37 protein-coding genes are annotated in these 52,801 nt (G+C 73.3%); 24 read left to right on the forward strand and 13 right to left on the reverse strand.

The window, feature by feature from the left end; all coding sequences use genetic code 11:
- Nucleotides 1-177: 177 nt before the first annotated feature.
- Nucleotides 178-1,530 (reverse strand): LCP family protein, encoded by a 1,353-nt coding sequence (locus HFV08_RS29620; protein WP_168543666.1) that lies wholly within the window; start codon nucleotides 1,528-1,530, stop codon nucleotides 178-180.
- Nucleotides 1,531-1,637: 107 nt separating this feature from the next.
- Here HFV08_RS29620 and HFV08_RS29625 point away from each other — a divergent pair, with 107 nt between their 5' ends.
- Nucleotides 1,638-2,189 (forward strand): acyl-CoA thioesterase, encoded by a 552-nt coding sequence (locus tag HFV08_RS29625; RefSeq protein WP_168543667.1) that lies wholly within the window; start codon nucleotides 1,638-1,640, stop codon nucleotides 2,187-2,189.
- A gap of 156 nt (nucleotides 2,190-2,345) precedes the next feature.
- On the opposite strand, the gene HFV08_RS29630 is transcribed toward HFV08_RS29625, so the two are convergent.
- Nucleotides 2,346-3,812 carry an LCP family protein gene (locus HFV08_RS29630; protein ID WP_446696849.1) on the reverse strand — a complete coding sequence of 489 codons (1,467 nt, stop codon included), beginning with the start codon at nucleotides 3,810-3,812 and terminating at the stop codon, nucleotides 2,346-2,348.
- 291 nt (nucleotides 3,813-4,103) lie between these two features.
- On the opposite strand from HFV08_RS29630, the gene HFV08_RS29635 reads away from it, so the two are divergent.
- Complete coding sequence (locus HFV08_RS29635) at nucleotides 4,104-5,141, forward strand: glycosyltransferase family 2 protein (RefSeq protein WP_052482254.1); 1,038 nt, start codon at nucleotides 4,104-4,106, stop codon at nucleotides 5,139-5,141.
- A 207-nt stretch (nucleotides 5,142-5,348) separates the two neighbouring features.
- Here the strand turns inward: HFV08_RS29635 and HFV08_RS29640 are convergent, their stop codons facing one another.
- Complete coding sequence (locus HFV08_RS29640) at nucleotides 5,349-6,578, reverse strand: glycoside hydrolase family 64 protein (protein ID WP_168543668.1); 1,230 nt, start codon at nucleotides 6,576-6,578, stop codon at nucleotides 5,349-5,351.
- Nucleotides 6,579-6,938: 360 nt separating this feature from the next.
- Here HFV08_RS29640 and HFV08_RS29645 point away from each other — a divergent pair, with 360 nt between their 5' ends.
- From HFV08_RS29645 to HFV08_RS29675, 7 genes are all read left to right on the forward strand, one after another.
- Nucleotides 6,939-7,979 (forward strand): LacI family DNA-binding transcriptional regulator, encoded by a 1,041-nt coding sequence (locus HFV08_RS29645; protein ID WP_168543669.1) that lies wholly within the window; start codon nucleotides 6,939-6,941, stop codon nucleotides 7,977-7,979.
- A 125-nt stretch (nucleotides 7,980-8,104) separates the two neighbouring features.
- Complete coding sequence (locus HFV08_RS29650) at nucleotides 8,105-9,466, forward strand: ABC transporter substrate-binding protein (protein WP_168543670.1); 1,362 nt, start codon at nucleotides 8,105-8,107, stop codon at nucleotides 9,464-9,466.
- Nucleotides 9,467-9,471: 5 nt separating this feature from the next.
- Nucleotides 9,472-10,428: a carbohydrate ABC transporter permease gene (locus HFV08_RS29655; protein WP_168543671.1), complete on the forward strand. Its 957-nt coding sequence runs from the start codon at nucleotides 9,472-9,474 to the stop codon at nucleotides 10,426-10,428.
- A 39-nt stretch (nucleotides 10,429-10,467) separates the two neighbouring features.
- Nucleotides 10,468-11,364 carry a carbohydrate ABC transporter permease gene (locus HFV08_RS29660; protein WP_168543672.1) on the forward strand — a complete coding sequence of 299 codons (897 nt, stop codon included), beginning with the start codon at nucleotides 10,468-10,470 and terminating at the stop codon, nucleotides 11,362-11,364.
- A gap of 123 nt (nucleotides 11,365-11,487) precedes the next feature.
- On the forward strand, nucleotides 11,488-13,089 hold the full coding sequence (locus tag HFV08_RS29665; RefSeq protein WP_168543673.1) for a glycoside hydrolase family 13 protein: 1,602 nt from the start codon (nucleotides 11,488-11,490) through the stop codon (nucleotides 13,087-13,089).
- A gap of 109 nt (nucleotides 13,090-13,198) precedes the next feature.
- Complete coding sequence (locus tag HFV08_RS29670) at nucleotides 13,199-15,094, forward strand: glycosyl hydrolase family 28-related protein (RefSeq protein ID WP_168543674.1); 1,896 nt, start codon at nucleotides 13,199-13,201, stop codon at nucleotides 15,092-15,094.
- A gap of 114 nt (nucleotides 15,095-15,208) precedes the next feature.
- Nucleotides 15,209-17,014, forward strand: a complete 1,806-nt coding sequence (locus HFV08_RS29675; protein ID WP_168543675.1) for a glycosyl hydrolase family 28-related protein — start codon at nucleotides 15,209-15,211, stop codon at nucleotides 17,012-17,014.
- Between the two features lie 76 nt (nucleotides 17,015-17,090).
- Here HFV08_RS29675 and HFV08_RS29680 read toward each other — a convergent pair whose 3' ends face one another.
- The 4 genes from HFV08_RS29680 to HFV08_RS29695 form a co-directional block, all read right to left on the reverse strand.
- Nucleotides 17,091-18,797: an LCP family protein gene (locus HFV08_RS29680; protein ID WP_168543676.1), complete on the reverse strand. Its 1,707-nt coding sequence runs from the start codon at nucleotides 18,795-18,797 to the stop codon at nucleotides 17,091-17,093.
- Between the two features lie 76 nt (nucleotides 18,798-18,873).
- Complete coding sequence (locus HFV08_RS29685) at nucleotides 18,874-20,601, reverse strand: LCP family protein (protein WP_168543677.1); 1,728 nt, start codon at nucleotides 20,599-20,601, stop codon at nucleotides 18,874-18,876.
- Between the two features lie 278 nt (nucleotides 20,602-20,879).
- Nucleotides 20,880-22,229, reverse strand: a complete 1,350-nt coding sequence (locus tag HFV08_RS29690; protein ID WP_168543678.1) for an LCP family protein — start codon at nucleotides 22,227-22,229, stop codon at nucleotides 20,880-20,882.
- 284 nt (nucleotides 22,230-22,513) lie between these two features.
- A complete protein-coding gene (locus HFV08_RS29695) occupies nucleotides 22,514-23,269 on the reverse strand; it encodes a TIGR03089 family protein (protein WP_168543679.1) in 756 nt (251 codons plus the stop codon).
- 128 nt (nucleotides 23,270-23,397) lie between these two features.
- On the opposite strand from HFV08_RS29695, the gene HFV08_RS29700 reads away from it, so the two are divergent.
- Entirely contained in the window at nucleotides 23,398-24,822 is a 1,425-nt protein-coding gene (locus HFV08_RS29700) for a peptidoglycan recognition protein family protein (RefSeq protein WP_168543680.1), read from the forward strand.
- Nucleotides 24,823-25,069: 247 nt separating this feature from the next.
- Nucleotides 25,070-26,152: a mannose-1-phosphate guanylyltransferase gene (manB, locus tag HFV08_RS29705; protein ID WP_168543681.1), complete on the forward strand. Its 1,083-nt coding sequence runs from the start codon at nucleotides 25,070-25,072 to the stop codon at nucleotides 26,150-26,152.
- A gap of 129 nt (nucleotides 26,153-26,281) precedes the next feature.
- Here manB and HFV08_RS29710 read toward each other — a convergent pair whose 3' ends face one another.
- From HFV08_RS29710 to HFV08_RS29725, 4 genes are all read right to left on the reverse strand, one after another.
- Nucleotides 26,282-27,331: a DNA-3-methyladenine glycosylase family protein gene (locus HFV08_RS29710; RefSeq protein WP_312885886.1), complete on the reverse strand. Its 1,050-nt coding sequence runs from the start codon at nucleotides 27,329-27,331 to the stop codon at nucleotides 26,282-26,284.
- Nucleotides 27,332-27,544: 213 nt separating this feature from the next.
- Nucleotides 27,545-29,068, reverse strand: coding sequence for a coenzyme F420-0:L-glutamate ligase (locus tag HFV08_RS29715; protein ID WP_168543682.1), 1,524 nt, complete (start codon nucleotides 29,066-29,068; stop codon nucleotides 27,545-27,547).
- A complete protein-coding gene (gene cofD / locus HFV08_RS29720) occupies nucleotides 29,065-30,021 on the reverse strand; it encodes a 2-phospho-L-lactate transferase (RefSeq protein ID WP_168543683.1) in 957 nt (318 codons plus the stop codon). Before cofD ends, HFV08_RS29715 begins: the two co-directional genes overlap by 4 nt.
- A 58-nt stretch (nucleotides 30,022-30,079) precedes the next feature.
- On the reverse strand, nucleotides 30,080-30,607 hold the full coding sequence (locus HFV08_RS29725) for a cysteine dioxygenase (protein WP_168543684.1): 528 nt from the start codon (nucleotides 30,605-30,607) through the stop codon (nucleotides 30,080-30,082).
- A gap of 697 nt (nucleotides 30,608-31,304) precedes the next feature.
- Between HFV08_RS29725 and HFV08_RS29730 the strand changes: the two genes are divergently transcribed.
- From HFV08_RS29730 to HFV08_RS29745, 4 genes are all read left to right on the forward strand, one after another.
- Complete coding sequence (locus HFV08_RS29730; RefSeq protein WP_040249407.1) at nucleotides 31,305-31,568, forward strand: WhiB family transcriptional regulator; 264 nt, start codon at nucleotides 31,305-31,307, stop codon at nucleotides 31,566-31,568.
- A gap of 246 nt (nucleotides 31,569-31,814) precedes the next feature.
- On the forward strand, nucleotides 31,815-35,984 hold the full coding sequence (locus HFV08_RS29735) for a glycosyltransferase (protein ID WP_168543685.1): 4,170 nt from the start codon (nucleotides 31,815-31,817) through the stop codon (nucleotides 35,982-35,984).
- Nucleotides 35,981-37,591: a DUF5719 family protein gene (locus HFV08_RS29740; RefSeq protein ID WP_312885887.1), complete on the forward strand. Its 1,611-nt coding sequence runs from the start codon at nucleotides 35,981-35,983 to the stop codon at nucleotides 37,589-37,591. The genes HFV08_RS29735 and HFV08_RS29740 overlap by 4 nt, the downstream gene beginning before the upstream one ends.
- 359 nt (nucleotides 37,592-37,950) lie before the next feature.
- A complete protein-coding gene (locus tag HFV08_RS29745) occupies nucleotides 37,951-39,351 on the forward strand; it encodes a PhoX family protein (protein WP_168543686.1) in 1,401 nt (466 codons plus the stop codon).
- A 393-nt stretch (nucleotides 39,352-39,744) separates the two neighbouring features.
- Here the strand turns inward: HFV08_RS29745 and HFV08_RS29750 are convergent, their stop codons facing one another.
- Nucleotides 39,745-40,194, reverse strand: a complete 450-nt coding sequence (locus HFV08_RS29750) for a metallopeptidase family protein (protein WP_107071306.1) — start codon at nucleotides 40,192-40,194, stop codon at nucleotides 39,745-39,747.
- 694 nt (nucleotides 40,195-40,888) lie between these two features.
- Between HFV08_RS29750 and HFV08_RS29755 the strand changes: the two genes are divergently transcribed.
- The 8 genes from HFV08_RS29755 to HFV08_RS29795 all read left to right on the forward strand — a co-directional run bounded on the left by HFV08_RS29755 (nucleotide 40,889) and on the right by HFV08_RS29795 (nucleotide 50,228).
- Nucleotides 40,889-41,266: a DUF3499 domain-containing protein gene (locus HFV08_RS29755; RefSeq protein ID WP_168543687.1), complete on the forward strand. Its 378-nt coding sequence runs from the start codon at nucleotides 40,889-40,891 to the stop codon at nucleotides 41,264-41,266.
- Between the two features lie 275 nt (nucleotides 41,267-41,541).
- The gene (locus HFV08_RS29760; RefSeq protein WP_168543688.1) at nucleotides 41,542-42,942 is read left to right on the forward strand and encodes a phosphomannomutase/phosphoglucomutase; all 1,401 of its coding nucleotides are present in this window, start codon (nucleotides 41,542-41,544) and stop codon (nucleotides 42,940-42,942) included.
- Between the two features lie 566 nt (nucleotides 42,943-43,508).
- Entirely contained in the window at nucleotides 43,509-43,679 is a 171-nt protein-coding gene (locus HFV08_RS29770; protein WP_168543689.1) for a Trm112 family protein, read from the forward strand.
- A gap of 152 nt (nucleotides 43,680-43,831) precedes the next feature.
- Entirely contained in the window at nucleotides 43,832-44,959 is a 1,128-nt protein-coding gene (locus HFV08_RS29775; protein WP_168543690.1) for an SIS domain-containing protein, read from the forward strand.
- 288 nt (nucleotides 44,960-45,247) lie between these two features.
- On the forward strand, nucleotides 45,248-46,399 hold the full coding sequence (manA, locus tag HFV08_RS29780; RefSeq protein ID WP_168543691.1) for a mannose-6-phosphate isomerase, class I: 1,152 nt from the start codon (nucleotides 45,248-45,250) through the stop codon (nucleotides 46,397-46,399).
- Between the two features lie 169 nt (nucleotides 46,400-46,568).
- Nucleotides 46,569-47,549: a cation diffusion facilitator family transporter gene (locus HFV08_RS29785; RefSeq protein WP_168543692.1), complete on the forward strand. Its 981-nt coding sequence runs from the start codon at nucleotides 46,569-46,571 to the stop codon at nucleotides 47,547-47,549.
- A 417-nt stretch (nucleotides 47,550-47,966) separates the two neighbouring features.
- The gene (gene ahcY, locus HFV08_RS29790) at nucleotides 47,967-49,424 is read left to right on the forward strand and encodes an adenosylhomocysteinase (protein ID WP_168543693.1); all 1,458 of its coding nucleotides are present in this window, start codon (nucleotides 47,967-47,969) and stop codon (nucleotides 49,422-49,424) included.
- Nucleotides 49,425-49,613: 189 nt separating this feature from the next.
- Nucleotides 49,614-50,228, forward strand: coding sequence for a hypothetical protein (locus HFV08_RS29795; protein WP_168543694.1), 615 nt, complete (start codon nucleotides 49,614-49,616; stop codon nucleotides 50,226-50,228).
- Between the two features lie 43 nt (nucleotides 50,229-50,271).
- On the opposite strand, the gene HFV08_RS29800 is transcribed toward HFV08_RS29795, so the two are convergent.
- Complete coding sequence (locus tag HFV08_RS29800; protein WP_168543695.1) at nucleotides 50,272-51,273, reverse strand: RDD family protein; 1,002 nt, start codon at nucleotides 51,271-51,273, stop codon at nucleotides 50,272-50,274.
- Nucleotides 51,274-51,392: 119 nt separating this feature from the next.
- Here HFV08_RS29800 and HFV08_RS29805 point away from each other — a divergent pair, with 119 nt between their 5' ends.
- The gene (locus HFV08_RS29805) at nucleotides 51,393-52,400 is read left to right on the forward strand and encodes a stage II sporulation protein M (RefSeq protein ID WP_168543696.1); all 1,008 of its coding nucleotides are present in this window, start codon (nucleotides 51,393-51,395) and stop codon (nucleotides 52,398-52,400) included.
- Nucleotides 52,401-52,801: the final 401 nt, after the last annotated feature.

Below are 52,801 nucleotides of genomic sequence, written 5' to 3' on the forward strand. Positions count from 1 at the left end.
CACCAACCAGGTCCAACGCATCGTCATGGCCCGCAACCTGCCGTAACCGGCACCAACCCGCCAACGAACAGCCGCCAGTTGCGGCACAGCACACCGAAGGGCGCCCCGCACACGCGAGGCGCCCTTCGGTGTCGAACCGGCCGGGATGATCGGGCGCGGGGTGTCCGCCCCGTCCCCTCAGTTCCCCGTGACCGTGACCTTCTCGTCGTTCTTCAGCTGCTCGACGAGTTGCTTCTTCTTGGTCTCGTCCCAGACCAGGTTGGCGCCCTTGGAGCCGCTGATGGGCATGTTCATGGACTTGCCGTCGCCGCCGGTGACGCCCTTCATGGCCCAGAACATCGAGCTGAGGTCCCACAGGCTCATGTCCTTGTCGACGATGAGGGAGTCCAGGCCGGCGCCCATCACGGGGTACAGCTTGAACGGGTTCATCACCGTCGTCGGGGTGGCCGTCTGGCCGGCGAGGGCCGAGAGGAACTTCTGCTGGTTCTTGGTGCGGTCCAGGTCGCTGGTGAAGGCGTGCCGGGTGCGGACGAAGGCGAGGGCCTGCTGGCCGTCGAGGGTCTGCTTGCCGGGGCCGAAGTCGGCGCCGGAGTACTTGTCCTTGAAGCCCTTGCCGAGGTCCATCTCGACACCGCCGACCGCGTCCACGATGTTCGCGAAGCCCGCGAAGCCGATCTCGGCGTAGTGGTCGATGCGCAGTCCGGTGTTGAACTCCACGATGCGCACGAGCAGTTCGGCGCCGTCCATGCTGTAGGTGTCGGTGAGCTTGGCCTCGCGGCCGGTGTCGGGGTACATCTTCCCGGAGGTGCCGCGGAAGGACGGGACCCGTACGTTCGAGTCACGCGGCAGGGAGACCATGGTGTTCCCGTTGTCGCCGACGTGCAGGATCATCATCGAGTCGGTGCGCTTGCCCTCGGCGGAGCCGGTGTGCAGTTCCTTCTTCTGCTCCTCGGACATGCCCTCGCGGCTGTCGGAGCCGACGATGAGGTAGTTGGTGCCCTTGCCTGCCTCGGGCCGTTCGATCACGTGCGAGAGGTCGACCTCGCGCTTGAGTTTGGAGTCCGCCCAGAAGTACGTCGCCACGCTCGTCACCAGCAGGACCACTGCCAGCGTGAGCGCGGTGAAGCCTATCCGGCGCTTCCAGTTCACCGGCGGCTTCGGCGGGCGCTGCCCGGCCGGTCCGCCGGGTCCGCCGGGACCCTGGCCGTCGCCGTCCGCCCCGGGCCCGCGGCGGCCGCCGCGGGACTCGTAGACCTGGCCGGTGTTGTAGCCGCTGTCGTACGCGGCTCCGGGGTCCTGCTCGTTCTCGTAGGAGGGGGCACCGGCGTGGTCCTCGGGTCCGTGGGCGGGCTGGCGCGGAACCGAGGAGTTCGGGGGCGCGGCAGGGGCGCCCGGCGGCGCGTCGCCGCGCTGCACATGGCGCATGACGCGGGCGCGCTCGGGCTGCGCGCCCGCACTGCCGCGGCCGTAGCGGCGCTGCTGCTGCGGCGCGCCGTCCTCGTCGCTCCACCCCTCGGGCCAGTTGTTCATGGGCTCAGTCTGCGGGACGGCGGCCGGAGGCTCACAGGCCGGGTGGAGACTTGGGGCGAGGCTGTTGCAGAGCTGATGCAAAGGAGGCCCGGCATAAGGTGGGGGCTATGACAGACCAGGCTCCCGGCGCGGATGCCGGTATTCCGGGCAAGCCCACCGCCGCTTCCCGCACCACGCTGAGCCACATCATGACGCAGGCCGACACCAACCTCCTGGGCACGGTGCACGGCGGTGTGATCATGAAACTCGTGGACGACGCGGCGGGCGCGGTCGCCGGGCGGCACTCCGGCGGGCCCGCGGTCACCGCCTCCATGGACGAGATGGCCTTCCTGGAGCCGGTGCGGGTGGGCGACCTGGTCCATGTGAAGGCGCAGATCAACTGGACGGGCCGTACCTCGATGGAGGTCGGGGTGCGGGTGCTCGCCGAGCGGTGGAACGAGTCCTCGCCGCCGCAGCAGGTGGGCAGCGCCTATCTGGTGTTCGCGGCGGTCGACGCGGACGGCAAGCCGCGGGCCGTACCGCCGGTGCTGCCGGGGAGCGAGCGGGACAAGCGGCGCTACCAGGAGGCGCAGATCCGGCGCACCCACCGCCTCGCCCGGCGCCGCGCGATCATGGAGCTGCGCGAGCGGCGCGCGGCCGAGGGCATCGACGAGGGGTAGCGGGGAGGGCCTGGTCCAGGGCCAGGGCCAGGGCCCGGTGCCCTCCCGGCCCGCCGGCCTGCCGGCCTTCTGCTCCTCTTCCGGGCCGCCGGTCCGTCCCGCGGCCCGGACCGCCCCGTCTCGCCCCGCGGCCGGGACGCCCTGCCCCCCGGCCCGTCAGCCGCACTCCACCTCGTCGCCGCGTACCGCCGCCGAGCCGTCGTCGCGGGGCTTCTCGGCGCGGACCTGGCGTACCTTCTCGAAGTCCTTGCCCGCGAGCACCTTCAGGGTGGGCCCCTGCTTCTTCACCGCGTGCAGCCGGGAGCCCGGCAGCGCGGTGGCCAGGGACTTCGCGGAGCGGTCCCAGCGGGGGTCGTAGAGCACGGTGGTCCGCGCGGCGTCCCGCTGCTTCGCGTCGCGGGGGGCGCCGGTGGTGCGGAAGCCGGTGGCGCGCAGGGCGCCGTCCACGCGCTTGCCGAGGCCGGGGGTGCCGGTGCCGTTCTCCACCTGGACGCGGATGGTGCGCGGGTCGACCGGGACCACCGTCTTCTTCGGACCGACCCGGGGCGAGGTGATCGGCCGGTCCTCGCGCAGCGCCGTGAAGAGCCGCGCGGACTTCGCCGGGTCCCATTTCACGGTGGAGCCGACGCCGGGCACCGCGTAGCCGACGGTGCCGATCGGGACGGTCTGGAACTCCGAGGAGCGGGGCGAGAAGGTGCGCATGGCGCGACCGAGGGCGAGCAGTTCCTCGGAGCCGAAGCCCTTGTCGGCGCGGACCGAGCCGAGCACGGCGCCGGTCACCTCGCGGAACTTCACCGGGTTCAGGAGGATGCCGGAGGAGGTGGCCCGCTGGACCAGGGCGGCCATGAACCGCTGCTGGCGCTGCATCCGGCCGAGGTCGGAGTCGGCCTCGATGTGCCGGGCGCGGACGTACTGCAGGGCCTGGCCGCCGCCCAGTTCATGGGTGCCCGCGGGGAGGTCGAGGCCGGAGTAGCGGTCCTTGAGCGGCTTGCTGGTGCAGACCTCGACGCCGCCGACCACGTCCACCGTCTTCATGAAGCTGGTGAAGTCGACCTCCAGATAGTGGTCGATCTTCAGCTTGGTCATGTGCTCGACGGTGCGCACGGTCAGCCCCGGACCGCCCTCCGCGTAGGCCGCGTTGAGCTTCACCGGGTGCGCCTTGTGCCGCTTCTTCGTGGTGCGGTCCAGATGCGGGGGCATCATCGCGTACGAGTCCCGGGGCAGGCTGACCACGCTGGCGCGGTGCCGGTCGGCGGAGAGGTGGACGATCATCACGGTGTCGGTGCAGTGGCAGGGGGCGCCGCCGAGCTTGTACTTCTCGCGCTCCGCCCTGGAGATCTTCTCGCGGCCGTCGGTGCCGACCAGGAGGATGTTGGTGCCGTGCCCGGAGCGGGGCCGGTTCTTCATGTCGCGGAAGGGGTCCACCCGGTCGATCTCCGCGCCGACGCCGGTGAGCAGCGCGTGCCCGATCCCGGCCACCGCGAGCACCGCCACCGAACAGCCGGTCACCACCCGCATCCGCCAGCGCGGGCCCGGTCTGCGCCGGGGCGCCGCGGGCCTGCGCTGCGGGGCCGGCCGCGGCCTTCGCGGCGGCGGGGCGGGGGAGCGGGGCGGGCTGGGCACGAGGGCGGGACCTCCGCGGTTCCTTGCGGTCCCGGGGCGGGCCGGGACGCGGCTCGGGAAGGTGATCTTGTACGGCCGGGGGACGCTGCGGGACACAGTAGGCCGATACGAAATGCTGCCCGGCGCATTCCGCCGTACGGCGCGCGCTGCTGTCCCCCGTAAGCGGTAACGTGACGTCCGATGCAGTGGTCCCGCCCGCTCCCGGAGGGGCCGCGCACCCCGTACAGCCCAGCAGTCCGCACGGTTCTCGCAGAGATCCCCGGGCCCCCGGACCACGGCACGAAAGACGAGATGGAAGCCCAAGCCCCCCAGGCCGGTGTGCCGCACCCCGCCGTTTCCGTGATCATGCCCGTGCTCAACGAGGAGCGGCACCTGCGCGGCGCCGTCCAGGCGATCCTCGCCCAGCAGTACGCGGGCGAGATGGAGGTGGTGATCGCGCTCGGCCCCTCCGCGGACCGCACCGACGAGATCGCCGCCGAGCTGGTCCGCGAGGACCCGCGGGTGCACACCGTGCCCAACCCGACGGGCCGTACGCCCGCCGCCCTGAACGCCGCCATCAAGGCCTCCCGGCACCCGGTCGTGGTGCGGGTCGACGGCCACGGCATGCTCTCGCCCGACTACATCGCCACCGCGGTACGGCTCCTCGCGGAGACCGGCGCGCAGAACGTCGGCGGCCTGATGCACGCCGAGGGCGAGAACGACTGGGAGCACGCGGTCGCCGCCGCGATGACCTCCAAGATCGGCGTGGGCAACGCCGCCTTCCACACCGGCGGCGCGGCCGGACCCGCCGAGACCGTCTACCTCGGGGTCTTCCGGCGCGAGGCGCTGGAGCAGCAGGGCGGCTACAACGTCGAGTTCATCCGCGCCCAGGACTGGGAGCTGAACTTCCGCATCCGCGAGGCCGGGGGCCTCATCTGGTTCTCGCCCGAGCTGCGGGTCTCCTACCGGCCCCGTCCCTCGGTGCGCGCGCTCGCCAAGCAGTACAAGGACTACGGGCGCTGGCGCCATGTCGTCGCCCGGTACCACGAGGGCTCGATCAACCTGCGCTACCTGGCCCCGCCGGTCGCCGTCTGCGCGATCGCGGCGGGCCTGGTCGCCGGGGCGGTGCTCACCCCCTGGGCGCTGCTGGTGCCGGGCGGCTACCTCGCGGCGATCACCGCGGGCTCGGTGCCCGCCGGGCGCGGACTGCCCCTGAAGGCGCGGCTGCGGATCCCGCTGGCCCTCGCGACCATGCACATGTCCTGGGGCTGGGGCTTCCTCACCAGCCCGCGCTCCCTGGCGAAGAAGGTCATCGCGAGCCGCCGTCCGGCCGTGCTCAGCGAGGCCTGAGGTCCGCCTGCCGCTTCCGGGACGCCCGCACGCGGGTACGTACGGGCTCCCGGCCCGCGGTCACCGCGCACCGATGCCGAGTACGCCGATGCCGGTGGGGCGGGCCCGAACCCGTCCCACCGGCATCGTTGTCGAGGGCAACGTTGTCACACCGTCCGGACCGGCCGGAGAGTGCGCGGCGCGCCGCTCCTCATCGGGCGCCGGGCCTCAGGAGCCGACCCGTACGGTGAAGCGCCGCGGGTTGCCGTCGAAGGCGGCGCCGGAGACGTCGGGTTCGCCGTCGGGGCGGACGTCGTCGTACGGGAAGGCGTAGCCGATCGGCGAGTTGGCGTGCACCACGCGGGACCAGTGGTTGGTGACGGGGTCCTGGTAGTAGTCGTCGGAACCGCCGCCCGGCTGGTCGGGGTGGGTGAGCAGGGTGCTGCGGTTGAATCCGGCGGCGAGGCGGGCGAGCAGGCCCTTCTTCTCGTCGGAGTCGTCGGGGTTGTTGGTGAACGGGCCGTGGTTGCAGCTGAAGATGTCCTTGGACACGGGCTTGATGAACTCGTGGCCGCCGTCGAAGGTGAGCACGTCGCCGCTGACCCGGCCGGTGAAGACGCCCCGGCCGCCCTGGAGGTCGATCTTGAGGTCCTCCGCGCCGTACTTCTCCCAGACCTTGTCGATGTACTCGTTCCAGACGTCCCGGAAGGGCATCTTGTCGGGCTGGTCGTACCAGGGCGCCATGATGCTCTGCGGCGAGACCACCCGGAGCACCTTGCCGTCGCCCTCGATGACGAGCTGGTCCCAGGGCTGGCCGTCCTTGGCCGCCTGGTCCCGTACCCCGGCGGCGATCTTGTCGACGGCGCCGTCCGGGAGCGGGGCCACCTCGTGGTCGCCGTCGCCCTCCAGGTGCAGTCCGATGGGCAGCGCGGTCACCAGGTCGACGTAGCTGATGTTGGAGTACAGCTGCTCGGTGTTGAAGGTGAACTCGCAGAACGACCAGGTGCGGCCGTAGTTGGGGTCCTCGGGCGCGGCGAAGGACGGCTCGACCAGGGAGGGTCCCGGGTTGACGAAGAAGTCCAGCTTGTCGTCGCGCACGAAGTAGACCCGGGCGCCGTGCATCTGCGGCAGCGTGATCACCTTCGGCTCGCTGCCGGCCGCTGGTACCGGGATGGCGCAGTCGTCGGGCAGCGGGGTGTTGGGCGCGCCCGGCTCCTCCAGGCGGTAGACGCTGCCGTCCGCCTTGAGCACCACCCAGGCGTCGGTGGCCAGTTCGCGGCCGGTGACATAGGCGTTGACCTCGCCGGGCAACGAGGTGTTCTGCAGGGCGAGTTCGCAGGTCTCGGGGGCTGCCGACCGGGCGCGGACCGCGGCCGAGGCGAGGTTCGGCACGCCGAGGAGGGCGGCCGCTCCCGCGGTGCCGGCGGCTCCGGCGAGGAACAGTCTGCGTGAGATCACTGAGGCCTCCGTGGCTCTGGTGTGGGGGGCATGCCGCAGGGCCGTGGACCGGGTGGGGGGTGGGCCCGTACGGCAGGCCCCAGGTTTGCGTTGCGTCACGGACACGTCAAGACTGCCGACGCCGGGCTCCTGACGTGCGGAAGTGACCGCGTGGCGTGGGCACTCACCGTGACCACGGACGCTTGAACGCGGCGTGCGCAGGTGGCGCCGAGGACGTGAAGCCAGCCGGAAGCGGGCGGGCGGGCACCCGGCGGCGCTCCGAGACGCGAGAAAAATTCAGGAATTCGCCTGGGCGGACCGGCCGCTGAGCGGACAGCGGGACCGCAAGTGCACCGCAAATCTTGCGCTATTCTTGCGCGCATGACGCGACGACTTGCTCAGGTGGCCCAGAAGGTCGGAGTCAGCGAGGCCACGGTGAGCCGGGTCCTCAACGGCAAGCCGGGGGTCTCCGAGGCCACCCGCCAGTCCGTGCTGAGCGCCCTGGACGTGCTCGGCTACGAGCGCCCCACCCAGCTGCGCGGTGAACGCGCCCGCCTGGTCGGCCTGGTCCTGCCCGAGCTGCAGAACCCGATCTTCCCCGCCTTCGCCGAGGTCATCGGCGGCGCGCTGGCCCAGCAGGGGCTCACCCCGGTGCTCTGCACCCAGACCAAGGGCGGCGTCTCCGAGGCGGACTACGTCGAACTCCTGCTCCAGCAGCAGGTCTCCGGGGTGGTCTTCGCGGGCGGGCTCTACGCCCAGGCCGAGGCCCCGCACGCGCACTACCGGCGGCTGGCCGAGCGCAACATCCCGGTGGTGCTGATCAACGCGGCCATCGAGCGGCTCGGCTTCCCCCGCGTCTCCTGCGACGACGCGGTCGCCGTCGAGCAGGCCTGGCGGCACCTGACCTCGCTCGGGCACCGCCGGATCGGCCTGATCCTGGGTCCCGACGACCACCAGCCCTCGCGGCGCAAGCTCGCCACCGCCCGCGCGCTGGCCGCGGCGGCGGGCGGCGAGCTGCCCGAGGAGCACGTGGTGCGGGCGATGTTCTCGCTGGAGGGCGGGCAGGCCGCGGCGGGCCGGCTCCTGGAGCGCGGGGTCACCGGCGTCGTCTGCGCCAGCGACCCGCTCGCGCTCGGGGCGGTACGGGCCGCGCGGCGCCGCGGGCTCGCGGTGCCGGGCGAGGTCTCGGTGGTGGGCTACGACGACTCGGCGTTCATGAACTGCACGGCGCCGCCGCTGACCACGGTCCGCCAGCCCATCGAGGCCATGGGCCGGGCCGCCGTCGACCTGCTCTGCGCGCAGATCCAGGGCGGCGCGGTGCCCCTGGAGGAGCTGCTCTTCGAGCCCGAGCTGGTGGTGCGCGGCTCCACCGGGCAGCCGCGGCCCGAGGCGGGGGAGCGGGGGGACTCCGGCGTCCGCTGAGCGCTGTCGATTTTTTACAGAACTCGCGCGAGATATTGCGGACTTCTGGCCGCGGTGGTTGAGTGTGGGCCGCCTCACAGCGCCGCGCTGTGGGCTTCCCGCGCTCCTGCCCTGGAGGGGTCCCGATGAGAAGTGCCCGCTCTGGCCGTGCCCGCCGTACCCGTGTCAGCCTCGTGGCCACCGCGCTCGCGCTCTCCGGGCTCGCCGCCTGCTCCGGCTCCGGCGGCGGGGCGGCCGACGGCAAGGTCCACCTCACGGTCAACTGCCGCCCGCAGGCCAGCGCGAAGATCGACCACCGGCGCTTCGGCGAGGACCTCGCGGCCTTCGAGAAGCAGCACCCCGACATCGACATCACCGCGCACGACGCCTTCCCCTGCCAGGACCCGAAGACCTTCGACGCCAAGCTCGCGGGCGGGCAGATGGAGGACGTCTTCTACACGTACTTCACCGACACCCGGCATGTCGTCGACATCGGCCAGGCCGCCGATCTCACCCCGTACGTCAAGGAGTTGAAGGGCTACCAGGCCATCGCCGAGCCGCTGCGCGCCGCGTACACGGTGGACGGCAAGGTCTACGGGATCCCGCGCACCAACTACTCGATGGGGCTGCTCTACAACCGCGCCCTCTTCGCGAAGGCGGGCCTGGACCCGGACCGGCCCCCGGCCACCTGGGCCGAGGTCCGCGCCGCCGCGAAGAAGATCGCCGGGCTCGGCGGCGGCACCGTGGGCTACGCCGACTACAGCGCCCAGAACCAGGGCGGCTGGCACTTCACCGCCGAGATGTACTCACGGGGCGGCGAGGTGGTCAGCGCCGACGGGAAGAAGTCCCGGGTCGACTCGCCCGCGGGCCGGGCGGTGCTGCAGAACCTCAAGGACATGCGCTGGAAGGACGACTCCATGGGGTCGCGCCAGCTGCTGGTCATCAACGACACGCTGCAGATGATGGGTTCGGGCAAGCTCGGGATGTACCTCGCCGCCCCCGACAACGTCCCGCGCATCGTCAAGGAGGCGGGCGGCGACTACCAGGACCTCGCCTTCGCGCCGATGCCCGGCGGCCAGGGCACCCTCATCGGCGGCGACGGCTACATGTTCCGCAAGAAGGCGAGCCCCGCGCAGATCAGGGCCGGGCTGAAGTGGCTGGAGTGGACCTTCCTCACCCCGGGCAACGGCTACGTCAACAACCACGCCCGCCTCGCGCGGGACAAGTCCCCGGTCGGGCTGCCCGAGCCGCGCCTGTTCACCGGCGCCACCGACGCCGAGGACCAGGCGCTGAAGAAGAAGCACGCCAATGTCCCGGTCGCCAACTACCGCGCCTTCACCGAGGGCGGCCGCAAGCTGCGCGCCCGGCTCGAACCGCCGCACGGCCAGCAGATCTACGCGGTCCTCGACGGCGCCGTCTCCGCCGTCCTCACCAAGGAGGACGCCGACATCGACCGCCTCCTGAAGGACGCCGCGAGCAAGATCGACGGCATCCTGGCCCGGGGCTGAGCGCCGTGCGCACCGCCTCCCGGGACGCGGCGCCCGCCCCCGCCGCGCCCCCGCCGGTCAAGCTCCCGCCCCCGGACCGCGCCCCGGCCCGCCCCTGGCGCCGGCGGCTCGCCGACCAGGCCGCGGCCCACGGCTTCCTGCTCGGCGGAGTGCTCTGCTTCGCCCTCTTCTCCTGGTACCCGGCGATCCGCTCGCTGGTCATCGCCTTCCAGAAGTACACCCCCGGCTCGGACCCCGAGTGGGTGGGCACCGCCAACTTCACCCGCGTCTTCGGCGACCCGGAGTTCGCCGCCGCCTGGCGCAACACCGCCGTCTTCACCGCCCTCGCCCTGCTCCTCGGCTTCGCGGTGCCCTTCCTGATGGCCCTCGTCCTCAACGAACTCCGGCACGCCCGGGCCTTCTTCCGGATCGTGGTCTATCTGCCGGTGATGATCCCGCCGGTGGTCAGCGCCCTGCTGTGGAAGTGGTTCTACGATCCGGGCGCCGGGCTCGCCAACGAGAGCCTGCGGGCGTTGCACCTGCCGACCTCGAACTGGTCCAACGGCGCGGACACCGCCCTCATCTCCCTTGTCATCGTGGCCACTTGGGCCAACATGGGCGGCACCGTCCTGATCTACCTGGCCGCCCTCCAGTCCATCCCGGGCGAGCTGTACGAGGCCGCCGAACTCGACGGCGCGAACCTCCTCCAGCGCGTGCGGCACGTCACGGTCCCGCAGACCCGCTTCATCCTCCTAATGCTGATGCTCCTTCAGATCATCGCCACGATGCAGGTGTTCACCGAGCCCTTCGTCATCACCGGCGGCGGCCCGGAGAACTCCACGGTCACCGTGCTCTACCTGATCTACAAATACGCCTTCCTCTACAACGACTTCGGCGGGGCCTGCGCGCTCAGCGTCCTGCTGCTGCTCGCCCTCGGCGCCTTCTCCGCCCTCTACCTGCGGCTCACCCGTACCGAGGACTGAGCCGCGACCCGCACCGCAGACCGACAGGAGCGCCCGGCCGTGAACCGCACCCCGACACCCGCCGCACCCCGCACCCTGATCTCCCCGCTGACCCTCGCCCGCCCCCGCGGCAGGCTCCTGTACTGGACGGTCTTCGGCGCCGTCGTCCTGCTCTTCGCGCTCGCCTTCCTCTTCCCGGTGTACTGGATGGTGACCGGCGCGATGAAGGCACCGGAGGAGCTGGCCCGTACCCCGCCGACGGTGGTGCCCGAGTCCTGGAGCCTCACCGGCTACACCGACGCCTGGGACCTGATGGACCTGCCCACCCACCTCAGGAACACCCTGGTCCAGGCCGCCGGCGCCTGGCTGCTGCAACTGGTCTTCTGCACGGCCGCCGCCTACGCGCTCTCCCAACTGCGCCCCGCCTTCGGCAAGGTGGTCCTCGGCGGGATCCTGGCCACGCTGATGGTCCCGGCGCAGGCCCTGGTCGTCCCGAAGTACCTCACCGTCGCCGACCTGCCGCTGCTCCACCTCAACCTGCTCAACGACCCCGCGGCGATCTGGCTCCCTGCGGTCGCCAACGCCTTCAACCTCTACCTGCTCAAGCGGTTCTTCGACCGGATCCCGCGCGAGGTGCTCGAAGCCGCCCAGATCGACGGCGCGGGGCGGCTGCGCACCCTCGTCTCGATCGTGCTGCCGATGTCCCGGCCGGTGCTCGGGGTGGTCTCGATCTTCGCCCTGGTCGCGGTCTGGCAGGACTTCCTCTGGCCGCTGATGGTCTTCTCCGACACCGGGAAGCAGCCGGTCAGCGTGGCCCTGGTGCAGCTCTCCCAGAACGTCCCGCTGACCGTGCTCATCGGCGCGATGGTCGTCACCAGCATCCCGATGGTGCTGCTCTTCCTGGTCTTCCAGCGCCACATCATCGCCGGTATCAGCGCCGGCAGCACCAAGGGCTGAGCCCCGCCGGGGCCCTCAAGTCCAGCCCGCAGCACAGCAGTTCACCTCTCCCGCAGTCCGCACCCCCTCCCGCGCACCGGCAGCCCTGCCGGTGCCCCCGCCTGCCGCGAAGGAGACCCCCGCATGGAAGGCAGCCCGCTTGCCGACGGCGACTGGTGGCGTACGGCCGTCCTCTACCAGGTGTACGTACGCAGCTTCGCCGACGGCGACGGCGACGGCACCGGCGATCTGACGGGGGTGCGCTCCAAGCTCCCGTACCTCGCCGAACTCGGCGTGGACGCCCTGTGGTTCACCCCCTGGTACCGCTCCCCGATGGCGGACGGCGGCTACGACGTCGCCGACTACCGCACCGTCGACCCGGCCTTCGGCACCCTCGCCGACGCCGAGAAGCTCATCGCCGAGGCCCGCACCGCCGGGATCCGGGTCCTGGTCGACGTGGTGCCCAACCACGTCTCGGCGCAGCACAGTTGGTTCCGTGCCGCGCTCGCCGCCGGACCCGGCAGCCCGGAGCGGGAGCTGTTCCACTTCCGGCCCGGCCGCGGACCGGAGGGCCAACTGCCGCCCAACGACTGGCAGAGCGAGTTCGGCGGCCCCGCCTGGACCCGGCTCGCGGACGGCCAGTGGTATCTGCACCTCTTCGCACCCGAGCAGCCCGACCTCAACTGGGCGCATCCGGCGGTGCGCAGGGAGCACGAGGAGATCCTGCGGTTCTGGTTCGAGCGGGGAGTGGCGGGGGTGCGCATCGACTCCGCGGCCCTGCTCGCCAAGGACCCCGAACTGCCGGACATGGCAGGGAACCAGGGCCCGCACCCGTATATCGACCGGGACGAACTCCACGAGATCTACCGCTCCTGGCGGGCGCTGGCCGAGGAGTACGGCGGCGTCTTCGTCGGCGAGGTCTGGCTGCCCGACTCCGAGCGCTTCGCCCGCTATCTGCGCCCCGACGAACTGCACACCGCCTTCAACTTCGCCTTTCTGAGCTGCCCTTGGGACGCCGGGCGGCTGCGCACCGCCATCGACGAGACCCTCGCCGAGCACGCCCCGGTCGGCGCCCCGGCGACCTGGGTGCTCTGCAACCACGACGTCACCCGCACGGTCACCCGCTACGGCCGCGAGGACACCGGCTTCGACTTCGCCCGCAAGGCCTTCGGGGTCCCCAGCGACCCGGTGCTCGGCACCCGCCGGGCCCGCGCCGCCGCCCTGCTCTCGCTCGCCCTGCCCGGCTCGGTCTACCTCTACCAGGGTGAGGAACTCGGCCTGGTGGAGGCGGAGATACCCCGGGAGCTGATCCAGGACCCGATGCACGAGCGCTCCGGCGGGCGCGACCCGGGGCGCGACGGCTGCCGGGTGCCGCTGCCCTGGGCGGCCGCCGAACCGTACGCGGGCTTCGGCTCCACCGTCGAGCCCTGGCTGCCGCAGCCCCCCGGCTGGAGCCGCTTCGCCGCCGACCGCCAACTCACCGATCCCGGCTCGATGCTGAGCCTCTACCGGGCCGCCCTCGCGCTGCGCGGGAGCCACCCCGGCTTCACCGGCACCCCGCTGCGCTGGCTGCCCGCCCCGCCCGAGGTGCTCGCCTTCACCCGCGGCGAGGAGCTGAGCTGCCTGGTCAACCTCTCCGCCACCGCCGTCCCGCTGCCCGCCCACCGGGAACTCCTGCTCACCAGCGGCTCCTTGGACGACGCGGGACAGCTGCCGCCCGACACGGCGGCCTGGCTGCGCACCTGACGGCTCCTCATGCGTACGCGTCCGTATCGAACTTGACGATCCCTCAGCACCGCCCCAGCTCCGGCCCGCCCACCCTCGGGCCCCTCCCCCCCAGAAAGGGACGAGTGTCATGCCCCGAAGAGCCCAACTCCGCTCCCCACACGCCCGGTTGACCGCGGCCGTGCTCGCCTGCCTGGCGAGTCTCGCCACCCTCGCCGCCGCCCCGCCCGGACGCGCCGCGGAGCCGCCGCCCGCCGCACCCGCGGCGCTGTCCCCCTTCGCCGTCGAGGGCCGCGGGGCGCGCGTGCCCTTCACCGAGCTGGAGGCCGAGTCGGCGGCCACCAGCGGCGAGGTGATCGGCCCGGACCGTACCTACACCACGCTGCCCTCGGAGGCCTCGGGGCGCAGCGCGGTGCGGCTCGACGCGGCGGGGGAGTACGTCGAGTTCACGCTGACCGCCGAGGCGAACGCGGTCTCGGTGCGGGCCGCGCTGCCCGACAACGCGGCGGGCACCGGGATCACCGCCCCGGTCGCCCTGAGCGCGGACGGCGAGAGCCTCGGCGAGCTGGACCTGACCTCCAAGTACGGGTGGTTCTACGGCAGTTACCCCTTCACCAACACCCCGGGCGACAAGCCGCACCACTTCTACGACGAGCAGCGGCTGCGCTTCGGCCGGACCCTGGCGGCGGGCACCACGGTGCGCCTCACCCTGCCGTCCACCGAGCGCACCCCCTGGGCGGTGATCGACCTCGCCGACTTCGAGAAGGTCGCCGCGCCGGTGGCACAGCCCGCGGGCGCCCTCGCGGTGACCGACTTCGGCGCCGACCCGAGCGGCGCGCAGGACTCCACGGCCGCCTTCCAGGAGGCGGTGGACGCGGGCGCCGCCCAGGGCAAGGAGGTCTACATCCCGGAGGGCCGCTTCACCCTCACCGACCATGTGGTGGTGGACCGGGTGACGCTGCGCGGCGCCGGGCCCTGGTACAGCGAACTGACCGGCCGCAGCGGCAGCGATCCGCGGCGGGCCGCCGGGATCTACGGCAAGTACGCGGCGGGCGGCGGCTACCAGGGCGAGATCCGGCCGCACGAGGCGGGCGGCCCCAGCACCGGGGTCACCCTGAAGGACTTCGCGATCCTCGGTGAGATCACCGAGCGGGTGGACGAGGACCAGGTGAACGGCATCGGCGGCGCCCTGAGCGAGTCGACGGCCGACAACCTCTGGATCCAGCACACCAAGGTCGGCGCCTGGATGGACGGCCCGATGGACCGCTTCACCCTGAAGAACAGCCGGATCCTCGACCAGAGCGCGGACGGCGTCAACTTCCACTGGGGGGTGACGAACTCCTCGGTGGAGAACACCTTCGTCCGCAACACCGGCGATGACGGCCTCGCCATGTGGGCGGACACCGAGGCCAACACCGGCAACAGCTTCAGCGGCAACACCGTGGTGCTGCCGATCCTCGCCAACGCGGTCGCCCTCTACGGCGGCACGGACCTCTCCGTCACCGACAGCGTGCTCGGCGAGAACCTCACCAACGGCGGCGGACTGCACGTCGGCAACCGCTACCCGGGGGTGAGCCCCGGCCAGGGCACGGATGTGCGGGGCACCTTCACCCTCGCCCGCAACACCCTGCTGCGGGCGGGCAACACCGACTACGGGTGGCCGTTCCCGATCGGGGCGCTCTGGTTCGACGCCCGCAACAGCCCGATCGACCAGGCGTCCGTCGAGGTCCGCGACACCGAGATCCTGGACAGCTCCTACGCGGCGGTGCAGTTCGTCTCCGGCACCACCAAGGGCGTCTCCTTCGAGGACGTCTCCATCGAGAAGACCGGCACCTTCGCCCTCCAGCTGAACGACCCCGGCGCGGCCTCCTTCACCCGGGTCACCGCGCGGGACCTCGGCTTCACCGAGCCCGTCTACAGCTGCCTGGGCAGCCAGTTCGCCCTCACCGAGGGCGAGGGCAACTCCGGCTGGAACGAGCAGCTGCCCGAGACGTACTGCGGCGAATGGCCGGACCGCCAGGACTGAGCGCCGCCCCGCCCCCTCCGTACGACCCGTACGACCGGCTCTCCACCCGGGCGCCCGCTCCACCCCCGTACCTCTCCACCCCACGGCTCCACCCCACCGAGAAGGGATCCCCCCATGTCCGTCGACGACACGCCCCTGACCGCCCCGACCCCGAGAACCTCCCGCCGTACCCGGACCGCCGCCCTGGTGGCCGCCGGGGTGACGGCCTCCGCCGCGCTGCTCGGCCCGGCCGCCACCGCCGCGCCCGCCCCCGAGGACCGGCCCGCCGCCTCCCCCTACCCGGCGGGCACCGCGGGGGCCGAGCTCCCCTTCGTCTCGCAGGAGGCGGAGAGCGCCGCGAGCGAGGGCAGCGCGGTCGGGCCCGACTACACCCAGGGCACGCTCGCCTCCGAGGCCTCCGGCAGGCGGGCGGTGAAGCTCGCCGCGGGCCAGGGCGTGGAGTTCACGCTGAGCGCCGCGGCCAACGCGGTCAACGTGGCGTACAGCCTCCCGGACGGGCAGACCTCCACCCTGGAGGTGTACGCCAACGGGGAGAAGCTCGACCGCGGTATCGCCCTGACCAGCAAGTACTCGTATGTCGACACCCCTTGGATCGCGGGCGCCAAGACCCACCACCTCTTCGACAACGCCCGGCTGCTGCTCGGCCGGGACCTCGCCGCGGGCGACAAGGTCAAGCTGGTCGCCACCGGTGAGACCACCGTGGACGTCGCCGACTTCGAGCAGGTCGCCCCGGCGGCCGAGGCACCCGCCGGAGCCGTCTCGGTGCTCGACAAGGGCGCCGACCCGAGCGGCGAGCAGGACTCCACCCAGGCCTTCCGGGAGGCCATCGCGGCGGCCCGGGGCGGCACCGTGTGGATCCCGGCGGGCGACTTCAGGCTCACCTCGGCGCTCAGCGGCGTCGAGGACGTCACCCTCCAGGGCGCGGGCGCCTGGCACTCGGTGGTGCACAGCTCCCGCTTCCTCGACCAGTCCGGCTCCGCGGGCCAGGTCCACCTGAAGGACTTCGCGGTGCTCGGCGAGGTCACCGAGCGGGTCGACAGCAGCCCGGACAACTTCGTCAACGGCTCGCTGGGCGCCGGGTCCTCGGTCTCCGGGATGTGGCTCCAGCACCTCAAGGTCGGCCTGTGGCTGATGGGCACCAACGACGGCCTGGTGGTCGAGGACAACCGCATCCTCGACATGACCGCGGACGGCCTCAACCTCAACGGCACCGCCAAGAACGTCACCGTACGGAACAACTTCCTGCGCAACACCGGCGACGACGCCCTGGCGATGTGGTCGCTCAACACCACCAACAGCGACAGCAGCTTCGAGAACAACACCGTCTCGCAGCCCAACCTGGCCAACGGCATCGCGATCTACGGCGGCCGGGACATCACCGTCAAGGACAACCTGGTCCTCGACACCAACGCCCTCGGCAGCGGCATCGCGCTCTCCAACCAGAAGTTCATGGACCCCTTCTTCCCGCTCGCCGGAACGCTCACGGTCTCCGGCAACACCCTGGTGCGCACCGGCGCCATGAACCCCAACTGGCAGCACCCGATGGGCGCGCTGCGGGTGGACTCCTACGACAGCGCCATCGAGGCGACCGTGAACATCACCGGGACGACGGCCACCGACAGCCCGTACGGGGTCTTCGAGTTCGTCTCCGGCGGCGGCACCGGTAAGGAGGTCAGGAACGTCACCGTGGACGGGGCCGTCATCGAGCGGGCCGGCACCGTCGCCGTGCAGGCCGAGACGCCCGGCGAGGTGAAGTTCAGCAAGGTCACGGCGAGCGGGCTCGGCGCCGCGGGCATCTGGAACTGCCCCTTCCCCGAGGGCTCCGGCACCTTCACCCTCACCGACGGCGGCGGCAACGAGGGCTGGGACACCACCTGGGAGGACTGCGCCGGCTGGCCCGCCCCGGGCGGGGGACGCTGATCTGAACCCCCGTACGGACGAGGGGCGGGCGACCCGGTCGCCCGCCCCTCACCGATTCCTCAGACCGCCAACTCGCTCAGCTCCACGTGAAGTTGGGGTCGACGTGCATACAGGCGTCCTTGTCCGAGCCGTTGAGGGCGTCGGCCGACTCGGGCGTCCTGTCGTCGTCCGCGCCACCGCCCTTACCGTCGGCGCCGCTCTCGGGCGCCTGGTAGCGGTCGCCCTCGCGCCAGTCGGCGCCGACCACCAGGGTCACCCCGGAGACCGCGGTGGAGCGCTCCACCGCCTCGGCCGGGATGCCGAGCTTCTTCGCCACCCGCCGGGCGTCGCCCTCCAGTTCGGCGCTCGGGTAGCGCAGCACGGTCCGCTCCACGCCGGGCACCGCGGAGCCGTCGGCCGCCGCGGCGGTGAAGCCCTCGGCCGCGAGCAGCCCGCTGACCTGGGTGGCCCGGCCGGAGGCGGCCGGCCGGGTCGCGGTGCCGGTGCCGTTCTGCACCCGCACGGAGATCTGCGCGTCCGGCGCGGCCGGGTCGGTGGACTCCGGCTCCTTCGCGGCCTGCTCCTTCTCCGCCTTCTCCTTCTCGGCCGCGGACTTCCGCTTGTCCTTGCCGTCCAGCGCGATGTCCTCGCGCACCAGGCGGAAGAGCTGCTCGGCGTCCTCGGGCTTGGGCTCCACCCGGTTGTGGTCCGAGACGGCCTGCCGCCAGGGCATCGTCGTCATGGTGATCCGGCTCGGCGGCACCCGCTTGAACTCGTTGCTGAGGTCGTACAGCTTCTTGACCGTGTCCAGTCCCTCGTCCACGGTCAGCGCGCTGGTTGCCTGCTCGGCGAGACCCCGCAGCTTGCCCGGGTTGCCGAGGGTGGCGTTCTCGCGCAGCTCGCGCGCCATCGAGTTCATGTACATGTGCTGGGCCTTGGCCCGGCCGATGTCGGTGCCGTCCTCGAAGCCGTAGCGGGTCCGCAGCCACTGCAGGGCCTGCTCGCCCTTGACCGGGTGGGTGCCCTTCTTCAGCTTCAGGCCCGAGCCGTGGCCCTCGCCGTCCCGGGAGAGGATGTTGGCGTCCACGCAGACCGGTACGCCGCCGATCGCGTCGGCCATCGAGACCACGCCCGCGAAGTCCACCATCATGAAGTGGTCGATCCGGATCCCGGTGAGCTTCTGCCAGGTGGCCACCGTGCAGCCCGGACCGCCGCGCCCCAGCGACTCGTTGGTCATCACCGGCCGGGTGGAGGCCGGGTAGACCTTGCCCTCGCCGTCCGTGCACTTGGGGATCTCCAGCAGGGTGTCGCGCGGCATGCTGACGACCGACATATTGCTGCGGTCCGCCGAGAGGTGCACCAGCATCTGCACATCCGCGAGCGGGGTCCCGCCGAAGGTGTCCCGGGCCCCGCCGAGGTCCTGGTTCGCCTTGGTGTCCCGGGCGTCCGAACCGATCAGCAGGATGTTCATCGGGGTCTGGCCGGCCGCGTTCGGGGCGGTGCCCGCGACGCTGTCGTCGCCGAGGTCGAGCTTGTCCTTCTTGATGTTGCCGTTCAGGTGCAGGTAGTAGAGGTAACCCGCCCCCGCCGTACCGAGGATGAGCAGCGCGAGGCAGGCCGCCGCCCAGCGGAGTATTCGGTAGCGGCGGCGCGGCCGCTCCCGCTGCCTGCGGCGCCGGACCGCGCCCGGCTCACCGGCCGCGGGGGATGTGTCCTCCGCCGCCCGGTCCCCGCCCCGCTCCGCGTCACCCGCAGGCCGGACGCCTTCTCGCGTCTCCTCCCCACGTACGCTGCTCTGCCCCACAGTCCCCGCCCCTCTGCGCCCCGCAGCCCCGCCGGGGCCCTTGTGTGCCTGTTAGACGCACGAGAGCCCCCGAGGGTTACTTGGCACACACAGTTTTGTCCGCTTCCACGCGCTGGACGTCGTCCGGCGCCTTCTTCGGCGGAGTGAGCGGAACCCCCGCGCCCTTGAAGTCCTTGCCCAGGGTCAGCTTCATCGCCGGGAGCCCCTGCGCGTTCTCCTCGCTCTTGCCCGGCTTCAGCGCCGAGCCCGGCAGGCCCATGATCTCGGCGAGCTTGCGCGCCTGATCGGCCTGGTCCGGGTCGTACTCCAGGAGCGTCTTGTCCAGCGGCCGGTCGGCGTTGCCGAGCTGACTGGACTTCAGTACGCCCTCCTGGTTCTGCAGCCAGGTCAGCGTCTGGGAGGCGGAGCCCGCGGGGGCGCCGCCGTTGTAGAGGTCGACGCGGACCTCGGAGGCCTTCGACTTCGGCCCCTTGAGGAGGGCGTCCTGCTGGGACTTCTCCTCCTTCTCCTTCTTCTTCACCTCGGTCAGCGAGACATCGGCGCGCATCATCTCGAAGAGCGGCTTGGCCGCGGACTCCTTGAGCAGCACCGTGGCCCCGTCGGTGTTGTCCACGACCGGGGTGGTGGCGAAGCTGAGGTTCTTGGTGTCGACCTTGCCGATCTCGGTGCCGAGGTCGCGCAGCTTGCCGATGTCGCTGATCTTGGAGTCGACGGTGAGCGCCTTGGTGCCCGCCTCGGCCAGCTTGAACATCTTCGTCGGGCTGGTGAGGGTGTCGTTCGACTTCAGCTTGCGCATCAGCGAGCTGAGGAACTGCTGCTGGAGCTCGATCCGGCTGAGGTCGCCGCCGAAGCCGACCGAGTGCCGGGTCCGTACGAAGGCCAGCGCCTCCTCGCCCTCGATGGTGTGCTTGCCCTTGTCCAGCTTCAGATGCGACTTGGAGTCGTCTATGTCCTTGGCGAGGCAGATGTCCACGCCGCCGACCGCGCTGGAGAGCGACTTCACCGCGTTGAAGTCGGCCACCATGAAGTGGTCGATCTCCAGGCCGGTGATCTCGGTCGCGGTGCGCATCGCGCAGCTGGGGGAGCGGCCCGACTGGCCGAGGCTCTCGTTGAACCGGGTCTCGCTGGTGCCCGGGATGACCTTGGTGGAGCCGTCCTCCTGGGTCGTCGGGCAGTCCGGGATGTCGGTGATCATGTCCCGGGGGATGCTCAGCGCGGTGGCGTTGGTGCGGTCCTTGGAGACGTGCAGCAGGATCGTGGTGTCCGCGTGGCCCGCGCTGCCGGAGTCGCCGTAGCCCGCGTTGCCCTTGCCGGTGCGCTTGTCGGTGCCGATCAGCAGGACGTTGATGGCCCGGTCCTTGCTGAAGCCGCCGGTGCCCGCGCCGTCGTCCGGGATCGCGGTGATGTTGTCGTTCAGGTGCTGGTAGTACAGGTATCCGGCGGCCGCGGCGGCGAAGAGCACGAAGGCCAGGGTGCCGACGCTCCACAGGAGCACCTTCTTGGCCCGGGACTTCTTCGGCTTCTGCTTGCGGCGCCCGGCCGGTGCGGGCTGCTCGTCCTGCGGGGCGCGGCGCCGGCGCGAACCGGCGCCCTCCCGCGCGGCGCGCGAGGGCGGCCCGGCGGCCTCTTCGGCCCGGGCGGCGCGGCGGCCGGCGGCCCGGCCCTCCGTTCCCCGGGGACTCGGGACGCCCGACTGCTCTGGGGAAGGGCCCAGTCGCAGTTCGTAATCACCGGTGTGCGGGTTCAGTACCCACTGGTCCGCGGGGTCGATGTCGTCCGCCCGCCCTCGGCCTTGCGCGTCCACGATTGTCTGTGTCCTCCGTCGGGGCCACGCGGCGCCCTCCCCCCGGGCGCCAGGTCACTCGGTGCTGCTCAGTGCGCGACCAGAGGCCGGAGCACCGGATCGGGTCACACTATCCGCCCAGTTCAGCGTGGTGCGACTGGCGGTGACAAATTCCACGCCCATACAACCGGGCAATCTGCCCCAATTCACGAGTCGCCGCAGCGGCTTTGAGGTGGCCTTTACCGAGCGGAGTCGATACTTCCGGCAGCGGCGCCCTCGCCGCTGCCGCCGGGGGCCTCTCAGCAGGCGTCCTGCTCGGCCGTGTTGCCCCGGAATGTCGGTGCCGGGGAGGAGGGGCCGTCAGGTGTGTCCGACCGCTTCTCCGCGCGCCCGGAACCGCTCTCGGCCGCCTGCTCGCGCGGCTCCTCCTCGCGCGGCCGCTGCTCGCTCACCTCCAGCTCCCGGTCGTGGCGCAGCCGGGAGAACAGCCGCCCGGCCTGGGGCTCGACGAGCTGGTCGCGGTTGGCGTCGTAGACGTACGAGCGCCGCGGCACCGTCAGGAACCGCACCTTCTCGGACGGCACCTTCCGCATCCCGCGCACCAGCTGGTAGAGGTCGCGCAGGCTGGCGAGGCCCGGGTCGGTGGTGAGCGAGGAGGTCGCCGCGTCCAGGACCGGGTAGAGCTTGCCCGGGTTGAGCAGGACGTCGTTGCTCTGCACCTTGTGCACCAGGGCGCCGAGGAAGCGCTGCTGACGGTCCATGCGGTCGGTGTCGCTGCCGTTGCCGAGGCTCTTGCGGGCGCGGACGTAGCCGAGGGCCTGTTCGCCGTTGAGCTGGCGGCGCCCGGCGGCGAGCCGCAGATGGGCCTTCTCGTCGTCTATCGCCTTGGGCAGGCAGACCTCGACCCCGTCGACGGCGTCGACCACCTTCTTGAAGCCGCCGAAGTCGATCACCATGTGGTGGTCGATCCGGATGTTCGTCATCTTCTCGACGGTACGGATGGTGCAGGCCGAACCGCCCTTCTGGAAGGCGTAGTTGAACATCGCGAACATCGGCCGGCTCTGCTCGCCGTCCCGGCCGCGGCAGCCGGGGACCTGGGTCATCAGATCGCGGGGTATCGACATGGCGGTGGCGCTGCGCCGGTCCGCCGCGAGGTGCAGCAGGATCGTGGTGTCCGAGCGCTCGGTGCCGGTGTCCCGGCCGTAGCGGGCGTTGGCCCGGCCCGCCCGCGAGTCGGAGCCGATGAGCAGGATGTTCTGGGCGCCGCGCACCAGCGCGGTGGGGCGCTCCTTCTCGTAGCGGGCCAGCTCCCGGGCCGCGGCCTCGTCGGCGGTGATGTTGCCGTTCAGCTTCTCGTAGAGCGCCCAGCCCGCGCCGCCCGCGACCAGGACCAGGAAGGCGCCGCCGATCGCGGTCCGGCGGATCCACCGCCTGCGCCGCACCGCCCGCTGGCCGGTGGGCGTGGCCCCGGCGCCGTAGGGGGAGGGGGCCCTGCGCCCCGGCCGGGGGCCCGGCCGCCCGGCCCAGGAGTCCGCCGGGCCAAAGCCCTCGGGCCCGCGCTGCCGCGCCGGGTCCCCGCCGCCCGCCCCTTGCTGCTCGTGCCGCTCGCCGTCTCCGGTGTCACCCGGACCGCCGGTGGAGCCGTTCATCCGACGCCTCCCTCGGTAGGCCCGGTCCACGCCTCTCGGTACGGCCAGCCCTCTGGCCTCTGTACGACCATGGACCGCGCCCGGCGAGGGGGCGCGCGGTCAGGGGGAAAGCTCGGCCGGTCGGGTGAGCGGGGCAGGGGCGGGGGCGGGCGGCGGCGGCCCAAGGCGCGGCGGGGTGCGGCGGAGCGCGACGGGGCGGCGCGGGGCGTGGCGGCCCGGGGTCCGGCGGCACCCGGTGGAGTCCGGCGCCGCCGGTTCTGCGGACCTGAACCGGCGCCGCCGGTTCAGCGGGCCGTGGCGCTGACCCGCTCGGTGTCGATGCGCTCCCTGAGCACGTCCTCGGCGGCCTGTTCGGCGTGGCGGCACAGCACGACCGAGGCGCCGGAGGCCAGCGGCGCGTAGAGCCCGGCGCTCAGGCCCTCCCAGGTGTCGTAGCCGCGGGTGGAGAGCAGCCGGGCGCCGGGTCCGGTCAGGCCGAGGCCGAGCGCGTCGGCGCGGGCGCGGTCCACCACCTCGGAGGCGGCGAGCTGGGCGCCCGCCACGATCAGCGCCGGCTCCTCCGGGTCCACCGGCGCGAAGGGCGCGAAGCGGTCGCCCTGCCCCGGCACCTCCAGGGCGTAGTCCGCGAAACCCTCGGGCGGCTCGGGGAACCGCCCGCCGAGGGGCCGCAGCGCGAGGGCCACCCGCTCCCCGCGGCAGGCGCGCGCGGCCCCGAGCGTGTCCGGACCGCTGACCACGAGGTCGGCCTGCGCCGGGTCGCCGCCGACATCGGCGAGCACCCCGACCGAGGAGGCGGCGAGCAGCCACACCGCGCTCTGCCAGTGCGCCGGGAGCAGCAGCGCGAGCCGGTCGCCCGGTTCGGCGCCGAGGTCGCCCTGGAGCAGATTGGCCGTCTTCGCCACCCAATTGGCGAAGGTGGCGACGGAAAGTTCGACGCGTTCACCGGTGGCGTCGTCGTAGAAGGTCACCAGGGGGCGCGCGGGGTCCGCGGCGAGCGCGGATCGCAGCAGGTCGGCAGGGGTGCGGTCGGTGGCGGTCACGGGCGCAAGGGTACGCGGGCGGCGCCGGGGCCCGGGCGGCGGACCGGGGTGCGCCCGGGTGCCCGTACCCGACGAGGCGTCAATTCCGCAATAGACAGCTTTGTTGCTTCATGACCAGGATCGTCCCCATGCGTGGATTCCTTGCTTCCTCGATCGGTGTCTCCTGTGCGGCTGCCGCCCTGGCGGCCCCCCTCGTCCTGACCGCCTCCGCCTCCGCCTCCCCGGCCGTCCCCGCTCCGCCCGCCGCCGCGCCGAAGGCGGCGCCCGGCGCCACCCAGTCCCTGCCCCTGGTGCCGCTCGGCAGCGACCGCGGCCTGAGCCGGGTCCCCGGCGAACAGGGCCTGGCGAAGCGGGAGGTGAAGCCCTTCTCGCTGCTCGGCGTGGTCTGGGACGACCCCGACGCCGAACTCCCCGGCCTGGTCCAGGTCCGTACCCGCGACGCCGCCACCGGCCGCTGGTCCGCCTGGCAGGGCGTCGAGACCCACAACCACGAGCACGCCGCCGACCCGGGCAGCGCCGAACGCGGCACCGGACGGCGGCTGCGCGGCGGCACCGCCCCGCTGTGGGTGGGCGCCAGCGACGGCGTCGAGGTCCGGGTGCGGCCCGGCGGCGAGGCCCCCGCCGACGAGCCCTTCGCCGACGAGAACGGCCAGCCGGTGCTCCCCGGCGGACTCCACCTCGAACTCGTCGACCCGGGCGGCTCGCCGGGCGGCACCGGCGCCCGCGACGCCGCCGAGAAGGCCGCGAGCCGGGCCAACAGCCCGCTCGCCCCGCTCGGCGCCACCCGCCTGCCCGCCCGGAGCGCCGCCGAGGTCCGCGCCGAACAGGGCGCCAAGGCGCTCCCGTACGCCGCCGCGCAGCCGGAGATCGTCACCCGCCGCGGCTGGGGCGCCGACGAGAGCATCCGCGAGGCCGAGTTCCTCTACACGGACACCGTGAAGGCCGCCTTCGTGCACCACAGCGCCTCCGGCAACAACTACAGCTGTGCGGACGCGCCCGCCATGATCCGCAGCATCTACCGCTACCACGTCGAGAGCGAGGGCTGGCGGGACATCGGCTACAACTTCCTCGTCGACAAGTGCGGAAAGGTCTACGAGGGCCGCGCGGGCGGCGTCGCCAAGCCGGTGATGGGCGCGCACACCCTCGGCTTCAACGAGAACAGCACCGGGGTCGCCGTCCTCGGCACCTTCACCGACACCGAGCCGCCCGCCCCCGCGGTCGAGGCTCTGAAGAAGCTCACGGCCTGGAAGCTCGGCCTGACCGGCGCCGACCCGGCGGGCACCACCCACCTGGTCTCCGGCGGCGGCAACCGCTACCCCAAGGGCCAGAACGTGCCGATGAAGGTGATCTCCGGCCACCGCGACGGCTTCACCACCGAGTGCCCCGGCACCAAGCTCTACGACAAGCTCCCCGGGATCCGCACCGGCGCCGCCGCCCTGCAGCAGCGCGAGCCCGGCGAGGAGACCGAGCCGGGGACCGGGTCCGGTGCCGGGACCACCCCCGGGGAGCCGGCCGCCTCCGCCGAACCGGCCCCCGCGGGACCGGCCCGCTGAGGCCCGGCTCCCCCGCCGGGGAGTGTCCGCCACCGCCACCGGTCCGCCCGGCGGCCCCGCTCCGGAGGCCGCCGGGCGGAGCCGTGCCCGGGTCTGCCTAGACTGACCGGCCAGGCGGTGCCGGGCAGCTCCGGGCGGCCGCGGCGTACCGTGCCGCGCCGCCGTGCCCGTCCCGCCTGCGCGCGCGTGAGCGCCGGGCAGGCTCCACCGCACCACCGACCGACCGGGCAGGAAGCAGAGACAACAGGTGACAGAAGCGATCCTCCTGGTCGGGGGCAAGGGCACCCGCCTGCGTCCGCTCACCGTCCGCACCCCCAAGCCGATGGTCCCGGCGGCGGGCGTGCCCTTCCTCGCGCACCAGCTGGCCCGCGCCAAGGCGGCCGGCGTCGAGCACATCGTGCTCGCCACCTCCTACCTCGCCGAGGTCTTCGAGCCGTACTTCGGCGACGGCTCGGCCCTCGGCCTGCACCTGGAATACGTCACCGAGGCCGAACCCCTCGGCACCGGCGGCGCCCTGCGCAATGTCGCCTCCCGGCTGCGCTCGGCCCCCGGCGACCCGGTGCTGATCTTCAACGGGGACATCCTCACCGGACTGGACATCCGCGCCCTGGTCGGCGTCCACGAGTCCAGCGGCGCCGATGTCTCGCTGCATCTGACCCGGGTGCCCGACCCGCGCGCCTTCGGGCTCGTGCCCACCGACGCCACCGGCCGGGTCACCGCCTTCCTGGAGAAGCCGCAGACCCCCGAGGAGATCGTCACCGACCAGATCAACGCGGGCGCCTACGTCTTCCGGCGCTCGGTCCTCGACACCATCCCCGCGGGCCGCCCGGTCTCCGTCGAACGCGAGACCTTCCCCGGACTGCTCGCCGACGGTGCGCACCTCCAGGGCATGGTCGACTCCACCTACTGGCTCGACCTCGGCACCCCGGGCGCCTTCGTCCGCGGCTCCGCCGACCTCGTCCTCGGCCGGGTCGCCTCCCCGGCGCTGCCCGGCCGCCGCGGCGACCGGCTGGTCCTGCCCGGCGCCGAGATCGCCCCGGACGCCAAGCTGACCGACGGCACCGTCATCGGGGAGCGCGCGGTGGTGGGCCCCGGCGCCCGCGTCTCCGGAAGCGCCGTCCTGGACGGCGCGGTCGTCGGCCCGGGCGCCGTGGTCACCGACTCCCTGATAGGCGAGGGCGCCCACGTCGGCGCCCGTACCGTCCTCGCCGGTGCCGTGGTCGGCGACGGCGCCCGGGTCGGCGAGGACAACGAACTCCGCGCGGGCGCCCGCGTCTGGTGCGACGCGGTCCTCCCGGCCGGGACGGTGCGGTTCTCCTCGGACCAGTGAGGGGGCCGGGCCCCGTCGGATCCCCTCGGACCGCCGAGAGGGCCGCGGCTCCGGGGGGAGCGGGGCGCAGGCTCCGGGAGGAGCGCGGCGTACCGCCCGCTCCTCAGCCGCCGAACCGGCCGCGCCCGCTCACCACTTGCTGATGTCGGTACGCCGCATCTTCGGCGTCCGGCGGGCGGGCGCGTGCCCGGAGAGCAGGATCAGTCGCGCCGCCCGGTGCCGCTGGCCCGCGTAGGGCTCCAGGAGCCGCAGCATCTCGGCGTCGTCCGCGTGCCGGTTCCCGGCGAGCGCGTGGCCGATGATGCCGGGCAGGTGCAGATCGCCCACGGTGACCTCGTCCGGGGCGCCGTGGCTGCGCTGGACCACCTCGGCGGAGGTCCACGGGCCGATCCCGGGGACGAGTTCGAGGCGGGCCCGCGCCTGCTCCGGCGCCATGCCCGCGGCCTCTTCTAGGCGCCGGGCCACCCGCACCGCCCGCAGGATGCTGCTGGCACGCTTGTCGTCCACGCCCGCCCGGTGCCACTCCCAGGACGGGATCAGCGCCCAGCGCCGCGGCTCCGGCATCACATACAGATCCGGCATCCCCTCGGCGGGCCCCGGCGCGGGCTGCCCGTACCGCCGCACCAGCAACCGCCAGGCCCGGTAGGCCTCGTCGGTGGTGACCTTCTGCTCCAGCACGGACGGGATCAGCGACTCCAGGACCAGTCCGGTACGGGTGAGCCGCAGCCCCGGGCGGCGGTGCCTGCTGTGCGCGAGGAGGCGGTGCCGGGGCACGAAGGCCGCCGGGTCGTCCTCGGCGCCGAGCAGCCCGGGCAGCCGGTCGAGCAGCCAGTCGGCGCCCGGGCCCCAGGCCTCGGCCTCGGCCCGGCCCCCGGCGGCGGCCACCCGCAGGGTGCCGGGCCCCTCGGGGGTCAGACAGCTCCGCCACACCGTGCCGTCCCGCCCGGCCCGGAAGCTCGGGTCCACGGGGCCCCGGCGCAGCGGCCCGAGCACCAGGCCGAGGTCGAGCGGCCCGTGCTCCGCGGGCGGCAGCCAGCTGCGCCGCCGCACCGGCGCCGCCGGACGCGCCGCCCGCCCGGGCGCGGCCCCGGGAGCGGGAACCCGCCCGCCGCGCACCGTCGTCCGGGTGTCACGCTCGCCCTCCTGCCGGGGGCCGCGGGGCGCGAAACGTCCAGCCACGGGCTCGGTCCGCTCCTCGGGTCGGGCGCGCCTCGGGACGGGACGCTGGGGTCGGTGGTCGGTGGTCGGTCGGGCGGGGCGCCGGGGTGGTGCGGCGGTGGTGCGGTGGCGGTGGTGCCTGCCCCGGTGGCGGTACGTGCGGTGGTGCTCCGGCGCCCCGGTGGGGGAGCGTACGCGGCGGTGGTGACCCCCGACCCGGTGGGCGCCCCCGGGTCAGCGCACCTCGAGGAAGTCGGCGGCCTCCCGGGCGGGGCGGGGCGGCGGGTCGCTCGCGGGGTGGCCGACGGCGACGGCGCCCATCGGGTCCCAGTCGTCCGGGAGCCGGAGGACCTCGCGTACCACTTCGCGGCAGAACATCGTCGAGGAGACCCAGGCCGAGCCGAGCCGCTCACCGGCGAGGGCGATCAGGAAGTTCTGCACGCCCGCGCCCGCGGCGACCACGAACATCTCGCGCTCGGCGGCATCGCGCCGGGCGTCCCCGTAGTGGTGCGAGCCGTCCATGACCAGGCAGGGCACCACCAGATACGGGGCCCGGCGCAGCACCTCGCCGCGGCGCACCCGGCGGGCGACGGACTCCTCGCTCTTGCCGTCCCGGCGCAGATCGGCGATCCAGGCCTCCCGCATGGCGTCCAGGAGCCGGGTGCGCGAGGCCGCCGACTCCAGGAGGACGAAGCGCCAGGGGGTGGTGTGGTGCGGGGCGGGCGCGGTCACGGCGGCGGCCACCGCCCGGCGCACCGCCCCGGGGTCCACCTCCTCGGCGGTGAACTCCCGCACCGTGCGCCGCCCGGTCACCGCCTCCCGCACCGCCTCCGAGGTGCCGAGCCGGAACATGTCGTCCCGCGCGCTGCGCACCAGCGCCCGCGCGCCCGAGGGGCCGGGTGCCGCGGCTCCCGTACCGGCCGGGGCCGCCGCCCGCTCCGCGCCCGGTCCGGATGTGGCCGGCCCCGAAGCCGTCGTGCCCGATGCCGCTGTCCCCGGTGCCGCCGCCTCCGAGGTCTCCGTCCCCGGTGTCCCGGGTTCCGGTGCCCCGCTCCCCGGTCTCCCGGGTCTCTCCGTCTCCGGCGTCCCCGATCTCTCCGATCTCTCCGATTTCCCCGGCTCCTCCTCCGGCTCGACGAGATGGCCGAGTCCGCGGATGACGGCGACCGGCAGGCCCGCGGCCTTGCCCTTCACCAGGTCGGCCGCCGCGGCGAGTTCGTCGGCGGTGGCGACCACGGTGGCGGAGAGCGGATTGCCGTGGGCGTCCTCGCCGCCGCGCAGATCGTCCAGGACGCGCACCCCGGCGGCGCCGATCGCCACATCGGTGAGGCCGTTGCGCCAGGGGCGGCCGAAGGTGTCGGTGAGCAGCACGCCGACCTCGACGCCGAGGGTGTCGCGCAGCCCCGTACGGATCGCGCGGGCCGAGGCGTCCGGGTCCTCGGGCAGCAACAGGACGGTGCCCTCGGGGGTGTTGGAGGCGTCGACCCCGGCGGCGGCCATCACCAGGCCCTGCCGGTTCTCCACGATGCGCAGCGCGCCGCGGCGGGCGACCACCCGTACCGTCTCGGCGTCGATGGCCGACTCGCGGTCGGCGGCGGCCAGGATCCGGCCCTCGGCCTTGGAGACGATCTTCGAGGTGACCAGCACGAGGTCGCCGTCGACCAGGCCGGGTCCGGTCGCGGCGATCAGCTTCGCCAGGTCGTCGCCGGGCCGGACCTCGGGCAGCCCGGGCAGCGCCCAGACCCGGTAGGAGTTCACGCGCTGACCTCCTCGGCCAGTCTCAGCGCCTCGGCGGCCATCCGGGCGGCGGCGTCCACGTCGGTCATCATCAGCGGGACGGCCCGGCAGCGGATCCCGGCCGACTCGACCCGCTCCACCACGCCCGCGTCGGCGGTGTCCACCAGCCAGCCGTCGACCAGGCCCGAGCCGTAGTGCTCGGCGACCGCCGCGGCGTCGGCCTCGACGCCGATCGCCGCGAGCACCTTGTCGGCCATGCCGCGCACGGGGGCGCCGCCGACGATCGGCGAGAGGCCCACGACCGGTACGGCCGCCTCCGCGATCGCCTCGCGGATCCCCGGCACGGCGAGGATGGTGCCGATGCTGACCACCGGGTTGGACGGCGGGAAGAGCACGATGTCCGCCTCGGCGATCGCCTCCAGGACCCCGGGCGCGGGCTCGGCCTGCTCGGCGCCGACCGGCACCACCGCGAGCGCGGGCACCGAGGCCCGCATCCGCACCCAGTACTCCTGGAAGTGCACCGCCCGCTGCTCGCCGTCGACCTCGACGGCGACATGGGTCTCGATCCGGTCGTCGCTCATCGGCAGCAGCCGCACCCCGGGCTGCCAGCGGTCGCAGAGCGCCTCGGTGACCGCGCTGAGCGGGAAGCCCGCGCCGAGCATCTGCGTCCGCACGATGTGGGTGGCGAAGTCGCGGTCGCCGAGCCCGAACCACTCGGGGCCCACTCCGTAGGCCGCGAGCTCCTCCTTGAGGTGGAAGGTCTCGTCCCGGCGTCCCCAGCCCTGCTTCTCGTCGATGCCGCCGCCCAGCGTGTACATCACCGTGTCGAGGTCGGGACAGACCTTCAGGCCGAAGAGATGGATGTCGTCGCCGGTGTTGCCGATGACGGTGATCTCGGCGTCCGGGGCCGCCTGCTTCAATCCACGCAGGAAACGGGCACCGCCGATGCCGCCTGCCAGAACCACAATGCGCATGCCCGCAGTCTGTCAGGCCCCACCGACAGCCCCGGCGCCAACGGGTCGCCGGACGGCCTCAGGCGGGGCCCGCCAGCTGCGCGCACCGGGCCGCCCGGGCGGCCGGTTCCCGCGCCCCGCCGTCCCCGGAGTGCATCGGCATCTCGGTCAGGCCCGGGAAGTACACGTGCAGGCTGACCGCCCCTTCGAGGGAGTCGTTGACCACCTCGTGGACGTAGCCTGGCGCGAACACCCGCTGCGCCCCGGTGCCGAGACGGTGGTCGCCGCGCGGGGTGTGCTCGGTCAACTCCCCTTCCAGGACGGTCAGTACGCCGCTGGAGGGGCCGTGGTCGTGGAGCCGGCTGCGCTGCCCGGGCACCCAGGAGAGCAGCCAGACCTCGTAGCCGGGGCCGGTGCGCAGCCGGTGGTACCAGCGGGTGGTGGCGTCGTAGCGCACCAGCGGGGCCCACTGGGCGCGGTCGGCGGCGATCTCCCGGGCCAGTCCGACGAACTCGCCCACGGTGGTGGGGTGTTCGCGCTGGGGCTGCAGGAGGTGCAGGACCTCGAGGAGGTCGCCGGCGATCTGGAGGTCGCTGTCGCTGTTCATCGGTGGGAGGTGTCCTCGGCGGATGCTGGAGTGTCACGGGCGGCGCCCTGGGACGGAGCGCGGGGTCCGCCCGGTGGGGAGGGCGGGGAGAAAGCCGGAGCGGTAAGGCTCAACAGCTGGGACAGCAACAGCTACAGCGCGTACGGGCAGCACCCGGGGACCCGGCGGTGCGGGTCAGGAGGGTGGCCGAAGTCGCGAGCATGCCCACAAGGACACCCGCTCACGCTCGCGCTGTCAACTTGCTCACCGGTTCGTGGGAGATGTTTCACCCCATCCGGTATCGGTCGGAGGCGAAAGGTTTGTGCGGCCCCGGGCCAGGAGAGACGGCGCTGTACCGGGCATGCCCGGCGCCCCGCCGGCACCCGTCCCCCGGGCCGGGCGGCCGCGGGGCCCGGCATGCGGAACGTGCGTGGTCCCCGAAGCGTTTCTCCCGATGTGCGCCTGCGCCGAATGTGTGGCGCGGATCCGGGCACCGGGCGTCGGGGGCCGGAAAAATCCGCCACAGGAACGTGTCATGGTTTAGGCCGATATGAACACTTACTGTGCCAGCTTGGTTCCGCAGAGTGAATAACGGGCTCAATAGCAGATCCCGGCTTGACTCGCTCGGAGTCACACACTTGTAATTTCACACGTGTCGTTCGGCGAAAACAGGCCAACGGCAGCATCGCGGGGACTCAGAGTCGGACGAGGGGCGTACATGACCGAGCTGTTTGAGGAACTGCTGGTCGACGAGGCCGAGGAGGAACTCGGCTGGCAGGAACGCGCGCTCTGCGCGCAGACCGACCCCGAGTCCTTCTTCCCGGAGAAGGGCGGCTCCACCCGCGAGGCCAAGAAGGTGTGCCTCGCCTGCGAGGTGCGCTCCGAGTGCCTCGAATACGCCCTCGCCAACGACGAGCGCTTCGGCATCTGGGGCGGACTCTCCGAGCGCGAGCGCCGCCGCCTGAAGAAGGCCGCCGTCTGATCCCCGCCCCGCGCACCCGGACGGCTCCCACGCCCCGGTGCCGCGCGCTCCGCTTCGGCTGAGCCCCGCCCGGGCGGGGTGCCGCCACCCGCCCCGTCGCCATGTACGGCCCGTCGCCTCAGAGTTGTCCACAGGCGGCGGGCCGCGGTGTTGCGCAGCCGTTAGTGTGGGCCCTCGTCCGAGACGCACAGGCCCCCACGGGCAGGTGCGTCCACCGCAGTCCAGCGAACCGGGGCCCGTACCTCGATGTCCGTGCACAGCCATTCGGCAGGCCACCACGATCCGGCCACCGCCGCGGGGCCCGACCCCGCCCGCGGGCCGCTCTCCGACACCACCGGCGCGCCCGAGTTCCCGGCGGCCGTGGTCACCGCTGTCCTCGTCTCGCACGACGGTGCCCGCTGGCTGCCCAAGGCGCTCGCCGGACTCCTCGGCCAGCAGCGCCCGGTGCAGAACGCCATCGCCTCCGACACCGGCAGCGCCGACGACTCCGCGCGCCTGCTCGCCGAGGCCCTCGGCGACGCCCGCGTCCTGCACCTCGCCCGGCGCACCGGCTTCGGCGCCGCCGTCGACGAGGCGGCCCGCACCGCCGGGGTCCTCACCCCCGACGACCTGCCCTATCTGAAGCGGCCCAGCGGCTGGGACCCGGTCACCCGGACCTGGCGCGACGAGGCCTACGAGATGCCCGAACTCCCGTACGGCGAGCCGGAGCAGTGGCTCTGGCTGCTGCACGACGACTGCGCCCCCGAGCCCGACGCCCTCGCCCAGCTCCTGCGCGTCGTGGAGAACGAGCGCGAACTCGGCCGAGAGACCGCCATCGTCGGCCCCAAGCTGCTCGGCTGGTACGACCGCAGGCAGCTCCTGGAGGTCGGCGCCTCCATCGCGCACAGCGGCCGCCGCTGGACCGGCCTCGACCGCCGGGAACAGGACCAGGGCCAGCACGACCACGTACGCCCCGTGCTCTCCGTCTCCACCGCGGGCATGCTCATCCGGCGCGACGTCTACGAGCAGCTCGGCGGCTTCGACCGCCGGCTGCCCCTGATGCGCGACGACGTCGACCTGTGCTGGCGCGCCCACCAGGCGGGCCACCGCGTCCTCGTCGCCCCCGACGCCGTCGTCCGGCACGCCGAGGCCGCCTCCCGCGAGCGCCGCACCGTCGACTGCGTCGGCCGCACCGCCGCCGCCGACCGCACGGGCACCGGACGCTTCGCCCGCCAGGGCACCGGACCGCACCGCGTCGACAAGGCGGGCGCCGCCTACACCCTGCTCGTCAACTCCCGCGGTGCCGTGCTGCCCTGGGTGCTGCTCCGCCTGGTCGTCGGCACCGTGGTGCGCACCCTCGCCTACCTGGTCGGCAAGGTCCCGGGACAGGCCCTCGACGAGATCGCCGGGCTCTGCACCACCCTGCTGCGGCCCGAGCGGATCCTCGCCGGGCGCCGCCGCCGCAAGGGCTCCGTCCTCGACAAGGGCGAACTGCGCGCCCTGTTCCCGCCGCCCGGCGCCACCGTGCGGCACACCGTCGAACAGGTCGCGGGCAATCTCATCGGCCGCTCCGAGCCCGAGGTCCTCACCGCCGGACGGCACGGCGGCGCGGTCGAGTCCGGACCCGGCGGGGACGACGCCGACTTCCTGGAGATCGAGCAGTTCGCCCGGCTCAAGCGGGTCGCCCGCAGGCCGGGACCGGTGCTCTTCTTCGTCCTGCTCTTCGTCTCCCTCATCGCCTGCCGCTCGCTGCTCGGCAGCGGCGCGCTCGCGGGCGGCGCCCTGCTGCCCGCACCCCCCGACGCCTGGGACCTCTGGTCGCGCTACACCGACGGCTGGCATCCGGTCGGCACCGGCGGCACCCAGTCGGCGCCGCCCTACCTCGCCCTCGTCGCCCTGCTCGCCACGGTCTTCTTCGGCTCCACCGGCCTCGCCGTCACCGTGCTGCTCGTCTGCTCGGTGCCGCTCGCCGGATTCGCCGCGTACTTCGCCTCCCGCCCGCTCGTCGGCTCCCGGCTGCTGCGCGCCTGGGCCTCGGTCGCCTACGCCTTCCTGCCCGCCGCCACCGGCGCGCTCGCGGGCGGCCGCATCGGCACCGCGGTCCTCGCCATCCTGCTCCCGCTGATCGCCCGGGCCGGCATCGCCGCCGCGGGCCTGGCCACCGGCGACCGCGGCAGCTGGCGCGCCACCTGGGCGTACGCCCTGCTGCTCACCGTGGCCACCGCCTTCACCCCGATCGTCTGGCCGCTGGCCCTGGTCCTCGGCGTCGGCCTGCTCGTCCTGCGCCGCGGTGAACTGCGCGCCCACGGACTCCGGTTGCTCGCCGCCCTCGGCGCCCCGCTGGTCGTGCTCGCCCCCTGGTCGCTCTCCCTGCTGCCGTTCGGCTTCTTCCGCGAGGCCGGACTCGACTACGGCGAGGGCGCGGCCTCCGTGCTCGACCTGCTCGGCACCTCCCCGGGCGGCCCCGGCACCGTCGGCGGGCTCGTCCTGACCGGCATCGTGCTCGCCGCGCTCGCCGCACTCCTGCGCCGCGAGCGGCAGTTCGCGATCCGCGTCGCCTGGACCGTCGCCCTCACCGGCTTCCTCTTCGCCGCCCTGTCCAACTCCTCCGCCTGGGCGGGCCCGGCCACCTTGGTCTACGGAATCGCCCTGCTCGGCGCCGCCGCCCTGGGCGCCGAGGAGGCCCGCGGCCGGGTCGCGCAGCAGAGCTTCGGCTGGCGGCAGCCGCTGGCCGCGCTCATCGCCCTCGCCGCCTTCCTCGGGCCGCTGTCGGCCGCCCTCGGCTGGATGGCCGACGGCGCCGACGGCCCGCTGGAGCGCCGCGACCCCGTCCAGGTCCCGGCCTTCGTCGCCGAGGAGAGCCGCACCCGCGACCAGCCCCGCACCCTGATCCTCGGCAGCGACTCCGCCGCCGAGGTCTCCTACACCCTCATCCGCGGCTCCGGCGCCCGCATGGCCGACGCCGAACTCACCGAGGCCGCCGACCGCAACACCCGCCTCGACAAGGTCGTCGCCAACCTCGTCGCGGGCTCCGGCGCCAACCAGGCCGACCAGCTCGGCGGCTTCGCCGTGCGCTACGTCCTGGTCCGCGACGGCGCCCCGCGCGCGATGAGCCGCGTCCTGGACGCCACCCCCGGCCTCACCCGGCTCAGCCAGCAGGACGGCAGCGCCCTGTGGCGGGTGGACCGGCAGGTCGCCCGTGCCGTGGTGGTGCCGAAGTCCGGCGAGCCGCTGCCGGTCGCCGCCGGACCCGTCGAGCTGCACACCGAGCTGCCCGCGGGCGGCGAGGGCCGGGTGCTGCGCCTCGCCGACACCGCCGACGAGGGCTGGACCGCCACCCTCGACGGCCGCCCGCTCACCAAGGTGACCCTCGACGGCTGGGCCCAGGGCTTCGAACTCCCCTCCGGCGGCGGCCGGCTCGACCTCGGGTACGAGGACCCGGTCGGGCACACCGCCTGGCTCTTCGCCCAGGGCTTCCTCGCCCTCGTCCTGGTCGTGATGGCCCTGCCGGGCCGCCGCCGCCATGTCGACGACGACCTCCCCGAGGAGCCGCCGGTCCCCGCCCAGGCCGTCGCGGGCGAGGGCCGCAGGGCCCGCCGCCTCCGCGCCCAGGCGGCCGCCGAGGGCCAGACGGCCCCGCAGGACCAGGGCGCCTCCGCCCCGCCGTCCGCCGGACCCGCCTCGCCGCCCGCCGGGTCCGACCCGGCCGAGCCCGGCCGAGTCCCCGGCGCGGAGCAGGAGTCCACCCCGCCCGGCACACCGCCGCCGCCCGCCGCACCCCCGGCCTCACCGGGGACCCCGCCGCCCGGCACCGAGCACCAGGGCACGGCCACGCCCCCGGCCGCCGAGCCCTACCTCCCGCAGCAGCAGGGGTACGAGCAGTGGGCGCAGCCCCCCGCCGAACCGGGCCCGTCGCCCCAGGACCCGGCGGACCAGGGCGCCTACGCCGACTACGCCGCGTACGGCCGGGCCTCGTACCCCGAGGAGAGCCCGTACCCGCAGTACCAGGGCGGCGCCTACGAGCAGACGTACCAGGACCCGGGCCGGCAGACGTACCGGGAGCAGCAGACGTACGAGAACCCGGGCGCGTATCAGGACGGCCAGGGCTACGAGGGCGGGCGGTCCTACGGGAGCGGCCAGGCGTACGAGGGCGCGCAGACGTACGGCGGCCAGGGCGGCCCGGACCCTCAGCAGGGCCCGGGCTACCAGGAAGGCCCGTACGGGAGCGGGCAGTACCAGGAGCAGGGCGGGCAGTACGACCCCTACGCCGGGTACGGCACGGGCTACGAGGGCGGATACGGCTCCGGCTATCCGGCGCCCGGTGAGCAGGGCGCCGCCGAGGGGCCCGAGCAGGGCGGTCACCCGGGTCCCGGCCCGCGGACCGGCCGCCGTGCGCACGACCACGACAGCGAGCGTCCCGACGGGAGCCAGCAGTGAACCGCAAGACCCTGCCCCTGCCCGTACCCGTCCCGCTGCTCGCGGCCACCGGCGCCCTGCTCCTGCTGACCGGGGTCGCCGCCCTCGCCGCGCCCGAGGACTCCGGCGCGCAGGCGAAGTCCGCGGCCCGGCTGCCCGTCGAGCGCAGCAGCCTGCTCTGCCCGGCGCCCAGCGACTCCGATCTCGCCGAGACCTCGTACACCTCCTTCACCCCCGTGGTGAAGGGCGCCGGCGGCGAAGGCGAGGCAAGCCTGCTGCCCGCCACCACGGACGGCGCCGAGAGCGGGACGGACAAGAAGAAGGACGGGAAGGGCAAGAAGGACGGCAAGGGCGACAAGAGCGAAAAGGGCGATAAGGGCGCGGGGGACGAGGACGGGAAGGGCGCCGGCCAGGAGGCCGGTGCCGAGCCGGTGTTCGGGGCCGAGGAGCCGGGGAAGCCGGTCGGTCACTCGGCCTCCGGCGGTGCGGAACCCGCGCTGATCGGCACCGCCGAGGGGCGGCTCGCCCCGGGCTGGACCGTGCAGCAGTCCACCAAGACGCCGGTGGGCACCGGCCGGGGGCTGTCCGGCCTCGCCTGCTCCGCCCCCGACACCGACTTCTGGTTCCCCGGCGCCGGCACCGCCGGTTCCCGCAGCGACTACGTCCACCTCACCAACCCGGACGACTCCGCCGCCGTGGTCGACGTCGAGCTGTACGGACCCGGCGGCGCCCTCAAGTCCGAGGTGGGCGAGGACATCCAGGTCCGCCCGCACTCCAGCGTGTCCGTGCTCCTCTCCACGCTCACCGAGAAGGCCGAGGCCGATGTCACCGCGCATGTCGCGGTCCGCAGCGGCCGGGTCTCCGCCGCCGTGCACAGCGCCGACGAGAAGACCGGCGGCGACTGGCTGGCCCCGGCCGGGGACCCGGCGGGCAGCCTCGTCCTGCCGGGCATCCCCAAGGACGCCACCTCGGTCCGCCTGATCGTCTTCGCGCCCGGCGAGAACGACGCCGACCTCCGGCTGAAACTCGCCACCCCCAGCGGTCCGATCACCCCCGCGGGACACGAGTCCCTGCATGTGAAGGCCGGCATGACCGCCACCGCCGATCTGCGCGACGTGACCCGCGGCCAGCCCGGATCACTGCTGCTCAGCCCCGGCGACAAGGCCGTACCGGTGGTCGCCGCCCTGCACGTGGTGCGCGGCAAGGGCGAGAAGCGTGAGTCCGCCTTCCTGCCCGCGACCCCCTCGGTCGGCGCCCGGGCGAGCGTGGCCGAGAACCACGCCAAGGGCAGCGTGCTGAGCCTCACCGCCCCCGGCGCCGCGGGCAAGGTCAAGGTCACCGCCTCGGCGGGCACCCGGGGCGGCACCCCCGTCAGCAAGACCTACCGCGTCAAGAGCGGGAGCACCCTCGCGGTGGCCCCGCCCGTACCGGAGGGCCTGAAGGGGACGTACGCCCTGACCGTGGAGCACCTCTCCGGCGGTCCCGTCCACGCCTCCCGGCTCCTGGAGGCCCCCGAGGACGGCATCCCGATGTTCACCATCCAGACCCTCTCGGACGACGGCGGCACCGTCGCGGTGCCCGAGGCGGAGCAGGACCTGTCGGTGGTGCAGGACGCCGAACAGGACTGAGGTCCGAACGCGATCCACGGGGCTGAGGCCCGAACGGGATCAACAGGGCTGAGAACCGAACGTAGTTGAGGCCCGGGACGGATCTTCTCGGGCGCCGGAGCGGCAACCGGAGCACCGAACCCGGAGCACCGGAGGGGATCAGGACGCGCGGCTTTCGCGGCGGACGGTGCGGCTTCCGCGGTGGACCCTGCGGCTTCCGCGGTGGACACGGGGGACGGTGCGGCGGAAACCGGTCGGCTCCGCGCCCGGTCGCCGGCACTGCGCATGTGACGGGGGTACGCACCTGGTTCCCGTGGGACGGACCGCGTGATACACACGGGCGGGTCCGGATTCCTGTCCGCCAGCAGGAGGTACGCCCGATGTCCGCACCGTCCGGGGCCACGCCCCACTCCAGCCCGTCCACCCCGTCCCGGCGCCAGCTCCTGGCCCGTACCGGTGCGGTGGGCGCGGGAATCGCCTTCACCGGCGCGCTCGGTGAACTCTTCGCCGGTACCGCCGCCGCCCACTCGCCCGGCAAGGGCGGCTACGGCCCCCTGGTCCCCGACCCCAAGGGCCTCCTCGACCTGCCCAAAGGGTTCCGCTACAAGGTGCTCTCCCGCGAGGGCGAGCCCCTGCGCTCCGGCGAGGGCCCGGTCCCCAGCAACTGCGACGGCATGACCGCGCTGCCCGGCCGCCACGGCCAGGTCCACCTGGTGCGCAACCACGAGAACCGCGCCGACGGCCGGGTCCCGGTGCCGGTGATCGACGGCCTCACGTACGACCCGATGGGCAAGGGCGGCTGTACCGCGCTCACCCTCGACCGGCACGGCGAGGTCCGCACCGAGCGCGTCGGCATCGCCGGTACCGCGGTCAACTGCGCGGGCGGGCCCACCCCTTGGGGCACCTGGCTCACCTGCGAGGAGACCGAGGACAAGGCCGGCACCAACGGCTACACCAAGGACCACGGCTTCATCTTCGAGGTCGACCCGGTCGACCCGCACCGCTCCGGCGCCGTCCCGCTCACCGCGATGGGCCGCTTCCAGCACGAGGCCATCGCCATCGACCCGCGGCGCGGCATCGTCTACGAGACCGAGGACGCCTTCGAGAAACCCTTCGGCCTCTTCTACCGCTTCCTGCCCGAGAAACCCCACGGCGGCCTCGGCTCGCTGCGCGCCGGGGGCACCCTTCAGGCGATGCGGGTACCCGGCGTACCGGACCTCTCCGCGGTGCAGGAGACCGGCACCGTCTTCAAGCACATCGAGTGGGTCGACGTCCCCGACCCGCTGGCCACCGCCACCCCCATCCGCTTCCAGGACTTCGGCGCCGGCGGCATCACGCACGCCCAGAAGCTGGAGGGCTGCTACTGGGGCGGCAGTTGCGTCTACTTCGTCTCGTCCTTCGCCCACAGCGACGAGGGCTCGGCCGCGGACCACTACGGCCAGGTCTGGCGGTACGACCCCAGCCGCCGCACCCTCACCCTGGTCATCGTCTTCGGCCCCGACACCGACGTCCAACTCCCGGGCGAGTCCCCGGACAACATCTGCCTGGCCCCCTCCGGCGGCCTGATGGTCTGCGAGGACGGCGAGGGCGGCCAGCACGTCTTCGGCCTGACCCGCAAGGGCGAGGTCTACCCGATGGCCCGCGGCCGCCAGAACATCGGCACCCCCGAGGAACCGGAGTGGGGCGAGTTCGCGGGGGTCACCTTCGCCCCCGACCACAAGACGATGTTCGTGAACGTGTACACGCCGGGGACTACGTTCGCGGTCACGGGGCCGTTCTGAGTCAGGGGCGGCCCTGAGCCGGAGACCGTTCTGAAGTCAGGGGCCGTGCTGAGTCGTCAGCGTCAGCGGCCCGTACTGAGGTCCGGTTCATACTGAGGTCAGGCTCGTTCTGGGGTCTGGCTCGTTCTGGGGTCAGGCTCGTTCTGAGGTCAGGTGCTGGAGTGCTCTGACTGCTTCAACTGCTCTGACTGATCCGGTCGGGAACGTGAGCCGACTGCGAGGGCGGGGCCCGCTGGGTGCGGGCCCCGCCCTTCGTCGGGTACGGGGCCCGGCCAGGGGGCCCGGCGTCGGTGTCGGGCTGGAGTCTGTGCCGGGCTGGGATCGGTGCCGGGCTGGAGTCCGGTGTCAGCGTCAGGCTGAGGTTCGGTGCCGGCGTCAGGCTGAGGCCCGGTGTCAGTCCTCGCCGTAGCGGGGGTCGACGGTCTCGGGGGTGAGGCCGAGCAGCTCGGCCACCTGCTCGACGACGACCTCGTGCACCAGCTCGGCCCGCTCGTCGCGGCTCTTGGTACGGATCTCGATCGGCCGCCGGTAGACGACCACCCGCCCGGGGCGCCCGTCCCGGGCCGCGGAGATACCGCCGAGCGGCACCGACTGCCCGTCCCAGTCCTCGGCGCCGCTGTCCAGACGCGGCACCTCCAGCACCAGGAAGTCGACCTCCGCCAACTGCGGCCACCGGCGCTCGAGACGCTCGACGGAATCCTGCACGAGGTCGGCGAAGACCTGCGCGCGCGGCGCGGAGAGCGGCACCTGAGGAGGTGCGACGGGGCCGCGCATGCCCCTGCCGTGACGGTCACGGCGACGGGGCCGCGGCTCGGTGGGGGGCGGCGGTACGGGGTTGTCCATCACCGACGAAGCGTAGTCCCCGGGGAGGGGGAGCGCTGGGTGGGTGGGGTGGAGGGGGCGTGGGAGTGACGGGGTGTGGGAGGGGTGGGGGTGCGGATGTCGACTGAGGTGGGGGATGACTGGCGGGCGGCGGGCGGCGGGCGGCGGGCGGCGGGTGGCGGGTGGCGGGTCGCAGGTGACAGGTGACAGGTGTCGGGTGACAGATAACGGATGACAGATAGTGATATCCGTCATCCGTCATCTGCCACCTGTCATCCGTCGCCCGGGTTCCTCATCGCCCCATCCCTCGTGTGCCTCGCCTGTTCATCTGCCGCCAGTCCTCCGCCGCTGACCATGGCCGCCTGCCGCCTGCCGCCTGCCGCCTGCCGCCTGCCGCCTGCCGCCTGCCGCCTGCCGCCTGCCGCCTGCCGCCTGCCGCCTGCCGCCGGTCACCGGCTCCCGGTCACCGGCCACCCCGCCCTCCCCGAACTCGATCGCATATCAGTCCCGACCCTCCCGCCGCCCGCTCTTCGCCGGATCCCGGCCCGGGCGGCACGGCGTGGCCGACGCCTCCGCCGCCTCCCGTACCGCGTCACGCCAGTTCAGCGCCGCGTGTCCGGCCGGCGCCGGTCCGCGCCCGTGGGGTACGACACGGTGGGGTGACCTCGGGGAGAGTCGTCGCGGCCCGCTCAAGAGTGCGGTACCGTCCAACGTCGTGAGCCCTGTACGTCGTTGTTCGCGCACCGCATGCGGCCGTCCTGCCGTAGCGACGCTGACGTACGTCTACGCCGACTCGACCGCGGTCCTCGGCCCGCTCGCCACCTACGCCGAACCGCACTGCTACGACCTCTGCTCCGAGCACTCGGAACGCCTCACCGCCCCCCGCGGCTGGGAGGTCGTCCGGCTCGCCGAGGCCTCGGGCCCGAGCCGCCCCAGCGGCGACGATCTGGAAGCCCTCGCCAACGCGGTCCGCGAGGCGGCACGTCCCCAGGAGCGCGCCGCGGAGGCGGGCGGGAACCCGACCCGCGCCGCCGACCCGATGGAGGTCGCCCGCCGCGGCCACCTGCGCGTACTCCGCTCCCCGGACTCCTGACCCCGCGCACGTTTCCGAAGGCATACGTTTACCGCTCGGGCGTGTTTCCTGGCCGGGTACTTTTGCGGGCCCTCCGCTTACGCACTCGTGAACGCATGGCGCGACGTACCGAGTTGCCCGCTTTGTAAGCGTCCCGCATGGGGTGTTATCCGCCGATACCTCAGGTGAAGTACCGTCAGGCGGCGCTGCCGACAACGTCACAGTGACCGGGAAGCGGAACCGGGTAGCTTGTGCCCTGACCGCAGGGACCGCAGGAACTCCAGAAGGGCTCGGCCGTGGCTGTTGCTGATCTTTCGCAGCTCGTGAAGGCTTACGACGTACGCGGGGTGGTCCCGGACCAGTGGGACGAGTCGCTGGCCGAGCTGTTCGGCGCGGCCTTCGTCCAGGTGACCGGCGCGGAGGCGATCGTCACCGGACACGACATGCGGCCCTCCTCGCCCGGCCTCGCCCGCGCCTTCGCCCGGGGCGCCGCCGCCCGGGGCGCGGACGTCACCGAGATCGGGCTGTGCTCCACGGACCAGCTGTACTACGCCTCCGGGGCGCTCGACCTGCCGGGCGCGATGTTCACCGCCTCGCACAACCCGGCCCAGTACAACGGCATCAAGATGTGCCGCGCCGGGGCCGCGCCGGTCGGGCAGGACACCGGACTCGCCGATATCCGCGCGCTCGTCGAGGGCTGGCAGGACGGTGGTGCCCCCGCGCCCGCCGCCACCACGGGCACCATCACCCAGCGGGACACCCTCGGCGACTACGCGGCCCATCTGCGCTCGCTCGTCGACCTCACCGGGATCAGGCCCCCGGCGAGCGGCGCCAAGGCGGCCGGGGACAAGGTCAAGGTCGTCGTCGACGCGGGCAACGGCATGGGCGGCCACACGGTGCCCACCGTGTTCGAGGGCCTGCCGATCGACCTCGTACCGCTGTACTTCGAGCTCGACGGCACCTTCCCGAACCACGAGGCCAATCCGCTCGACCCGAAGAACATCGTCGACCTCCAGCAGCGGGTCCGCGAGGAGAACGCCGACCTCGGCCTCGCCTTCGACGGCGACGCGGACCGCTGCTTCGTCGTCGACCAGAACGGCGACCCGGTCTCCCCGTCCGCCGTGACCGCGCTCGTCGCCGCCCGCGAACTGGCGAAGAACGGCGGCACCGGCACCGTCATCCACAACCTGATCACCTCCTGGTCCGTCCCGGAGGTGGTACGCGAGAACGGCGGCACCCCCGTCCGCACCCGGGTCGGCCACTCCTTCATCAAGGCCGAGATGGCGAAGACCGGCGCGATCTTCGGCGGCGAGCACTCCGCGCACTACTACTTCCGCGACTTCTGGAACGCCGACACCGGCATGCTCGCCGCCCTGCACGTCCTCGCGGCACTCGGCACCCAGGACCAGACCCTGTCCGACCTGGTCGCGCAGTACGACCGCTACGCCAGCTCCGGCGAGATCAACTCCACCGTCACGGACCAGGCCGCCAGCGCCGCCGCCGTGAAGTCGGCCTACGAGAGCCGGGACGACGTCACCCTCGACGAACTCGACGGCCTCACCGTCACCGCCGCCGACTGGTGGTTCAACCTCCGCGCCTCCAACACCGAGCCGCTCCTGCGCCTCAACGTCGAGGCCCGCGACGAGACCACGGCGGCGAAGGTACGGGACGAGGTGCTGGCTCTGGTGAGGGGCTGAGGCGCGGGGGCCGGGCGGCTGGTCGGGGGCGCGGGAGCCGGGCGGTCGGTCGGGGGCGGTCGGGGCTGCGGGAGGGGCCGCTCGGGGCGAGGGGTTGGATTGGGCCGGTGCCGGTGCCGGTGCCGGTGCCGGTGCCGGGGCTGGGGCTGGGGCTGGGCCGGAGCTTTGCCGGAGCTGCGCGGGTCGATCGGAGTGCGGCGGGGCGGGCGGTTGCCTCCGGAGCCGGGGGTAGTGGAGTGGAGTCGGCGCGCTGCTCGGCGGCGGCCGGGCTGCCGGAAGCCGGGCACTGAGAGTCAGGCACCGGTTATCAAGTGACAGATAACGGCTGACAGATGACGGATGACAGATAGTGAAATCCGTCATCTGCTATCTGTCAGCCGTCAGCCGTCAGCCGTCAGCCGTCAGCCGTCACCCGCCACCCGCCATCCGTCCCCCGGGCCCCCGCCTCCTCCCCTCCTCGCCCCTAACCCCCTCCCGGCCCACCCCCACACCCCACCCCTCACAGCGGTACCCTGGCCAGGCCGCGTGCTGCGGCTCAAGTGCTGCTCCTTTGAAGGGACGACCCCATGCCGCTGGAAGCCGGCCTCCTGGAGATCCTCGCCTGTCCGGCCTGCCATTCCGCGCTCGACGAGCGGGACAGCGAACTGGTCTGCACCAGCAAGGAATGCGGCCTCGCCTACCCCGTGCGCGACGACATCCCGGTGCTGCTGGTGGACGAGGCGCGCCACCCCGCCTGAGCGCGCCCGCACGGCCTCCCCGAGCCGCCTCGGGGACCCCGTCGTACCGCCGCAGGCACCCCGTCGCAGAGGCCGGCTCCCGGCCCGAGGCCCCGGACCCGGCTCCCGCCACTCCAGCCCGCCCCGACCCACGGCCCAGGAAAGGCCCCGCCATGCTGGACGAAACGCTGCTGGAGGACCCCGAGGCGCTCGCGCGTGCCGACCGGCGCGGCCTGCTGCGCGGGGCGGCCGAGGCGGGCGCCCGGGTGCGTACCGCCGTACGGCACGCCGCCGAGGCCGGGGTCACCGAGCTGAAGCCCGAGGGGCGCCCGCGTGCCGTACTGATCGCGGGTCCGGGCGCCGCCGCGATCTGCGTGGGGGACCTGCTCGGCAGGCTGGCCGGGGTCGGCTGCCCCGTGACCCGGCTGCACGCCACCGGCGTCGCCCCCGCCCCAGGCGCCCTGCGCTGGACGCTGCCCGGCTGGGCGGGCCCGGTGGACGTCCTCCTGCTCGCCACCCCGGACGGTTCCGAGCCGGGCCTCGCGCTCCTCGCCGACCAGGCGTACCGCCGCGGCTGCAACGTGGTCGCCGTGGCGCCCCAGGACTCCCCGCTGCGGGAGGCCGTGGAGACGGCGCACGGACTGTTCGTACCGATGGCGACCGCCCCGTACGAGGAGGAAGAGGTCGGGGCGGCCTCCGCGCCCGGCGCGCTGTGGGCCCTGCTCACGCCGCTGCTCGCGCTCCTCGACCGTACGGGCCTGATCAGCGCGCCCGCCGAGGAGCTGGCCCGCGTCGCCGACCGGCTCGACGAGATCGCGCAGCGCTGCGGCCCCGCCATCGCCACCTACCACAACCCGGCCAAGACGCTCGCCGCCGAACTCGCCGACTCGCTGCCGCTGATCTGGACCGAGGGCCTGTGCGCGGGTCCGGCCGGGCGGCGCTTCGCCGGGGCGCTCGCCGAGCTGGCCGGCCGCCCCGCGCTCGCCGCCGAGCTGCCCGAGGCGCTGCCCGCGCACGGCGCCCTGCTCGCCGGGGTGCTCGCCGCGGGCGGCGACCCGGACGACTTCTTCCGCGACCGGGTCGAGGAACCGCAGGCCATGCGCGCCCGGGTGGTGCTGCTGCGCGACGCGCTGAACGGCGGTCTCAGCGCCGCGCCCGCCGCGCGCGAGCTGGCGCTCGGCCACGACACCGCCCTCAGCGAGCTGGAACCCGGCGAGGGCGGCGAACTGGAACGGCTCGCGGAGCTGATCGCCATCACGGATTTCGCCGCCGTTTACCTGGCGCTCGCCTCCGGGGTCTGATCTTGACGGCACCGGGCAGCTGCTCCACCGACGGCACCCCGCACCGGTCCGTGGCACCGCCGCCGCGGACCTGCCCGACCCCGCACCAGGCGCCCGCCGCGGCACGCGAGACCTCCACCGCCGCGCCCACGGCGCACTGACCCGCGCCCGACCTCCGGCACCCCGCCCCCCTTCCCACAGCCCCCTCCTCACCGTCCACTCCGGTCCACCCCTCCGCCCTTCCGGCCCAGCCCTCCCCGCCGCCCCCCGCAGAACTCGCCCCCGCGCCCCTCCGCAGAAAGAGCCCGCATGTACCGCCTCGCGAACTCCGTCCGGCCCTACGCCTGGGGCTCGGTCACCGCCCTCTCGCAGCTGCTCGGCGTGGAGCCGAGCGGCGAGCCGCAGGCCGAGATGTGGATGGGCGCGCACCCGGGGGCGCCCTCGCGCACCGAGGCAGGACCGCTCAACGAGGTCATCGACGCCGCCCCCGAGGCCCTGCTCGGCGAGGCCGCGGTCGCCAGGTTCGGCCCCCGGCTGCCCTTCCTCCTGAAGCTCCTCGCGGCGGGCGCCCCGCTCTCCCTCCAGGTCCACCCGGATCTCGACCAGGCCCGGGCGGGCTTCGCGGCGGAGGAGCGCCGGGGCGTCCCGCTCGACGCCCCGCACCGCAACTACAAGGACGCCAACCACAAGCCCGAACTCCTCTGCGCCCTCACCCCCTTCGAGGGGCTGTGCGGCTTCCGCGAACCCGCCGCCGCGGCCCAACTGATCGCGGGCCTCGGCGTCGACTCCCTCAAGCCGTACGTGGACCTGCTGCGCGCCCACCCGGAGGAGGCCGCGCTGCGCGAGGTCCTCACCGCCGTGCTCGGCGCCGAGCGCGAGGAGATGGCCGCCACCGTCACCGAGGCCGCCGCCGCGGCCGAACGCCTCGGCGGCGACTACGCCCCGTACGCCACCCTCGCCCACCACTACCCCGGGGACCCGGGCGTCCTCGCGGGGATGCTGCTCAACCACGTCACCCTCCAGCCGGGGGAGGCCCTCTACCTCGGCGCGGGGATCCCGCACGCCTATCTGGACGGTCTGGGCGTCGAGATCATGGCCAACTCCGACAATGTGCTGCGCTGCGGCCTCACCCCCAAGCACATCGACGTTCCGGAGCTGCTGCGCATCGTCCGCTTCGAGGCGGGCGAGGCGGGCGTACTGCGCCCGGAGGCCGGCCCGGACGGCGAGGAGGTCTACGCGACCCCTATCGAGGAGTTCCGGCTCTCCCGCTTCGTCCTGTCCGAGGACGGCGCCGCCCGCGACCTCGCCACCGCGCTGCCGCAGATCCTGCTCTGCACGGCGGGCCGGGTCCGGGTCGGTGAACTGGCCCTCGGCCCGGGCGAGTCGGCCTTCGTGGTCCCCGGCGAAGCGGCCGAAGTGTCCGGAGACGGCACGCTTTTCCGGGCCACCGTGGTCGCCTGAGACGCCGATCCGGAACCGCCCTGCCGACCCGGCCCCCCGGGTGGAGCCGAGGCTGCAAGAATGGCCCCTCGCAAAGGTCCGGCAAAGCCGGAACGGCGACCGCAAGGCGCGGCCGGGCACGCCAGGGGCGGGCGGCCGCGCGTCACGTACGAAGGGACTTCGGGAACACATGAGTGCTTCAGGCGGCACCAAGGCGATCGTGGCGGCACTGGGCGCCAACCTCGCCATCGCGGTGGCGAAGTTCGTGGCGTTCCTCTTCAGCGGATCGTCCTCGATGCTCGCCGAGTCGGTGCACTCCCTCGCGGACTCCGGCAACCAGGGCCTGCTCCTCCTCGGCGGCAAGAAGGCCCAGCGCGAAGCCACCCCGCAGCACCCCTTCGGCTACGGCCGCGAGCGCTATATCTACGCCTTCCTCGTCTCCATCGTCCTCTTCTCGGTCGGCGGCATGTTCGCGATCTACGAGGGCTACGAGAAGATCAAGCACCCCCACGAACTGGAGCACTGGTACTGGCCGGTCGGCGTCCTGGTCTTCGCGATCATCGCCGAGAGCATCTCCTTCCGTACCGCGATCAAGGAGTCCAACCTCCTGCGCGGGAAGCTGAGCTGGTCGCAGTTCATCCGCCGCGCCAAGGCCCCGGAGCTGCCGGTGGTGCTCCTGGAGGACTTCGGCGCGCTGGTCGGTCTGGTCCTCGCCCTCGGCGGCGTCGGGCTGGCCCTGGCGACCGGCGACGGCGTCTGGGACGGCATCGGCACCCTGTGCATCGGTGTCCTCCTCATCGTGATCGCGATGGTGCTCGCCGCCGAGACCAAGTCGCTGCTCCTCGGTGAGGCCGCGGGCACCGAGGACGTCGCGAAGATCGAGAAGGCGGTCGTCGACGGGGAGACGGTCACCGGCATCATCCACATGCGCACGCTCCACCTCGGCCCCGAGGAACTCCTCGTGGCCGCCAAGATCTCGGTGCGCCACGACGACACCGCCGCCCAGGTCGCCGAGGCCATCGACGCGGCCGAGGCCCGTATCCGCGACAGCGTCCCGATCGCCCGCGTCATCTACCTGGAGCCCGACATCTACAGCGCGGCCGAGGCAGCCGCCGGCGCCTCCCCGGAGGCCTCACCCGGCGGCCCCGCCAAGGACGCCCCCGGCCACTGATCTCAGGCCGCACGGCGGGCACTTCCCGCCAAGCTCGACTGTGGCTGTCCTCACTCCACCTCCTCCTCCGCGCCGCGAGGCCCGTCGCGCGCCTGCGGCCCCGACCGTCTCGACCAGCGATTTCGCCCCGAGTGCCGCCACCACCCGGCGTCCCACCGGGGCTCCGGCTCCCGGGTCCGCCGCCGCGGGCGGGGCACGAATTCCCGGAGCGGGCTGGGGTCGGCCGGGCCGATCGGTGTAGATTCGTGACCAGAGCCAGACGTCGCTGCTGATGGCGGTCGGGCGACCCGCGACGCGGGCCGGCCGAGGGAGAGAGGGCCTCCGACGGACTGCTTTGCGCGCGCCCGGCCACAGTTGTGTCCGCCGCCGCTCAGCCAGCCGTACCCACCCTCGACCCATCACGAGGAGCAGCTCGACATGACCACTGTCGACAACCGACAGGACTTCAAGGTCGCCGACCTTTCCCTGGCCGAGTTCGGCCGCAAGGAGATCACTCTCGCCGAGCACGAGATGCCCGGCCTGATGTCGATCCGCAAGGAGTACGCCGCCGCGCAGCCCCTCGCGGGCGCGCGCATCACCGGCTCCCTGCACATGACGGTGCAGACCGCCGTCCTCATCGAGACCCTGGCCGCCCTGGGCGCCGAGGTCCGCTGGGCCTCCTGCAACATCTTCTCCACCCAGGACCACGCGGCCGCGGCCATCGCCGTCGGCCCCGAGGGCACCCCGGACAACCCGCGGGGCATCCCCGTCTTCGCCTGGAAGGGCGAGACGCTGGAGGAGTACTGGTGGTGCACGGAGCAGGCGCTGACCTGGCCGGACACCCCCACCGGCGGCCCGAACATGGTGCTCGACGACGGCGGTGACGCCACGCTCCTCGTCCACAAGGGCGTCGAGTACGAGAAGGACGGCAAGGTCCCCGCCGTCGACACCGCCGAGAACGACGAGCACCGCGTCATCCTCGAGGTGCTGCACCGCACCATCGGCGAGAACCCGCAGAAGTGGACCCAGCTCGCCTCGGAGATCCGCGGCGTGACCGAGGAGACCACCACCGGCGTCCACCGCCTGTACGAGATGCACCGCGAGGGGACCCTGCTGTTCCCCGCGATCAACGTCAACGACGCCGTCACCAAGTCGAAGTTCGACAACAAGTACGGCTGCCGCCACTCCCTGGTCGACGGCATCAACCGCGCCACTGACGTCCTCATCGGCGGCAAGACGGCCGTGATCTGCGGCTACGGCGATGTCGGCAAGGGCTGCGCGGAGTCGCTGCGCGGCCAGGGCGCCCGCGTGATCGTCACCGAGATCGACCCGATCTGCGCGCTGCAGGCGGCGATGGACGGCTACCAGGTCGCCACGCTCGACGACGTGGTCGAGACCGCCGACATCTTCATCACCACGACCGGCAACAAGGACATCATCATGGCCTCGGACATGGCCAAGATGAAGCACCAGGCGATCGTGGGCAACATCGGCCACTTCGACAACGAGATCGACATGGCCGGTCTCGCGAAGATCGACGGCATCGTCAAGGACGAGGTCAAGCCGCAGGTCCACACCTGGACCTTCCCCGAGGGCAAGAAGATCATCGTGCTCTCGGAGGGCCGCCTGCTCAACCTGGGCAACGCGACCGGACACCCCTCCTTCGTGATGTCCAACAGCTTCGCGGACCAGACCCTGGCCCAGATCGAGCTGTTCACCAAGCCCGACGAGTACCCGACCGACGTCTACGTGCTCCCCAAGCACCTCGACGAGAAGGTCGCCCGCCTCCACCTGGCGTCCCTCGGGGTCAAGCTGACGACGCTTCGCCCGGAGCAGGCCGCGTACATCGGCGTCGAGGTCGAGGGCCCGTACAAGTCGGACCACTACCGCTACTGACGGCCGCGCCGCCGATCCCGGGCATCCCGGCCCGGGATCCGGTGGACGACCGCCCCGCACAGGCCCCCGCCCGCACCGGTGGGGGCCTGTGCCCGTCAGCGCACCGCTCCGGCCGCGCGCCGACCGCGCGGCCACGGCCCACCGCACACCCGCGAGCCGGCCCAGCAGGCCGAGAAGGACCCGCACCCCATGCCCCGCGGCCGCTACTCCCTGCACGATCCCCACGACCACACCCCCCTCGGAGAAGAACGCTTCCAGTGCGCCCCCGGGCCCTCCGGCTGGCGCTATGTCTCCCGGCTCACCGCTCCCGACGGCAGCCCCACCGGCTCCGTCGACCTGGCGCTCGACGCGCTGGGCCGCCCTATTCGGCTGGAGGCGCACGCCTTCGAGTGGCAGGTGAAGGGCGCCGCCATCGACGGCGTCACCTGGGTACGCACCGACCCCACCGGCGCCCACGCCACCGAGGGCAACGCGCCCGCCCACGCCTTCACCGGCACCTCTCCGGCCTTCCTCATCGCCACATCCCGCCTGCTCGACCTCAGCCCCGGCGCCCCCGCCACCCGCGTCAGGCTCCTCGCCCTCACGGATCCGGTACTCGCTCCGCGCACCCTGGACCAGTCCTGGGCGCTGCTGAGGAGCGAAGCACACCCCACTGACAACGGGACCCTCACGGTGGACACGTACCAGGTCACCGCCCTGGACACCGGTGAGCAGGCGGAGGTCCACCTCGCCGGGGACGTGGTCCTCGCGGCCCCCGGAATCGAGCTGGAAGACCTGGAGTCACCGCCCTCGGTCTTCACCTGAACCGACGGAACCGACCGCGCGACCGGGCCGCCTCAGCCCGGACTCATGCGGGCGGCGCGAAGCCCGTCCCCGAGGCAGGACGCCCCTCCGAAGCGGGACGATCCGCAGGCGCGGCACTGGGCGCGGGCGGGGCTGCGGGCGCCGGAGGCATGGGGTTCGCCTGCGGGGCAGGCGGCTGGTGAGCGGGGCGCGGCTGCGACGGTCGGCCCTGTGGCGCGGGCGCATCCGGCCGGCCCGGCTGCGGCGCTCCGTACGGCGCGTTGGTGTGCGGCTGGGGCGCGTGCGGTGCCCCCGCACCACCCCCGAAGGCCCGATGCGCGTCCCGCGTCTGCCGTTCCTGGAGGACCCCCGCCAGATACATCGCGGGCGGCATCCCCGGCGGCACCGGAGCCCCGGTCCGCGCCGCGACCTCGTCGGCGAGCCGCCCCGCCATGGACCAGCTGATCTGCCGGTCGAGCTGCCCCATCCGCCCCAGGTACTGCCGTACGCCCAGCCACAGCTGTTCCGGCACCCCGGACAGGTCGAGACCCGTGAACAACGCGGCCACCTGCGGGGGCGGCGGCGCCACAAAACCCGTACGCGCCACGGGTATCCGCTCCCGCACCACCAGCGTCCCAGCGAAGACGTCGCCGAGCCGCCGCCCGCGCGCCGAGACGAACGAGGCGATGCAGGCCACCACACCCATGGTCATCAGGATCTCGACCACACCCATGGCCCCGCGCACCAGCGCGTGCCGGAACCGGATCGGCCCCCCGTCGTCCCGTACCACCCTCAGGCCGAAGGCGAGCTTGCCCAGCGAACGGCCGTGGCTCAGGGTCTCCACCGCGATCGGCACACCCACGAGCAGCAGCAGGAACGAGGCCACGGCTATCGCCGCCTGCGCGGCCTCGTCGAGCGAGGCGGTCGCCGCGGCGAGGGCGAGGATCAGGACGACATACACCGTCAGGGCCACCACCAGGTCGAGCAGCACCGCCAGCGCACGGCTCGGCAACCGGGCAGGCCGCAACTCCAGCGCCACCGCCTCACCCGTCACGAACTCCGTCATGCCCCCGCCGCCCTTCCGCCCTGGCCTGCCCCTCGCACGGCCAGTCTGCCAAGCTGAGGCGCACCGCGCCCCATGCCGGACCCCGCAGTCCCCTGCCGGACGAGGAGGAGCAGCCGCAGATGGACCTCGACGTCTTCGTCGCCGCCCACCGCCAGGAGTGGGACCGGCTCGACGCGCTCCTGCGCCGCCGTCGCCGCCTGACGGGCACCGAGGCGGACGAACTCGTCGCCCTCTACCAGCGTGCCGCCACCCACCTCTCACTGATCCGGTCCAGCGCCCCCGACCCCCAGCTCACCGGCCGGCTCACGCAGCTCGTCGCCCGGGCACGCAGCACCGTCACCGGCACCCGCCGAGCCTCCTGGCGCGATGTGACCCGCTTCCTCACCGAGGGGTTCCCCGCCGCCGTCTACCGCAGCCGCCGCTGGTGGGTGCCGACGGCCCTGCTCTCCACGGCCCTCGCCGCCCTGCTCGGCTGGTGGATCGGCACCCACCCCGAGGTCCAGGCGACCATCGCGGCCCCGGACGAGCTCCGCCGGATGACCCGACCCGGCGGCGAGTACGAGACGTACTACTCCAGCCATCCCGCCACCTCGTTCGCCGCCCAGGTCTGGACGAACAACGCGCAGGCGGCGGCGATGTGCCTCGTCCTCGGCGCCTTCCTGTGCCTGCCGGTCGTCTGGATCCTCTTCCAGAACATGCTCAACCTCGGCGTGGGCATCGGCCTGATGTCCTCCGCGGGCCGCCTGGACACCTTCCTCGGCCTGGTGCTGCCGCACGGCCTGCTCGAACTCACCGCCGTCTTCGTCGCCGCCGGTACGGGGCTGCGCCTGGGCTGGACCGTCATCGACCCCGGGCCGCGCACCCGCCGCACCGCCCTCGCCGAAGAGGGCCGCTCCGCACTGGGCATGGCGGTCGGCCTGGCCCTGGTGCTCTTCGTCTCCGGCGCCATCGAGGGCTTCGTGACCCCCTCCGGTCTGCCGACCTGGGCCCGGATCACGATCGGGGTCGCGGCCGAGGCGGCCTTCCTGCTGTACGTGTGGATCCTCGGCCGCCGGGCCGTGCAACTCGGCGAGACGGGTGACGTGGAGGAGGCCGAACGCAGCGCCACGGTGCCGCTCGCTGCCTGATGTGCATCGGCAAGCCGCGAGCTGCTAGTCTCCTCTTCGCCGCACGGACTCCGTTGACACGGAGCGCGTGGGGAGGTAGATTCGAACAGTTGCCTAGAGCACGGCAGTGACTGCCAGCTCGGTGGTACTTGAGAAAATCTATAAGGCTCCGCGGAAGTCACTTCCATCGGAGCCATTCCGATTCAGTCAGAACAGACCACCGGTCAATCCGGTGGAAAACCTCTGATAAAGTCGGGTCCACCGAAAGGAAGCCGGAAGGCGACTGAATAGGTACGGCTCTCCAACGGCCACTGGATGAAATACGGACCGGAAATCGGGACGGAAAGCGTCTGGTAAGGTTGGAAACACCGAAGGGAAACGCCCGGAGGAAAGCCTCGGCTGAATGGTCGGGGTGAGTACGA

The sequence above is a fragment of the Streptomyces physcomitrii genome, assembly GCF_012273655.1.
GTDB lineage: Bacteria > Actinomycetota > Actinomycetes > Streptomycetales > Streptomycetaceae > Streptomyces > Streptomyces physcomitrii.

Excerpts from the sequence above, each read along its gene's own strand:
- HFV08_RS29675 (WP_168543675.1), top strand. The coding sequence starts at position 15,209 with ATGTCCGTCGACGACACGCCCCTGACCGCCCCGACCCCGAGAACCTCC.
- HFV08_RS29725 (WP_168543684.1), bottom strand. The coding sequence starts at position 30,607 with ATGAACAGCGACAGCGACCTCCAGATCGCCGGCGACCTCCTCGAGGTC.
- HFV08_RS29775 (WP_168543690.1), top strand. The coding sequence starts at position 43,832 with ATGCTGGACGAAACGCTGCTGGAGGACCCCGAGGCGCTCGCGCGTGCC.
- HFV08_RS29750 (WP_107071306.1), bottom strand. The coding sequence starts at position 40,194 with ATGGACAACCCCGTACCGCCGCCCCCCACCGAGCCGCGGCCCCGTCGC.
- HFV08_RS29730 (WP_040249407.1), top strand. The coding sequence starts at position 31,305 with ATGACCGAGCTGTTTGAGGAACTGCTGGTCGACGAGGCCGAGGAGGAA.
- HFV08_RS29650 (WP_168543670.1), top strand. The coding sequence starts at position 8,105 with ATGAGAAGTGCCCGCTCTGGCCGTGCCCGCCGTACCCGTGTCAGCCTC.
- HFV08_RS29700 (WP_168543680.1), top strand. The coding sequence starts at position 23,398 with ATGCGTGGATTCCTTGCTTCCTCGATCGGTGTCTCCTGTGCGGCTGCC.
- manA (WP_168543691.1), top strand. The coding sequence starts at position 45,248 with ATGTACCGCCTCGCGAACTCCGTCCGGCCCTACGCCTGGGGCTCGGTC.
- HFV08_RS29635 (WP_052482254.1), top strand. The coding sequence starts at position 4,104 with ATGGAAGCCCAAGCCCCCCAGGCCGGTGTGCCGCACCCCGCCGTTTCC.
- HFV08_RS29670 (WP_168543674.1), top strand. The coding sequence starts at position 13,199 with ATGCCCCGAAGAGCCCAACTCCGCTCCCCACACGCCCGGTTGACCGCG.
- HFV08_RS29690 (WP_168543678.1), bottom strand. The coding sequence starts at position 22,229 with ATGAACGGCTCCACCGGCGGTCCGGGTGACACCGGAGACGGCGAGCGG.
- HFV08_RS29620 (WP_168543666.1), bottom strand. The coding sequence starts at position 1,530 with ATGAACAACTGGCCCGAGGGGTGGAGCGACGAGGACGGCGCGCCGCAG.
- ahcY (WP_168543693.1), top strand. The coding sequence starts at position 47,967 with ATGACCACTGTCGACAACCGACAGGACTTCAAGGTCGCCGACCTTTCC.
- HFV08_RS29800 (WP_168543695.1), bottom strand. The coding sequence starts at position 51,273 with ATGACGGAGTTCGTGACGGGTGAGGCGGTGGCGCTGGAGTTGCGGCCT.
- HFV08_RS29770 (WP_168543689.1), top strand. The coding sequence starts at position 43,509 with ATGCCGCTGGAAGCCGGCCTCCTGGAGATCCTCGCCTGTCCGGCCTGC.
- HFV08_RS29645 (WP_168543669.1), top strand. The coding sequence starts at position 6,939 with ATGACGCGACGACTTGCTCAGGTGGCCCAGAAGGTCGGAGTCAGCGAG.
- HFV08_RS29785 (WP_168543692.1), top strand. The coding sequence starts at position 46,569 with ATGAGTGCTTCAGGCGGCACCAAGGCGATCGTGGCGGCACTGGGCGCC.
- cofD (WP_168543683.1), bottom strand. The coding sequence starts at position 30,021 with ATGCGCATTGTGGTTCTGGCAGGCGGCATCGGCGGTGCCCGTTTCCTG.
- HFV08_RS29745 (WP_168543686.1), top strand. The coding sequence starts at position 37,951 with ATGTCCGCACCGTCCGGGGCCACGCCCCACTCCAGCCCGTCCACCCCG.
- HFV08_RS29805 (WP_168543696.1), top strand. The coding sequence starts at position 51,393 with ATGGACCTCGACGTCTTCGTCGCCGCCCACCGCCAGGAGTGGGACCGG.
- HFV08_RS29625 (WP_168543667.1), top strand. The coding sequence starts at position 1,638 with ATGACAGACCAGGCTCCCGGCGCGGATGCCGGTATTCCGGGCAAGCCC.
- HFV08_RS29735 (WP_168543685.1), top strand. The coding sequence starts at position 31,815 with ATGTCCGTGCACAGCCATTCGGCAGGCCACCACGATCCGGCCACCGCC.
- HFV08_RS29795 (WP_168543694.1), top strand. The coding sequence starts at position 49,614 with ATGCCCCGCGGCCGCTACTCCCTGCACGATCCCCACGACCACACCCCC.
- HFV08_RS29665 (WP_168543673.1), top strand. The coding sequence starts at position 11,488 with ATGGAAGGCAGCCCGCTTGCCGACGGCGACTGGTGGCGTACGGCCGTC.